This is a genomic window from Azospirillum sp. SYSU D00513, assembly GCF_017356015.1.
Classification (GTDB): Bacteria; Pseudomonadota; Alphaproteobacteria; order Azospirillales; family Azospirillaceae; genus Azospirillum.
In genome coordinates this window covers 55,602-110,574 of sequence record NZ_JAFIQV010000005.1, presented here as the reverse complement: position 1 = coordinate 110,574, position 54,973 = coordinate 55,602, and the positions used below count along the sequence as shown (strand labels likewise).

At 68.9% G+C, this 54,973-nt stretch carries 56 protein-coding genes (2 of these 56 only partly in view); 21 read left to right on the top strand and 35 right to left on the bottom strand.

Translation table 11 applies throughout. From position 1 onward, the window contains the following. The 3 genes from JUB11_RS05790 to JUB11_RS05780 form a co-directional block, all read right to left on the bottom strand. Positions 1-394 carry the 5' portion of a hypothetical protein gene (locus tag JUB11_RS05790; protein ID WP_207457124.1) on the bottom strand. It extends 287 nt beyond the left edge of the window, so 394 of the gene's 681 nt are visible here — the first part of the coding sequence; its start codon is at positions 392-394; the stop codon falls past the left edge of the window. Positions 395-406: 12 nt separating this feature from the next. After that, positions 407-1,480, bottom strand: coding sequence for a hypothetical protein (locus tag JUB11_RS05785; RefSeq protein ID WP_207457121.1), 1,074 nt, complete (start codon positions 1,478-1,480; stop codon positions 407-409). A 223-nt stretch (positions 1,481-1,703) separates the two neighbouring features. Further along, positions 1,704-2,603 carry a DMT family transporter gene (locus JUB11_RS05780; RefSeq protein WP_207457120.1) on the bottom strand — a complete coding sequence of 300 codons (900 nt, stop codon included), beginning with the start codon at positions 2,601-2,603 and terminating at the stop codon, positions 1,704-1,706. 122 nt (positions 2,604-2,725) lie between these two features. On the opposite strand from JUB11_RS05780, the gene JUB11_RS05775 reads away from it, so the two are divergent. Both JUB11_RS05775 and JUB11_RS05770 read left to right on the top strand, forming a co-directional pair. Further along, on the top strand, positions 2,726-3,130 hold the full coding sequence (locus JUB11_RS05775; RefSeq protein WP_247886869.1) for a ribbon-helix-helix domain-containing protein: 405 nt from the start codon (positions 2,726-2,728) through the stop codon (positions 3,128-3,130). Positions 3,131-3,253: 123 nt separating this feature from the next. Then, positions 3,254-4,363, top strand: a complete 1,110-nt coding sequence (locus tag JUB11_RS05770) for a hypothetical protein (protein WP_207457118.1) — start codon at positions 3,254-3,256, stop codon at positions 4,361-4,363. Positions 4,364-4,520: 157 nt separating this feature from the next. Here JUB11_RS05770 and JUB11_RS05765 read toward each other — a convergent pair whose 3' ends face one another. Further along, positions 4,521-4,793: a DUF2798 domain-containing protein gene (locus JUB11_RS05765; protein ID WP_207457115.1), complete on the bottom strand. Its 273-nt coding sequence runs from the start codon at positions 4,791-4,793 to the stop codon at positions 4,521-4,523. A gap of 305 nt (positions 4,794-5,098) precedes the next feature. Between JUB11_RS05765 and JUB11_RS05760 the strand changes: the two genes are divergently transcribed. Beyond that, entirely contained in the window at positions 5,099-6,406 is a 1,308-nt protein-coding gene (locus JUB11_RS05760) for a lipopolysaccharide biosynthesis protein (protein WP_207457113.1), read from the top strand. Positions 6,407-6,519: 113 nt separating this feature from the next. Beyond that, positions 6,520-7,695 carry a sensor domain-containing protein gene (locus JUB11_RS05755; protein WP_207457110.1) on the top strand — a complete coding sequence of 392 codons (1,176 nt, stop codon included), beginning with the start codon at positions 6,520-6,522 and terminating at the stop codon, positions 7,693-7,695. Positions 7,696-7,787: 92 nt separating this feature from the next. Here JUB11_RS05755 and JUB11_RS05750 read toward each other — a convergent pair whose 3' ends face one another. Further along, positions 7,788-8,108 carry a Gas vesicle protein V gene (locus JUB11_RS05750; protein ID WP_207457108.1) on the bottom strand — a complete coding sequence of 107 codons (321 nt, stop codon included), beginning with the start codon at positions 8,106-8,108 and terminating at the stop codon, positions 7,788-7,790. Positions 8,109-8,351: 243 nt separating this feature from the next. On the opposite strand from JUB11_RS05750, the gene JUB11_RS05745 reads away from it, so the two are divergent. From JUB11_RS05745 to JUB11_RS05735, 3 genes are all read left to right on the top strand, one after another. Beyond that, positions 8,352-8,753, top strand: a complete 402-nt coding sequence (locus JUB11_RS05745; RefSeq protein ID WP_207457105.1) for a hypothetical protein — start codon at positions 8,352-8,354, stop codon at positions 8,751-8,753. 157 nt (positions 8,754-8,910) lie between these two features. Then, entirely contained in the window at positions 8,911-10,659 is a 1,749-nt protein-coding gene (locus JUB11_RS05740; protein WP_348771362.1) for an iron ABC transporter permease, read from the top strand. Between the two features lie 237 nt (positions 10,660-10,896). Further along, positions 10,897-11,739 (top strand): pirin family protein, encoded by an 843-nt coding sequence (locus tag JUB11_RS05735; protein ID WP_207457103.1) that lies wholly within the window; start codon positions 10,897-10,899, stop codon positions 11,737-11,739. Between the two features lie 116 nt (positions 11,740-11,855). Here the strand turns inward: JUB11_RS05735 and JUB11_RS05730 are convergent, their stop codons facing one another. After that, the gene (locus tag JUB11_RS05730; RefSeq protein ID WP_207457100.1) at positions 11,856-12,890 is read right to left on the bottom strand and encodes a Fe(3+) ABC transporter substrate-binding protein; all 1,035 of its coding nucleotides are present in this window, start codon (positions 12,888-12,890) and stop codon (positions 11,856-11,858) included. Between the two features lie 357 nt (positions 12,891-13,247). Between JUB11_RS05730 and JUB11_RS05725 the strand changes: the two genes are divergently transcribed. After that, entirely contained in the window at positions 13,248-13,757 is a 510-nt protein-coding gene (locus tag JUB11_RS05725) for an invasion associated locus B family protein (RefSeq protein WP_207457098.1), read from the top strand. A 90-nt stretch (positions 13,758-13,847) separates the two neighbouring features. On the opposite strand, the gene cobT is transcribed toward JUB11_RS05725, so the two are convergent. From cobT to JUB11_RS05705, 4 genes are all read right to left on the bottom strand, one after another. Further along, positions 13,848-15,713, bottom strand: a complete 1,866-nt coding sequence (cobT, locus tag JUB11_RS05720) for a cobaltochelatase subunit CobT (RefSeq protein WP_207457097.1) — start codon at positions 15,711-15,713, stop codon at positions 13,848-13,850. 103 nt (positions 15,714-15,816) lie between these two features. After that, a complete protein-coding gene (locus JUB11_RS05715) occupies positions 15,817-16,128 on the bottom strand; it encodes an AbrB/MazE/SpoVT family DNA-binding domain-containing protein (protein ID WP_207457088.1) in 312 nt (103 codons plus the stop codon). 35 nt (positions 16,129-16,163) lie between these two features. Beyond that, on the bottom strand, positions 16,164-17,168 hold the full coding sequence (gene cobS, locus JUB11_RS05710; protein ID WP_207457086.1) for a cobaltochelatase subunit CobS: 1,005 nt from the start codon (positions 17,166-17,168) through the stop codon (positions 16,164-16,166). A gap of 72 nt (positions 17,169-17,240) precedes the next feature. After that, on the bottom strand, positions 17,241-17,825 hold the full coding sequence (locus tag JUB11_RS05705; RefSeq protein ID WP_207457084.1) for a DnaJ domain-containing protein: 585 nt from the start codon (positions 17,823-17,825) through the stop codon (positions 17,241-17,243). Between the two features lie 153 nt (positions 17,826-17,978). Here JUB11_RS05705 and JUB11_RS05700 point away from each other — a divergent pair, with 153 nt between their 5' ends. Together JUB11_RS05700 and JUB11_RS05695 are read left to right on the top strand one after the other, a co-directional pair. Then, on the top strand, positions 17,979-18,251 hold the full coding sequence (locus JUB11_RS05700; protein WP_207457082.1) for a BolA/IbaG family iron-sulfur metabolism protein: 273 nt from the start codon (positions 17,979-17,981) through the stop codon (positions 18,249-18,251). 294 nt (positions 18,252-18,545) lie between these two features. After that, positions 18,546-18,983 carry a ribbon-helix-helix domain-containing protein gene (locus JUB11_RS05695; protein ID WP_247886867.1) on the top strand — a complete coding sequence of 146 codons (438 nt, stop codon included), beginning with the start codon at positions 18,546-18,548 and terminating at the stop codon, positions 18,981-18,983. Between the two features lie 146 nt (positions 18,984-19,129). On the opposite strand, the gene JUB11_RS05690 is transcribed toward JUB11_RS05695, so the two are convergent. The 3 genes from JUB11_RS05690 to JUB11_RS05680 all read right to left on the bottom strand — a co-directional run bounded on the left by JUB11_RS05690 (position 19,130) and on the right by JUB11_RS05680 (position 21,662). Then, positions 19,130-19,747: a DUF2889 domain-containing protein gene (locus JUB11_RS05690; RefSeq protein ID WP_207457077.1), complete on the bottom strand. Its 618-nt coding sequence runs from the start codon at positions 19,745-19,747 to the stop codon at positions 19,130-19,132. Positions 19,748-19,869: 122 nt separating this feature from the next. Then, positions 19,870-21,030: a 3-dehydroquinate synthase gene (gene aroB / locus JUB11_RS05685; protein ID WP_207457075.1), complete on the bottom strand. Its 1,161-nt coding sequence runs from the start codon at positions 21,028-21,030 to the stop codon at positions 19,870-19,872. Between the two features lie 20 nt (positions 21,031-21,050). Continuing rightward, positions 21,051-21,662, bottom strand: coding sequence for a shikimate kinase (locus JUB11_RS05680; protein WP_207457074.1), 612 nt, complete (start codon positions 21,660-21,662; stop codon positions 21,051-21,053). A gap of 360 nt (positions 21,663-22,022) precedes the next feature. Here JUB11_RS05680 and JUB11_RS05675 point away from each other — a divergent pair, with 360 nt between their 5' ends. The 7 genes from JUB11_RS05675 to JUB11_RS05645 all read left to right on the top strand — a co-directional run bounded on the left by JUB11_RS05675 (position 22,023) and on the right by JUB11_RS05645 (position 27,084). After that, positions 22,023-22,166, top strand: a complete 144-nt coding sequence (locus JUB11_RS05675) for a hypothetical protein (RefSeq protein ID WP_207457071.1) — start codon at positions 22,023-22,025, stop codon at positions 22,164-22,166. 27 nt (positions 22,167-22,193) lie between these two features. Then, entirely contained in the window at positions 22,194-23,174 is a 981-nt protein-coding gene (locus tag JUB11_RS05670; RefSeq protein ID WP_207457069.1) for a site-specific tyrosine recombinase XerD, read from the top strand. Positions 23,175-23,264: 90 nt separating this feature from the next. Continuing rightward, the gene (locus tag JUB11_RS05665; RefSeq protein ID WP_207457066.1) at positions 23,265-24,188 is read left to right on the top strand and encodes a DMT family transporter; all 924 of its coding nucleotides are present in this window, start codon (positions 23,265-23,267) and stop codon (positions 24,186-24,188) included. A 101-nt stretch (positions 24,189-24,289) separates the two neighbouring features. Continuing rightward, entirely contained in the window at positions 24,290-25,246 is a 957-nt protein-coding gene (locus JUB11_RS05660) for an acetyl-CoA carboxylase carboxyltransferase subunit alpha (protein WP_207457334.1), read from the top strand. Then, positions 25,243-25,797 carry an MAPEG family protein gene (locus tag JUB11_RS05655; protein WP_207457063.1) on the top strand — a complete coding sequence of 185 codons (555 nt, stop codon included), beginning with the start codon at positions 25,243-25,245 and terminating at the stop codon, positions 25,795-25,797. Before JUB11_RS05660 ends, JUB11_RS05655 begins: the two co-directional genes overlap by 4 nt. Before the next feature lie 67 nt (positions 25,798-25,864). Then, on the top strand, positions 25,865-26,608 hold the full coding sequence (locus JUB11_RS05650) for a DUF433 domain-containing protein (protein ID WP_207457061.1): 744 nt from the start codon (positions 25,865-25,867) through the stop codon (positions 26,606-26,608). Continuing rightward, the gene (locus JUB11_RS05645; RefSeq protein WP_207457059.1) at positions 26,605-27,084 is read left to right on the top strand and encodes a PIN domain-containing protein; all 480 of its coding nucleotides are present in this window, start codon (positions 26,605-26,607) and stop codon (positions 27,082-27,084) included. Before JUB11_RS05650 ends, JUB11_RS05645 begins: the two co-directional genes overlap by 4 nt. A 1-nt stretch (position 27,085) precedes the next feature. On the opposite strand, the gene JUB11_RS05640 is transcribed toward JUB11_RS05645, so the two are convergent. The 3 genes from JUB11_RS05640 to argB are packed head-to-tail and all read right to left on the bottom strand — an operon-like array spanning position 27,086 to position 29,450. Continuing rightward, a complete protein-coding gene (locus tag JUB11_RS05640) occupies positions 27,086-28,066 on the bottom strand; it encodes a CorA family divalent cation transporter (protein WP_207457051.1) in 981 nt (326 codons plus the stop codon). Positions 28,067-28,076: 10 nt separating this feature from the next. Further along, entirely contained in the window at positions 28,077-28,490 is a 414-nt protein-coding gene (locus JUB11_RS05635) for a hypothetical protein (protein WP_207457049.1), read from the bottom strand. A 33-nt stretch (positions 28,491-28,523) separates the two neighbouring features. After that, positions 28,524-29,450, bottom strand: a complete 927-nt coding sequence (argB, locus tag JUB11_RS05630; protein ID WP_207457047.1) for an acetylglutamate kinase — start codon at positions 29,448-29,450, stop codon at positions 28,524-28,526. 155 nt (positions 29,451-29,605) lie between these two features. Here argB and JUB11_RS05625 point away from each other — a divergent pair, with 155 nt between their 5' ends. Further along, positions 29,606-29,872: a hypothetical protein gene (locus JUB11_RS05625; protein ID WP_207457045.1), complete on the top strand. Its 267-nt coding sequence runs from the start codon at positions 29,606-29,608 to the stop codon at positions 29,870-29,872. A gap of 63 nt (positions 29,873-29,935) precedes the next feature. On the opposite strand, the gene yihA is transcribed toward JUB11_RS05625, so the two are convergent. The 9 genes from yihA to JUB11_RS05580 form a co-directional block, all read right to left on the bottom strand. Beyond that, positions 29,936-30,610, bottom strand: coding sequence for a ribosome biogenesis GTP-binding protein YihA/YsxC (yihA, locus tag JUB11_RS05620; RefSeq protein WP_207457043.1), 675 nt, complete (start codon positions 30,608-30,610; stop codon positions 29,936-29,938). Continuing rightward, positions 30,607-32,319, bottom strand: a complete 1,713-nt coding sequence (yidC, locus tag JUB11_RS05615) for a membrane protein insertase YidC (protein ID WP_207457041.1) — start codon at positions 32,317-32,319, stop codon at positions 30,607-30,609. The genes yihA and yidC overlap by 4 nt, the downstream gene beginning before the upstream one ends. Positions 32,320-32,384: 65 nt before the next feature. Further along, complete coding sequence (yidD, locus tag JUB11_RS05610) at positions 32,385-32,681, bottom strand: membrane protein insertion efficiency factor YidD (protein ID WP_207457039.1); 297 nt, start codon at positions 32,679-32,681, stop codon at positions 32,385-32,387. Continuing rightward, positions 32,678-33,127, bottom strand: coding sequence for a ribonuclease P protein component (rnpA, locus tag JUB11_RS05605; protein ID WP_247886866.1), 450 nt, complete (start codon positions 33,125-33,127; stop codon positions 32,678-32,680). The genes yidD and rnpA overlap by 4 nt, the downstream gene beginning before the upstream one ends. A 23-nt stretch (positions 33,128-33,150) precedes the next feature. Further along, on the bottom strand, positions 33,151-33,285 hold the full coding sequence (rpmH, locus tag JUB11_RS05600; protein WP_109326345.1) for a 50S ribosomal protein L34: 135 nt from the start codon (positions 33,283-33,285) through the stop codon (positions 33,151-33,153). A gap of 121 nt (positions 33,286-33,406) precedes the next feature. Next, on the bottom strand, positions 33,407-34,414 hold the full coding sequence (locus tag JUB11_RS05595; RefSeq protein WP_207457035.1) for a glycosyltransferase family 2 protein: 1,008 nt from the start codon (positions 34,412-34,414) through the stop codon (positions 33,407-33,409). Next, entirely contained in the window at positions 34,414-35,394 is a 981-nt protein-coding gene (locus JUB11_RS05590) for a glycosyltransferase (protein ID WP_207457033.1), read from the bottom strand. The genes JUB11_RS05595 and JUB11_RS05590 overlap by 1 nt, the downstream gene beginning before the upstream one ends. Before the next feature lie 80 nt (positions 35,395-35,474). Next, positions 35,475-36,632: a hypothetical protein gene (locus tag JUB11_RS05585; protein WP_207457031.1), complete on the bottom strand. Its 1,158-nt coding sequence runs from the start codon at positions 36,630-36,632 to the stop codon at positions 35,475-35,477. Positions 36,633-36,685: 53 nt separating this feature from the next. After that, complete coding sequence (locus tag JUB11_RS05580; protein WP_207457029.1) at positions 36,686-38,080, bottom strand: hypothetical protein; 1,395 nt, start codon at positions 38,078-38,080, stop codon at positions 36,686-36,688. A 336-nt stretch (positions 38,081-38,416) separates the two neighbouring features. Between JUB11_RS05580 and JUB11_RS05575 the strand changes: the two genes are divergently transcribed. Together JUB11_RS05575 and JUB11_RS05570 are read left to right on the top strand one after the other, a co-directional pair. Next, complete coding sequence (locus JUB11_RS05575; protein ID WP_207457027.1) at positions 38,417-40,417, top strand: right-handed parallel beta-helix repeat-containing protein; 2,001 nt, start codon at positions 38,417-38,419, stop codon at positions 40,415-40,417. Positions 40,418-40,554: 137 nt separating this feature from the next. Beyond that, positions 40,555-40,842 (top strand): hypothetical protein, encoded by a 288-nt coding sequence (locus JUB11_RS05570; RefSeq protein ID WP_207457025.1) that lies wholly within the window; start codon positions 40,555-40,557, stop codon positions 40,840-40,842. Positions 40,843-41,037: 195 nt separating this feature from the next. On the opposite strand, the gene JUB11_RS05565 is transcribed toward JUB11_RS05570, so the two are convergent. The 10 genes from JUB11_RS05565 to JUB11_RS05520 all read right to left on the bottom strand — a co-directional run bounded on the left by JUB11_RS05565 (position 41,038) and on the right by JUB11_RS05520 (position 54,437). After that, positions 41,038-42,174 carry a glycosyltransferase family 4 protein gene (locus JUB11_RS05565; protein WP_247886865.1) on the bottom strand — a complete coding sequence of 379 codons (1,137 nt, stop codon included), beginning with the start codon at positions 42,172-42,174 and terminating at the stop codon, positions 41,038-41,040. Beyond that, positions 42,174-43,433 carry a glycosyltransferase family 4 protein gene (locus tag JUB11_RS05560; RefSeq protein ID WP_207457023.1) on the bottom strand — a complete coding sequence of 420 codons (1,260 nt, stop codon included), beginning with the start codon at positions 43,431-43,433 and terminating at the stop codon, positions 42,174-42,176. Before JUB11_RS05560 ends, JUB11_RS05565 begins: the two co-directional genes overlap by 1 nt. Continuing rightward, positions 43,430-44,692, bottom strand: a complete 1,263-nt coding sequence (locus tag JUB11_RS05555) for a glycosyltransferase family 4 protein (protein WP_207457021.1) — start codon at positions 44,690-44,692, stop codon at positions 43,430-43,432. Before JUB11_RS05555 ends, JUB11_RS05560 begins: the two co-directional genes overlap by 4 nt. 5 nt (positions 44,693-44,697) lie before the next feature. Further along, positions 44,698-45,660: a GDP-L-fucose synthase gene (locus tag JUB11_RS05550; protein WP_207457019.1), complete on the bottom strand. Its 963-nt coding sequence runs from the start codon at positions 45,658-45,660 to the stop codon at positions 44,698-44,700. A 115-nt stretch (positions 45,661-45,775) separates the two neighbouring features. Continuing rightward, positions 45,776-46,759 carry an SDR family NAD(P)-dependent oxidoreductase gene (locus JUB11_RS05545; RefSeq protein WP_207457017.1) on the bottom strand — a complete coding sequence of 328 codons (984 nt, stop codon included), beginning with the start codon at positions 46,757-46,759 and terminating at the stop codon, positions 45,776-45,778. Between the two features lie 54 nt (positions 46,760-46,813). Beyond that, positions 46,814-48,169, bottom strand: coding sequence for a nucleotide sugar dehydrogenase (locus tag JUB11_RS05540; RefSeq protein WP_207457015.1), 1,356 nt, complete (start codon positions 48,167-48,169; stop codon positions 46,814-46,816). Positions 48,170-48,395: 226 nt separating this feature from the next. After that, positions 48,396-49,844 (bottom strand): flippase, encoded by a 1,449-nt coding sequence (locus JUB11_RS05535; protein ID WP_207457006.1) that lies wholly within the window; start codon positions 49,842-49,844, stop codon positions 48,396-48,398. A gap of 145 nt (positions 49,845-49,989) precedes the next feature. After that, positions 49,990-52,149, bottom strand: coding sequence for a polysaccharide biosynthesis tyrosine autokinase (locus JUB11_RS05530; RefSeq protein ID WP_247886864.1), 2,160 nt, complete (start codon positions 52,147-52,149; stop codon positions 49,990-49,992). A gap of 321 nt (positions 52,150-52,470) precedes the next feature. Next, positions 52,471-53,100, bottom strand: coding sequence for an ActR/PrrA/RegA family redox response regulator transcription factor (locus JUB11_RS05525; RefSeq protein WP_247886863.1), 630 nt, complete (start codon positions 53,098-53,100; stop codon positions 52,471-52,473). Then, positions 53,097-54,437, bottom strand: a complete 1,341-nt coding sequence (locus tag JUB11_RS05520) for an ActS/PrrB/RegB family redox-sensitive histidine kinase (RefSeq protein ID WP_207456993.1) — start codon at positions 54,435-54,437, stop codon at positions 53,097-53,099. The genes JUB11_RS05525 and JUB11_RS05520 overlap by 4 nt, the downstream gene beginning before the upstream one ends. A 150-nt stretch (positions 54,438-54,587) precedes the next feature. Between JUB11_RS05520 and JUB11_RS05515 the strand changes: the two genes are divergently transcribed. Beyond that, on the top strand, positions 54,588-54,973 hold the start of the coding sequence (locus JUB11_RS05515; protein WP_207456985.1) for an ABC transporter ATP-binding protein. 403 nt of this gene lie beyond the right edge of the window; 386 of the gene's 789 nt are visible here — the first part of the coding sequence; its start codon is at positions 54,588-54,590; its stop codon lies beyond the right edge, outside the window.

Below are 54,973 nucleotides of genomic sequence, written 5' to 3'. Positions count from 1 at the left end.
GACGTTCAAAACAGCCCGCTCCGGCCGAAATTCCATCAACATAGGGGCTCACGGGCATTGTGTTGCCATAGGCAACCAACTTGCGTGTCTTTTCCCAAGCTCGATCATAAGCTTCAGTACGGTAAACGGTCGGGTCGTGGTCAATGATTTCGCCGACAAGAAATAGACAATCCTCCCGATAACGCCGGGTATGAAGGATGTGATGGTGCCATGCTTTGTCAACAAGCTTAGTCGGAACAATATTTTCGTTTGGGTTCATCGCAACGGCAACTAGGAACTGACGGTACAAATCGACAGCTTGCGTTGCGATTTCAGGGTGTATTCCGTCCGTGTTGATGAGCCCATCAACGATGAACTGAAAATCGAGGGAGTTCACTTTCTGGATAAAGGTCATGTTGTCCTCGTTCTATGAGCTGCGCGACCGGGCAGCGCCGGTTATCGCCGCGACCACCATTGCAAAGCGGGTGAGGCGCGATTGACTATTTGCAGAAATCTGTTTTCTGCTCAGCTTTCGGGTGATGCTTGCAAGCTGACTTCTGCCTGTTGCGGCGCTCTTGCCTTGGGCTGTTGTAACTTCGTGGCTTGATGCGCCATCGCTGATCGCAGCGGCATGAGCAGCTTCTGCAGGCGTCAGGCCAAAATCTCGCTCAAGCACGCTAGCCAAGGTTTCTTCATCGAACTTCGGTGGTGCGACAACCACCACCGCCATTCCATCCGCAGCAAGGTTTTGTGACACAGAAACAACAAGTGGTTCACCACCATTGGGGCGACGAAGGCAGATAGCTACCTGCGGCACAGGCAATGCTCCCGACGCGGCGGCGGCGACAAGGCGTCGGAGGTTGATATCGTCATCATCGTAAGGTGAACTGATAATACGACCGCTTCGCAAACGTAGGCCGTCACCTTTCAAAAGCATGTCATCCATGGCAGCGTTTTTATGCCTGACAACGCAATCTCGGCTTACCACAGCTACCCCGATTGCGATGCAGTCTAGTGCTGCAGCTTTTTGGCGAGCGTTCTCGCGTTGCCGAATCACTTCAACTAAGCTCGCAGCCGGGGCAGCTTCCGAGAAGTAGTGGTCAAGATCTACCCCTGATCGCCCCTTTTCAACACGGATTTGAGCATTCCATCCATTGCCTAGGCGTACATGCGAACAGACCATCTCGACCGGAAACAACCGGGTAAACTCAAGGCGGGCTTCTAACCTTTGCAGCTTTGCCACTGAGAGATGTTGGCGAACATCCGCGAGTGCAGGATTGCCGCGAGGCCTGCTGTTCTGCGCAGTCTGTAACAAAATATCATCAAAGGTCAGTGGCTGATTGAAGTCACAGAAGCTGTAAATCTGCCGCTGGCGCTCACTTGCGTAGCGAAGGATGTCTTTGGCATCGAATATAACGAAGCCTGCGGAAAGCTTGGCGGCGAGCACGGCCATGTCCGCCAACGGCGTTGGTATCTCGGACGGAAGCGATAATGCAGCCATGAAACAATCTTTCAATGCGTGGCCTCGTGTCATGAAGCCTGCCAAGGATTTTTGAGGCTGTCATGCATCATGCGATGTACGGCATCAAAAATTTTTTGCCGTGCCCCTGTTTTCCACACTTACATATGCGAGAAGCACACCATGGTATTGCTGAGCTCTTTAATGACAGGCAAAGGCTCACCGTGTTTTCGGTGTAAGAGCAGTACGTGTACTTCTACGATGGTTAGCGACTCGGCGCGACTCGGGAGGTTCCCAGCGCATGTTGCCTTTCAGAAGCGGTTACGCCAAGCGCGGCGAATAGAATCAATGCCGCGCCAATCAAAGTGTAAAAGTCTGGTACTTCTCCGAATACAACGAAACCAAGAAGTGCTGCGCAGGGCACGGTAAGAAAGTCCAGCGGGGCAAGGAATGGTACTGGGGCAAGCGCGTAACTGCGGGCAGCCGCGTACTGAGCAATCATGGCAAATAGGCCAAGTATGGATAGTATCAGCCAATCAGAAGGTAGTGGCGTTAACCAGGATGGCGCAGCTAACGGTGCAGTTGCGAGTGTAGATACTGCTGTGTATACCAGAACTATGAGAGCTGGGTTGTTGCTTTTGGTAAGTCGCCTTACGGCTGTTTGTGAGCCAGCAGAGGCCACTGCTCCGGCGAACGCCGCCAAAATACCTAAGTGCATTTCCGGCACACCTAGGGCTGGTACTAGTGACACTACTGCACCTGTAAAGCCCACGACAATCGTTGACCAAACAATTCCATTTGCTCGTTCCCCAAGCATGAGTTGGGATGCAATAGGTAACATAAATACGCGCATGAAGAAAATTAACGATGCAAGCCCCAGCGGAATTGAGGTGAATGCATACATCATGCAGCACAGCGCTAGAACGCCTAGTCCGCACCTGACTACATACCAGATTGGATCGCGGGCATTTCTGATCTCCACGACCGCACGCCAGGTACCGAATAAAAACAGTAGCCCGAACGCCGACCGAAAGAACGCCAGCTCGGCTGGTGGTAGCTTCTGTCCGAGAAACTTCGCTGCTGCGCTGCTCGCCGCGAAGGTGACAGCCGAAATCGCCATCCAGGCGGTGGCCCTCAGCAGTTTAGAAACCGGAAGGCGGAGCATGCTTATTCCTCAGACGCATCGGCTAAGCCGACATATCGGGGTAGGTTTCGCTGTGAAGTAGTTCACTTACGTTAGTGCTAAATGCATACTAAAGTCACCGCCTAACACGGAGAATCGGCAAGATGGCGAGTAAAGCGAAAACGGGCAAGGGTTTGAATCCGTTCGGCCGCCTGAAAAGCCGGAACGTCATGGTCAACGGGCACCGCACGAGCATGCGGCTGGAGCCGGCCATGTGGGAGGCGCTTCAGGACATTGCGCTTCGGGAAGACCTCAGCGTCCACGATCTGGTGTCGCGGATCGCGACGCAGGCGGCCATGCTGCACGAGAAAATCGACAATCTCACCTCGGCGGTTCGCGTGTTCGTTGCCCTCTATTATCGCCGTGCGGCGACGGAGGAGGGGCATGAGCGGGCCGGGCATGGGGCGGGGAACCCGTTCCGGGGGACGCCGTTCGACGGTGGCACGCCGGAACGCAAGGCCGTTCCGGATGACGACGGTGTGGAGACGAACTGCCTCCCTCAGGGCTGATCCCACTGGGGTGACGCCCTGGTGACAGGGGCGGAAATCGGCTTGCCTCCAGTGCTCCTGGCCCGGTCGGTTGCAAAAGCCTATATGGTCCGTCCACCGCACGTGGAAGGAGGGTATGGTCCGATGCGCCGCGTCATGCTGGGCTCCTTGCTGGTCTGTCTTGTCGCCTTCGCGCTTTTCGTCCTGTACAGCCCGTCGGAGCAGGATCCGTCCGCGGAGACGCCGAGCGACGAGGTTGTCGCGGAGCGGATCCGGGAGGAGCTTCGCGAGGTCGCGACGCCGGACTATGTGCAGGCGCAGATCGCGCGCACGCTGGATGAGGACCGTCCGGAGGAGGCCGAGGGCTACATCGCCCTGGCCGCCGAACTCGGGCAGGCCGTGCCGGCCGGGCTGCTGGCGCGCTACGAGGAGGCGACCTCCACCACTGCGGCCGTGTGGCGCACCACCACGCGCGGCGCCTGGGGCTTTCTCACCGGCGAGGCCGAGGATGGGGCGAGTCTCGCCGGCTCGGCGATCTCCGACCTGACGCTCTACGGCGACGCCCGGGACGTCACCTTCCAGACCAGGAACTATCTCACCGGAGCGGAGGTGGACGAGTTCGTGCTGGGCCTGTCGGTCGTCGGGCTGGGCATGAGCGCCGCCACGGTGGCGACGGCCGGCACGGCGGCTCCGGCGAAGGTCGGGCTCTCCATGGTCAAGGCGGCGAAGCGCGCGGGCAGGCTCACGGCCGGGCTGGAGACGGCCCTTCGCCGGACCGTGGCCGAAACCGTGGACATGCCGGCCTTGCGCCGGCAGCTCGGGGCGTTGGACTGGCGCTCGCCGGGCAAGTCCATCGAGGGGGTGAAGAGCTACGCCGCCGGCCTCGACACCGCCCGCCTGCGCGGCATGTTCGGCCAGCTCGGCTCCGTCGTCGATAAGACGTCGGCCGGCGGCGCCATGAGGATCCTGCGCCATGTCGACTCCGCGGACGACCTCGTTAAGGCCGAGCGGGTCGCGGCGCGCTTCGGAAAGGCCTCCCCGGCGGTCTTCGAAACGCTCGGGAAACGGGTGTTCAAGGCTTTCGCCAAGGTGGCGAAAATGGCGATTGAGGCGCTCTGGGCGCTGATCACGGCGATCCTGTCCGCCCTGAGCTTCGTAATCTCGACTCTCTGGACCGTGGTGAAGCTGCTGCGCCGCCTTTTCGCCCGGCTCCGGGCCGGCCGGCGGCCGGTCGCGCAATCGGCGGGCACCTGACGGGGCGGGGCGGACCGCTCAGCGCGCGGCGGCCAGCACGTCGCGCAGGCGCCGAAAAACCTTTCGTGCCCCGTGGCGCCCCGCCGGCCGGTCCGGGCCGCCGCCGGTCATCGATCCCACGCCTCCCAATCCCATCCCTCCCGATCCCGCGCCTTCCTCACCGGCCCGGCGGATGGACCAGCGCCGCGACGATCCGGCGCACGGCGGGCAGCACCAGCAGCAGGGTCGGGAAGGCGACCAGCCAGGACAGGCCCCAGGCGCTCATCCACTGGCCCAGCAGGTCCGGCGCCAGGCCGAGGGTCTTGATCGTGGACACGCCGGAGACGACGAAGGTCATGAGGATGGAAAGGACGAACGGCATGACGATGCCGTTGTAGCGGGCCGGCAGCTTGCGGCGGGTGGCGGGCGCGTCCGTTCCGGCGCTGGTCATCGAAGGTCGGTCCCCTGTGGCGAAGGACCGCAGCTTAGGCCCGAAGCCGCCGGCCCGCCAAGGGGGCCGGCGCGCAGGCGTGCCCCGCGCCTGCCGCTCGCCCGGGGGCCGCCCTGCGGTTCGCCCTGCGGTTCACCTTGTCTGCCGTCCGCCAGTCGAGTATGGGGACAGCGCGGCGGCCCGTTTCAGCCTTTTCCGGCATGGCCGCCCCGCTCGCGATTCGCCGATCCGGACGCGGCGCCGGGATCGGCATCAAGGGGGCCTGCATGAAGCCGCGCGGAGCGGAACCCGCCGGGACAGCCGGTGTGTTCACGAGGACCATCCGCAACGCGGGCTGGCTGCTGGGCGGCAAGGGGGTCGGGGCGGTGTTCAGCCTCATCTACCTTGCCATGGCGGCCCGCTCGCTCGGCCTGACGGCCTTCGGCGAGTTCACGCTGGTGCTCACCTACGGGCAGGCGGTCTCCAACCTCGTCCAGTTCCAGTCCTGGCAGTCGGTCATCCGCTACGGCGCCATCCATCTGGCAGCCAAACAGGCCGGGCGGCTGTCGCGCGTCCTGGCCTTCACGATCCTGCTCGACCTGTCGGCGGCGGCGGCGGGGGCGCTGCTCGCGGGCGTGGGCGTGCTGGCCGTCGGCCCCTATTTCGGCTGGTCGGCGGAGGAACAGAGCCGGGCCGCCCTGTTCGGCATGTCGCTGCTCTTCGGCCTGCGCGGGACGCCGACCGGCGTGCTGCGCCTGTTCGACCGCTTCGACCTCGCCGCCTACAGCGAAACCATGCTCCCCACCATGCGGCTCGTGGGGGCCACCACGGTCTGGCTGACGGAGCCGAGCGTCGAGGGCTTCCTCGTCGCCTGGGCGGTGGCGGAGCTGGTCACCACGGCGGTCATGTGGACGGCGGCCAGCCGCGAGCTGCGCCGCCACGGCCTGCGGCTGGGCGGGGAGGGACCCTTCATCGCCGGGGTGCTCGCCGAGAATCCCGGCCTCTGGCGCTTCGCCTGCTTCACCAACATCACCACCTCCATCAACCTCGTCTGGCAGCAGGTCGGGGTGATGGCGGTCGGCATGGTCAGCGGGCCGGGGCCGGCCGGCGGCTACCGCGTCGCCTACCAGATGGCGCAGGCGCTGTCCAAGCCGTCCCTGTCGCTCGCCCGCTCCGTCTATCCGGAATTCGCCCGCCTCGCGGCGGAGGGCGGCCCCGGCGCGCTGACGGGGCTGCTGCGCCGCATCACCCTGGTCGCGGCGGGGGGCGGGCTGATCGCCGTGACGGTCGTGACACTGGCCGGCGAACACATGCTGACGCTGGTCGCCGGGCCGGAATTCGCCTTCGCCCACGGGGTGCTGATCCTGCTCACCACCGCCGCGGCGCTCGACCTCTGCGGCTTCGGGCTGGAGCCGGCGGCGACCGCCGCGGGCCGCCCCGGCCTCGTGCTGGCGGTGCGGGCCTTCGCCGGCGTCGCCTATCTCGCGGCCCTGTCCGTCCTGCTGAATCTCTGGGGCATCACCGGCGCAGCCAGCTCCGCCGTCCTCGGCTCGGGCCTGTTCGTGACCATCATGGCGGTGTTGACCTGGCGCGTCGTCCGGGCCGCCATCCGTGCCGCACCGGCGCAAGGCTAGACGCCCGCCGCCCCCATGAGGATCGCCGCCCCGGCGGCTTGGCCCGGAAAAACATCATTGAAGAAGCGGCCGGACGGGTATATAGGCGCCAATCTTTGACCGGGCAGGGCATCGTGCGAGTCGCTTTCCTGTACAACGCGCAGTTCCACCAGATCCTGCACAGCCTCCCCTTCGCCCTGGAACTGTCGGCCATGCCCGGGGTGGATGTGGACATCCTGTCCCCGACGCAGGCGCACCAGGATTTCATCGCCGATCTCGCCCGGCTCTACCCGGAGCACCAGGCCGTCCAGAAGCGGCTGGAGGAGCCGGGCTGGCTCAAGCTGGCCCACGCGCTGTACCGCTCCACCGTCCCGCCCAAGGCCCTGACCCTTTTCGCCAACCGGCGGCTGCTCGACGGCTACGACGCGCTCGTGGTGCCGGAGCGCAGCACCACCGTCGTGCGCCGATTCGGCGTGACCCGCCCGAAGCTGATCCACACCGCCCATGGCGCCGGCGACCGGGCGACCGCCATCGACCCGCGCATCAAGCTGTTCGATTTCTTCCTGGTGCCGGGGCCGAAGACCGCCTCCTGGCTGCTGGAGCGCGGCCTTGTCCGGCCGGGCGGCTACGCGGTCGGCGCCTACGCCAAGCTCGACATCGTGCGCCGCCTGGGCGAGCGCAAGCCGCGCCTGTTCCCGACGGACAAGCCGGTCATCCTCTACAACCCCCATTTCAAGGGATCGCTGTCCTCCTGGCCGAAATGGGGCGAGGCGATCCTCGACCGGCTGGCGGCACAGGACCGCTACAACGTGATCTTCGCCCCGCATGTCCGGCTGTTCGACCCGCCCAGCCCGGCGGATTACGAGCGCTTCACGCGCTTCCGCGATCTTCCGCACATGCTGATCGATCTCGGCAGCGCGCGTTCGGTGGACATGACCTACACCGCCGCCGCCGACCTCTATCTGGGCGAGGTCAGCAGCCAGGTCTACGAGTTCCTGCTGGAACCGCGCCCCTGCGTGTTCCTGAACGCCCACCATGTCGCCTGGCAGGGGAACGAGCGTTACGGAAGCTGGACCCTGGGTCCCGTCGTGGAGCGGGTGGACGCGCTGATGGAGGCCATCGACAGGGCCTTCGCGTCCCACGGCTCCCTCCTCGCCGCCCAGCGAGAGGCGGTGGAGCGCACCTTCGACCTCGGCATACCGGAACCAGGCCGCTTCGGCGCCCGGCGCCTGCACGATTACCTCACCGCGGCCACCATCCGGCAGGGCAGAGCCGGGGACGGCCGGCACGGCGAGGAATACGCGGCCTGATGGGCCGGGCGGGCGGCGCTGCCGCCATCCGCCCTGTCTATCCGCCCTTTCTATCCGACCGCCCTATCGACCGCCGCGTCCGCCAGACTGGATCAGCTGCCGCCGGTCGTTCCGCGCGGCGGGAAGCGGCTGGAGGTCGCCTGGACCTGCGGGCGGCGCGGGCCGTCATCGTCGTCGTCCTCGGCGCGGCGGGCCTGCTGCCGCCGGGCCTGGGCCGCCTCGGCCTCGGACAGGGAAGTCTGCAGTTCGCGGATGCGCGACTGGAGCGACGACTGGACCGCGGCGCCGGCGCCGCGCCCCTGGAACTGCTCGAGATCCTGCTTGAGCCGCGCCAGCTGGTTCTTCATCTCCGCGATGCTGGGACCACCTTTTCCCTTCGAGACGCGGTAGACCTTCTCCTCGTATCGGCTCACACTCGTTCTCCTTGCTGCTGGTCCTAATATCGTCTCCTTTTCGCCCCGGTGCCAGTCTTCCTCCGGGCTAGTCATACGATATAGGGCGCGGTCATAACCGGCCCGGTCCCGCCACTCCACCCGCCGGGGCTAACTCCCCCTAAGCCGTCTACCCCCGCTTTGCGCAGGGCACAGGGAGCATGGCCGCATTGTATCTCTGTTGAACGGGGTCGTGAACGGCAGCGGCGAGGGGAGAGGGTAAGCATGCGGTGGAGGGTGTTTTGCGGCGCGCTGGGCCTGGCCGTTCTGGCGGCGGCCCCGGAGGGGCGGGCGCTCACCTTCGATTGCTGGAAGCTGGAGGCCGGCAAGCTCGCCGAGGCCCGCGGCCTCGGCCTGTGCGACGACGCCTTCGCCAGCCTGCCGCCGCCGGAGCCGCCCCCGCGCAAGGAGGTCCGGCGCAAGTCGGCCGGTTCGCCCGCGCCGCAGCGGGAACAGCCGCAGCAAAGAGTGTCCCGCAACGACGACGGCTCCTTCGACCTGGGCCGGCAGTTCAAGCGCGACGTCCGGGCGCTCGGCGCGAAACTGGAGGAGCTGTTCACCGGCGGGTCCTCCAGCGGCTCCTCCGGCGGCGCGAAGGGCCGGGCCAGGGATTACGAACTGCCCTGACGGGGCCGCGGGACAGGGCCGGCCGCCCTGCGGTGGGGCAGGGCTGCGACAGGATCTCATTGCGACCAGTTCGCACTCTGTGGGACAAGAGGGACCCTGATCGGGTCTCGGCCCGGCCGGCACTCGATCGACACTGGCCCCGCGGGTTTGCCCCATCGTGACGACGGACATCATCGACAGCCATGGCCGCTCCGGCGGCCCGGACGCGCGGCATGCCGGCGCGGATCACCCCGGCCTGCGTCACCAGGGCTATCGGGGCGTGCGCCGCCGCGTCATCAACCGCTGGACCCTCGCGACACTGCTCATCGCGGCGATGGTGGCGTTGCCGGTTCTGGTGGTGGCGAGCCGCATCTTCGTGCCGACGGGCGGGCTGTGGGAGCATCTGGCCAGCACCGTGCTGGCCGACTATGTGCTGAACACGCTGCGGCTCGCCTTCGGCGTCGGCGTCGGCACGCTGGTGATCGGGGTGGGCACGGCCTGGCTCGTGACCATGTGCCGCTTCCCCGGAAGCCGGGTTCTGGAATGGGCGCTGCTGCTGCCGCTCGCCGTTCCCGCCTATGTGATGGCCTACGTGTACACCGATTTCCTCCAGTTCGTTGGGCCGGTGCAGACCGCCCTGCGCGAGGTCTTCCAGTGGACCCGCCGCGACTACTGGTTCCCGGACATCCGCACGCTCGAAGGGGCGGCGTCGGTCATGGCGCTGGTGCTCTACCCCTACGTCTATCTGCTGTCCCGCGCCGCCTTCCTGGAACAGTCGGTCTGCGTGCTGGAGGTCAGCCGCATGCTCGGGCGCGGGCCGTGGCGCAGCTTCTTCACGGTGGCGCTGCCGCTGGCCCGGCCCAGCATCGTCGCCGGTCTGGCGCTGGCGCTGATGGAGGTGCTGGCCGATTTCGGCACGGTGCAGTATTTCGCGGTCAACACCTTCACCACGGGCATCTACCGCACCTGGTTCGCCATGGGGCAGCCGGTGGCGGCGGCGCAGCTCGCGGCCGTGCTGATGCTGTTCGTCCTGGTGCTGGTGGTGATGGAGCGGCTGTCGCGCCGGCAGGCGCGCTATCACCACACCTCCACCCGCTACCGCCGCCTGCCCGCCCACCGGCTGACCGGCTGGAAGGCCCTGGCCGCCTTCATCGCCTGCGCGCTGCCGCTGTTCCTCGGCTTCATCCTGCCAGGCGGGCTGCTGGTGCGGATGGCCCTGTCGGCCGGCGACGAGCGTCTGGCGGCGAGCTTCTGGGAGCTGGCGGGCAACAGCTTCATCCTGGCGGCGCTGGCCGCCGCGATCGCCGTGTCGCTGGCGCTGGTCATGGCCTACGGGCAGCGGCTGCGCCCGACGCCGCTGCTGAAGGGGGCGGCGCGCGTCGCGGCCATGGGCTACGCGGTGCCGGGTTCGGTCATCGCGGTGGGGGTGATGATCCCCTTCGCCCAGATCGACAACGCGCTGGACGGCTTCCTGCGCGCGCAGTTCGGCGTCTCCTCGGGGCTGCTGCTGAGCGGCACCATCGTCGCCGTCCTCTTCGCCTACCAGGTCCGCTTCCTGGCCGTGTCCTTCAACACGATCGAGGCCAGCCTCGGCAAGATCCGCCCGACCATGGACTATGCGGCCCGCGTGCTCGGCAACTCCGCCGGGCGCACGCTGGTGCGCGTCCACGCGCCGATCATGTGGGGCAGCCTGCTGACCGCCGCGCTGATGGTCTTCGTGGACGTGATGAAGGAGCTGCCGGCGACCATGATCGTGCGGCCCTTCAACTTCGACACGCTGGCCGTGCGCACCTACACGCTGGCCTCGGACGAGCGGCTGGCCGAGGCCTCGACCGCGGCGCTCGCCATCGTGCTGGTCGGCATCCTGCCGGTGATCCTGCTCAGCCTGTCCATCCGCCGCTCGCGGCCCGGACAGACGGAGGAGTGATACCGGGTTCGGAAAATTCCGACCTCCGAACCCGGTATAGGGCCGCGACTGCGGCCCCGCGCCCCGTGGCGCGGAAGTCTTGGCGCGGAAGTCCTGACCACAGGGCAGGACTTCATGAAAAGCGTATAAGGGCGCACTGTTGCGCCCGCCGCAACGCTCTTGCGCCGGGCGCCGTCTTTTTCCGTTGGGGAAAGGTGCTTACTCCTGTGGGCCAATGATCCCGCACCGGAGACCGCCATGACCACCGCCCGCCCCCTCGTCACCGCCATCGAAGGCATGGAAGCCTCGGACGGTGCCGGCGTCCGCATGACGCGGCTGCTCGGCACGCCGCGCCTCCAGATGCTCGACCCCTTCCTGATGCTCGATCTGTTCGGCTCCGACGAGCCGCAGGACTATCTCGCGGGCTTCCCCGAGCACCCGCACCGGGGCTTCGAGACGGTCACCTACATGCTGGCCGGCCGCATGCGGCACGAGGACAACAAGGGCCATTCCGGCGTCATCGAGACCGGCGGCATCCAGTGGATGACCGCCGCGCGCGGTCTCGTCCATTCCGAGATGCCGGAGCAGACGGAAGGGCTGATGAGGGGCTTCCAGCTCTGGATCAATCTGCCGGCGCGGCTGAAGATGTCCGATCCCGGCTACCAGGAATTCCCGGCGGCCCGCATCCCGGTGGAGGCGCGGGAGGAGGGCGTGTCGGTGAAGGTCATCGCCGGGGCGACCTCGCGCGGCACCGCCGGCCCGGTCACGGCCGAGGCGACCGACGCCCGCTATTTCGACGTGACGCTGCCCCCGGGCGCATCCCTGTCCGAGCCCGTCCCGGCCGGCCACACGGCCTTCCTCGCCCTGTTCGAGGGCAGCGTGCGGCTTCCCGGCTCCCAGCCCCTGCTGGGCGGCCCGCGCCTGCTGGTGCTGGGGGAGGGCGACCGGGTCGAGGCGGCGGCGGGCCATAACGGCGCCCGCTTCCTGCTGATCGCCGGCCGCCCGCTGAAGGAGCCGGTTGCCTGGGGCGGCCCCTTCGTCATGAACAGCCGCGAGGAGGTCATGCAGGCTTTCCGCGACTATGAGGACGGCAATTTCTGAAGGCCCTCCGGGCCGGACGGAAAAGGGCGCGCCCTTCGTCTTTTGCTGACCTTGTTTTACAGGCCCTGGGGTTTTACAGGCCCTGGGGTTTTACCGGCCCTGGGCGGGCCGTCGGCTCACTGCCAGCCGGCGCGGTCCATCAGCTTCAGCGCCTCGGCGTTGTTCTTGCCGTAGACGGCGGCGTTCAGCTTGTCTTCCTTGAAGCTGCCCCAGGAGGCGACGACCGGCTGCGGCTCGACCCCGGCGACGCCCGGATACTCGAAGTTCTTCTCGGTGAAGAGCGTCTGGGCCGACGGGCTGGCCAGATACTCGATGAACTGGACGGCGGCCGAACGGTTCGGGCTGTTCTTCACCACGCCGGCGCCCGACACGTTCACGTGCGTGCCGCGGTCGTTCTGGTTCGGGAAGATCACGCCCAGCTTCTCGACGATGGCCTTGTCCTCCGGCTTGGTGGAGGCGGCCAGACGCGCGAAGTAGTAGGTGTTGGAGACGGCGATGTCGCCCTCGCCGGCGGCCACGCCCTTGATCTGGTCGGTGTCGCCGCCCTGCGGCTTGCGCGCCATGTTGGCGACCACGCCCTTGGCCCACTGCTCGGTCTTCTCGGCGCCGTGCGCGGCGATCATCGAGCCGACCAGCGACTGGTTGTAGACGTTGTTGGAGGAGCGGATGAGGACGCGGCCCTTCCACTTCGGATCGGCCAGATCCTCGTAGCTCTTGATGTCCTCCGGCTTCACCGTGGCCTTGTTGTAGATCAGGACGCGGGCGCGCTTGGAGATGCCGAACCAGTGGCCCTGCGGCTCGCGCAGGTGGGCGGGGATCTTCTCCTCGAGGATCTTGGAGCTGGTCGGCTGCAGGATGCCCGCCTCCTGGGCGCGCCACAGGCGGCCGGCGTCGACCGTGATCAGCACGTCGGCCGGGCTGTTGGCGCCCTCGTTCTTGATGCGCTCGATCAGCTCGTCGTCCTTGCCTTCGATCACGTTGACCTTGATGCCGGTCTGCTTCGTGAAGTCGTCGTAGAGCGCCTTGTCCACGTCGTAATGCCGCGCGGAGTAGATGTTCACCTCGGCGGCCAGGGCGGTCGCGGCGGCGGTGACGGACAGCATCGCGGCGCCGAAGGCAGCGGCCAAAACGCCATACGGACGAATCTGCATCCTGAGGTTCCTCGGAATTTCTTGTGGAGGGCCGGCGTGATTTTGCGACCCGTTCGCAGCGCGCAGCTTTGGACGAGCACGCCCGGCCTGTCAAGTGCGAAGGATAACGATTCTCACGGTCAGGCCGTGATTCACGACATTATCGGTCCGGTCCGGCCATCCGTTGCGCGCGGGATGCGCTCTCCGGCAATTCGCACCGGCGGATTGCATCCGGGCTGCTGAAATTCTTGTTCCCCAACGGGCTATTCCTATAATCCCTCCGGAGTAGACCCAGGTTCGCAACACCGCGCGTGCCCACACCCGAAGCGCGACAGCGCGTGGCCGTGATGCGACGGAACGAAGGCGAGGGGCCGATCCATGCGTTGGAAGATTTTCGTTGGTTTCTGCGTGGCGCTCCTGTCCGCGCTCTCCGTTCAGCCCGCCGGCGCCGCCGACGTGACCAAGACCACCGCCGAGTTCGGTCCCGAGGGCGTGTGGGCCAGCGCCTGCAACGTCGACCGCATGACCGACAGCAAGACCTGCCGCTTGATGACCTACCGCCTGTTCGAGGAGGGGCAGGAGGTCGGTTTCGTGGCGCTCAGCGTCATCCCCACGGGCACCGACTACCACCTGTTCCTGACGGCGAGCCAGGGGCTGATCGAAAGCTGCGCCATCCGCGTCGACCGCCAGCCGCGCATCGAGACGCACATCGCGACCATCAACATGTGCATGTTCCCGAACTTCATGTCGGGCCGTGTGCTGGACCAGTTCCGCAACGGCTCGACCGTGCTGGTCCGCGTCAACCTGCGCGGCGGCAAGCAGGACATCGACTTCGGCCTGAACGGCTTCTCCCGCAACTTCGAGGAGATGCAGCGCATGCTGCAATAGCGGCGGGCGCTCCGGCATGGAAAAAGGGCCGCTCCTCAAGGGGGCGGCCCTTTCCTTTTCAGGCGAGCGCGTTCGGGCCGGCGCCTGCACTCACCGCCAGCGCCGCACGCCCCGGCCGCGGCGCTCGTCCTCGTCGAACAGTTCGGCCAGCTTGTTCATCATGGTGCCGCCGAGCTGTTCGGCGTCCACGATGGTGACGGCGCGGCGGTAGTAGCGCGTGACGTCGTGGCCGATGCCGATGGCGACCAGCTCGACCGGCGAGCGCGTCTCGATCTGCTCGATCACCTGGCGCAGGTGGCGCTCCAGATAGTTGCCGGCGTTGACCGACAGGGTGGAGTCGTCCACCGGCGCGCCGTCGGAGATGACCATCAGGATGCGGCGCTGCTCGGGCCGGGCCATCAGGCGGTTGTAGGCCCACTGCAAGGCCTCGCCGTCGATGTTCTCCTTCAGGATGCCCTCGCGCAGCATCAGGCCGAGATTCTTGCGCGAGCGGCGCCAGGGCGCGTCGGCCGCCTTGTAGACGATGTGGCGCAGGTCGTTCAGCCGGCCGGGGTTGGCCGGCTTGCCGGCGGAGATCCACTGCTCGCGCGCCTGACCGCCCTTCCAGGCGCGGGTGGTGAAGCCCAGCACCTCCACCTTCACGGCGCAGCGCTCCAGCGTGCGGGCGAGGATGTCGGCGCTCATCGCGGCGATGGAGATGGGACGGCCGCGCATGGAGCCGGAATTGTCGATCAGCAGCGACACCACCGTGTCGCGGAAGTTCGTCTCCTGCTCGCGCTTGAAGGAGAGCGGCAGCACCGGGTTGACGACGATGCGGGCGAGGCGGGCGGCATCGAGGATGCCCTCCTCGATGTCGAACTCCCAGCTCCGCTGCTGCTTGGCCATCAGCCGGCGCTGGAGGCGGTTGGCGAGCTTGGAGATGACGCCCTGGAGGTGCTGGAGCTGCTGGTCCAGCATGTGGCGCAGCCGCGCCAGCTCGTCCGGGTCGCAGAGGTCGGCGGCGTCCACCACCTCGTCGAACTGGGTGGTGAAGGGCTTGTAGGCGTTGGGGTCCGCGTCGTTGCGGCGGGACTGGTCGGGGCGCCAGGGCTGGCTCGGGCCGGCCGGCTCCTCCGCCCCCTCGCCCTCGCCGGTGTCGCCCTCGCCGTCGGAGCCGCCCTCGTCGGTGCCCTCGCCGGCCTCGTCCTGCTGCATCTCCGGCGCCGAGCTGGCGCGGGCTTCCTGCTCCGACTCGTCGGTGCCGCGGGACTGGCCGTCGCTCGGCTCCTCCTCGTTCTCCTCGGCCTGGCGCTCCTCCTCCTCCTGCTCGGGCTGCTCCGGCTCCTGGCCGACCTCCATGTCCAGGTCGGTCAGCAGGCGGCGCACGGCGCGGGCGTAGGCGTCCTGGTCGTCCGTCCATTTGGCCAGCCCGTGCATGTCCGCGCCGAGCTTCTCCTCGATCCAGGGGCGCCACAGCTCGACCGCCTGCGCGGCGGTTGGCGGCGGCGGGGCGCCGGTCAGCAGCTCGCGGGCGATCAGCCGCAGCACCTCCGGCAGCGGGACCTGCCCGCGCTCCTGCACCTGGTCGAAGCCCTGGCGGCGGTAGCGCTCCTCGAGCGCCGCCTCCAGGTTGGCGGCGACGCCGGCCATGTGGCGGGAGCCCAGCGCCTCGTAACGCGCCTGCTCCATCGCGTCGAAGGCGGCGCGCGCCGCGTCGGACAGCGGCGTGCGCTGCGCATGGACGGCGCTGTCATGGTGGCGCAGCCGCAGGGACACCGCGTCCGCCGTGCCGCGCAGCATCGCCACGTCCTGCGGGTTGAGGTCGCGCGCCGGCACCGGCACCCGCACCCGGGCTCCGGCCACGCCGGAGGGCTCGCTGGAAAAGCCCACCTGGACCTCGGGCCGGCGCGCCATGGCGCGCACCGTGGCGGCGGTGGACCGCTTGAAGGCCTCGACGGGGGATTCACGATCGGACATGGCGGAACTTCAGGTCAGAGGCTGGAAGGTGGGCAGACGGCTCGCCTTGCGGTCGAAGGTGAGCGTGGTTGAGCGCCATCGGGTGAGGAAGGACAGGGGGATTCTATCCCGACCGTTGGCCGAACACCTTCTCGGCGGCACGCATGCGGACCGTGGCGTCGATCTCCTCCTGGGAGATCGGCCTGTCGACGCGGCCGGCGATCCCGAAGAAATCCTCGAGACGATACGGCTTCTTCGACATCTCCACAGGCTGGGCGCCCACGGACTGGCGGCGGCGGACGAGGAGGCTGACCCGCGCCGGGTCGCCGTCGTTCACGGCGACCTCGACCTCGTCGCCCGGCTTCACGCCCAGCCGTTCGCACAGGTCCGCCGGCAGGGCGAGTTCACCGTTCGGTCCGACCGCTATGTACCCCATGGGTGTCCTCCCTTCCGCCGTCCCCGCGCGCACCCTCAGACGAGGTTCGCCCGTACGCCCGTTTCCGGCAGTTCGGCGCCGAAGCAGCGCTGGTAGTATTCGGCGACCGTCGGGCGCTCCATCTCGTCGCACTTGTTCAGGAAGGTGATCCGGAAGGCGAAGGCGACATCGTTGAAGATCCGAGCGTTCTCCGCCCAGGTGATGACGGTGCGCGGGCTCATGACGGTGGAGATGTCGCCGTTGATGAAGCCGGCGCGGGTCATCTCGGCCAGCCGCACCATGGAGGCGACTGTGGCGCGGCTCTTCTCGTCGCTGTAGCCGGGCACCTTGGCGGAGACGATCTGCACCTCGGCGTCGAGCGGCAGGTAGTTCAGTGTCGCCACGATGTTCCAGCGGTCCATCTGGCCCTGGTTGATCTGCTGCGTGCCGTGATACAGGCCGGTCGTGTCGCCGAGCCCGACCGTGTTGGCGGTCGCGAACAGGCGGAAGGCCGGGTGCGGGCGGATGACGCGGTTCTGGTCGAGCAGGGTCAGCTTGCCCTCGACCTCCAGCACGCGCTGGATGACGAACATCACGTCCGGGCGGCCGGCGTCATACTCGTCGAAGACCAGGGCGCAGGCGTGCTGCAGGGCCCAGGGCAGGATGCCTTCCTTGTACTCCGTCACCTGGGTGCCCTCGCGGAGCACGATGGCGTCCTTGCCCATCAGATCGATGCGGCTGATGTGGCTGTCCAGGTTGATGCGGATGCAGGGCCAGTTGAGGCGGGCCGCGACCTGTTCGATGTGGGTGGACTTGCCGGTGCCGTGATAGCCCTGGACCATGACACGGCGGTTGTGCGCGAAGCCCGCCAGGATGGCCAGCGTCGTGTCGCGGTCGAACCGGTAGGCCGGGTCGGCGTCGGGGACATGCTCCGTGCGCTGGCTGAAGGCCGGCACCTGCATGTCGCTGTCGATCCCGAAGATCTCGCGCACCGACACGGTGATGTCGGGGGTGTGGTCGAACAGGGCCGAACCGGCCTGCGTGGCTCCTTGAGAAGACATGGGTTTTCTTATCGTTCCAGCGAGTGTCGGTGATCCGCGGACCCCGGCCGGTGGCCCGGCCCGCAGTCGGTGCTACGCACCATAACAGGCTTTCAGCGTGTTGTAGGCCTGATTGATCTCTTTCAACTTTTCTTCGGCCGCCTTGTCACCCCCGTTGCGGTCGGGATGATGCAGCTTGGCCAGCTCGCGGTAGCGCGCCTTGATGCGCTGGAAGTCCACCGGCGGGGTCAGGTCGAGCACGACCAGCGCCTCCTCCTCGGCGGTGCGGGCGGCCTTGCGGCGCTGGGCCTGCTCGGCGTCCTCCTCCTGCCGGGCCTGGCGCCCGAAATCGAAGCCGAACCCCTTGGCCGCACGGTCGCGCAGGAACTTCTCCTGCGTGCCCCAGTAACCCAGCGGCCAGCTCGGGCGCTGCCAGGTGGTGTCGCGGCGGATCTCGGACTCGATCTCCTCGGCCGACATGCCCTGGTGATAGTTCCAGGAGCGGTTGTATTCCCGCACATGGTCGAGGCAGAACCACCAGTATTCGTTGAGCGCCTTGCGGCTTTTCGGCGCGCGGTATTCCCCTTCCTTCGCGCAGCCCGGATTGTCGCAGGCGCGGGCCGCGCTGCGGGGCTGGTCGAAGCCGGTGTAGGCGAAACGGGAACGCTGCTTGTTCATGGATCGAAGTATGGGAACAGCCGGAGCCTCTGGCAAGCACATGAGACGGCCCCGGACGGCGGCCTTCCATTCCGATTCGCGGCCTTGACAGGCGCCCCGGCGGCACCCCTCCTGTCGGGCACGCGAACCGCACACCGACAGGGGAGAAACCCGGTGGAATACGCAACCCGAATCCGCGCCAAGATCGAGGACGCCCTGCAGCCCGAGCGGCTGGAGATCGTCGATGAGTCCAGCCGCCACGCCGGCCATGCCGGGGCCGATCCCAAGGGGGAGACGCATTTCCATGTCACGGTCGTGTCGGCGGCCTTCGCCGGCCAGTCGCGGGTCCAGCGGCAGCGCACCGTCTACGCCCTGCTGGAATCCGAACTGCGCGAGCGCGTGCACGCGCTGGGCCTGACGACGCTGACCCCGGACGAGGCCCGCTAGACGTCTTTTTTCGCAGGACGCGTGGCGAGCGGTGGCCGGAGAAGAAAAAACCGGCCACACTCCGGGTCACGCGATGGGACAGGAAAATACACACTTACGTATTTATTTTGCCTGTACACTAATCGTCTGAGCCATCGAACTAAAGGATGCAGGGCGGGTTGCTTTTCTCTCCGCATTGAGTACAGTGTAGAGAATGCAACCATTTATCGCGCTGGGGCGAGGCAGGCGTCAGGCTTCGCTCCCGATCCTGAGAAGGGACTGCGGATGTTGAAGCGTGGGCCGAAAAGACGGCGGTTGCCCGACCCTCCCGGCATCGGGCCGTTGAAGAGCCAGAATGTCATCATCGCCGGGCACCGCACGAGCATGCGGCTGGAGCAGTCCATGTGGGACGCGCTCGATGAGATCGGCCGGCGCGAAGGCTACAACGTCAATGGCCTTTGCACGAAGATCAAGGAGCGGCTGGACATCCAGAAGCGCCTGAAGGGCATCCCGGAAACCGACCGGGAGGTGACGCTGACCTCCGCCGTGCGCGTGTTCATCGCGTCCTACTTCCGCAACGCCTGCAACGATGGCGCGCACCGCTCCGTCGGCCACAGCATGGGCCGGCCCTTCAAGGGGACGCCCTTCGCGCTGCCGGAGGACGATGAGGAGCCCGGCGACGACGACGACCCGTCCTGGCCGTTCGGTTCCGGCTCGCACGGCATGAAGGCCATGTCCCGGCACGAGGGCTGACGCCCCGTCGCCCTGGCCGGTTACCGCAGCCGGGATTTCCGCGCCGAGGATTTTCGCGCCCGGGATTTTCGCGATGTGGAATTCCGGCCGGGCCGGAGACAGGACACCAACGCTCCACGGCTTCGCGCGGTGGAGCGTTCGTCGTTTCAGGAACCCTGCCGCGATTCCGCCGGCTCCGGGTCCGCGTGGCCGCGGTCCGGGCCGGTGTAATGCTCCGGCCAGCGCCGGCGGGCCACCTCGCCGTCGCTGGCGAACATGTGGCAGGTGTTCAGCAGGACCGGGCGCTTGGCCGGTCCGTCGGCCGCTTCCCCTTCGGCCTTGCCGTTCATCTCCCGCGACAGGATCGGGAAGACCGTCTGGAAGGCGGTGGTGGCGACCGGCCCCAGAAGCTCGACCAGATGGGTGCAGCCCTGGACGCCGCCCAGCCGCTCCTTCACCGACCGGGTCCAGCCCGGCCCGATCTTCAGCCCGACCAGCCGCTGGAAGTTCGGAGTGACGGCGCCGCAGGCCCGGTAGGGGCTCTTTTCCGTCACCGCCTCGATCGCCCGCACCGTCAGCCCGTCATCCACGGTCAGCCGGATCCACATGCCGTGGATCGGGTCGCCCGGCTCGATGTGGCCGCGCTGCTCGGTGGAGAAGGCGTAGCTCTTCACGTCGGTCAGGTGGCCCTCGATGTCCCACAGGCCATCGGTGCGGCGGAAGCCCCGGCAGACGACCTGGCGGGTGTGGATCGGCTCGCGCGCGACGGGATCGGACAAGGGCATCGGAGATCTCGGAGGTATCGTCTTGGCTATGGGATGGAAATGAATATCGGAGGCTGCCCCGACGGATCAAGGCAGTCTCCGCTGCATTGCAGCATAATCGGTTTGGGTGGCGGGGCGGAGCCTCAGCGGGCGACCGCCTCCTCCAGGAGCGAGCGCACGGCCGCGGGATCGACGTCGCGCAGGGTGAAGGCCTGTCCGATGCCGCGCGTCAGCACGAAGGTGATGCGGCCGTCCTTGACCTTCTTGTCCTTGGCCATGGAGGCGATCAGCCCATCCACGTCCCACTCGACCCCGGCCACGTCGGTCGGGCTGACCGGGAGCCCCACCGAGGCGAGATGCGCGCGCGCCCTGGCGGCGTCGGCGGCCGGGCAGAGGCCGAGCCGGACCGACAGGTCGAAGGCCAGCACCATGCCGATCGACACGCCCTCGCCATGCAGCAGGGTCTGGCCGAAGCCGGTGGCCGCCTCCAGCGCGTGGCCGAAGGTGTGGCCGAGGTTCAGCAGGGCGCGGTCGCCGCTCTCCCGCTCGTCGGTGCCGACGATGTCGGCCTTGGCGCGGCAGCTCACCGTGACGGCGTGGCGCCGCGCCGCGCTGTCGCCGGCCACCACGCGGGCGCCGTTCTCCTCCAGCCAGGCGAAGAAGTCCGGCAGGCGGATCAGCCCGTACTTCACCACCTCGGCGTAGCCGGCCAGCACCTCGCGCCGCGGCAGCGTGTCGAGCGCCGCGGTGTCGGCGATGACCAGGCGCGGCTGGTGGAAGGCGCCGATCAGGTTCTTGCCGTGGCGGCTGTTGATGCCGGTCTTGCCGCCGACCGAGCTGTCGACCTGGGCCAGCAGGGTGGTCGGAATCTGGACGAAGTCGATCCCGCGCAAGGCGGAGGCGGCGGCGAAACCGGTGATGTCGCCGATCACCCCGCCGCCGAGCGCCACCAGCACCGCCGACCGCTCGATGCCGCGCTCCAGGATCGATTCCATAAGCTCCTCGAAGCGGGGAAAGCTCTTGGTCTTCTCGCCCGGCGGCAGGACGATGGCCGGGCTCGGCGTGATGCCGGCGCCGATCAGCGCGCGCTCCAGCGTCGCCAGATGCAGCCCCGCCACCGTCTCGTCGGTGACGACGATGGGCGCGCGCCCGCGGGTGATCCCGGCGATGCGCGGACCCGATTCGGCCAGGACGCCGTCGCCGACCAGGATGTCGTAGCTGCGCGCGCCGAGATCGAGCCGGACGGTGTCGGTCCCCGGCGCGCCGGCGGTGGATGCGGTGACGGTATCGGTGGTGGCGGACATGGGCTGAAGACTTTCCTGGGTTAGGAGCGGCCGGCGCCGACGGCGGCGTTGGTGCGGGCGCCGCACAGGAGCGGCTGGCCGAAATGCCGTTCCAGCGCCTCGATGACCTGATCGACGGTCCCTTCCGGCGGGCGCTCGTCGCTCAGCACCGTCAGCTCGGCCTCGGCATAGACGGGATAGCGCTTTTCCATCAGGCCGCGCAGGATCTCGCGCGGGTTGCCCTGCTTCAGCAGGGGCCGGGTGTTGCGGCGCGCGGTGCGCGCGACCAGCACGTCCAATTCGGCGCGCAGCCACAGCGCGACGCCATGGCTGCGGATCGTCGCGCGCGTCTCCGGGTCCATGAAGGCGCCGCCACCCGTCGCCAGGATGTGGGGCGGGCGTTCCGTCAGCAGCCGCGAGATGATCTTGCGCTCGCCGGCGCGGAAGGCGGCCTCGCCGTCGCGGGCGAAGATCTCCGCGATGGTGCAGCCGGCCGCCGCCTCGATCTCGGTGTCGGAATCCAGGAAGGGAAGGTGGAGGCGCGAGGCCAGCCGGCGGCCGATGGCGCTCTTGCCGGCACCCATCAATCCGACCAGCACGACGGTCTTGGGCAGGAGCGCATGCGGCGCTCTCGGCGCATGCCGGTTGCTCATGTCACTACGCGGTCCTTCGATCGAAACACCTGAAACCATCCCCAAACCACCCCAAGGCCACCAACGCACCCGTCCGTCTGTTGCGTCGCGGCGCGTCCTGCGACTAGACTGCCGCGTCTTCGCCGGCGACGACCCCCGGTGTGGCGGCCCCCCGCGCACGGCGCTCCCCCGATCATGGCGAATGCGTCATGACAAAGGTTGGGCAACGGGATGCACGGCACCAGGGATGCGCGGCATGGACGAAGTGCCGATTGCTTTAGCATGAAAGCGCACCCTTGTCCCATCCCGCGCGGGCGCCGTCCATGATAGGCCGTCGCCGTTCCCGACTCCTGTCCATAAGACAAGGGCATTCAGACCCCCATGACCCGGCTGCTTTCCGTCCTGATCGTCCTTATCCTGCTCGCCATCGGCGGCGGCATCGTGTTCCTCGGCAATTTCTGGGAAATGCCGGCGCCCTCCGCTCCGGTGGAGAAGGTCATCCCCGATGACCGGTTCCCGCGCTGACGCCCCGGCACGGCTAGGGTGACCGGCATGGCCCGCCGCGGCCGTCCGCCGAACCCGCCGCGGCCGCTGTCGCCGCATGTCGACGCCTTCCTCGACATGCTCCTGGCGGAGCGGGGCGCCGCGCTCAACACCCGCCAGGCCTACCGGCGCGATCTCGCCGACCTCGGCGACTGGCTCGCCGGGCGCGGCCTCGCGCTCGAGGGGGCCGGGACCGAGGACCTGCGCGGCTATCTGGAGCACCAGCAGGGCGGAGGGGCGGGCCAGGCCGTCGCCCCGCGAACGGCGGCGCGCCGCCTGTCGGCGATGCGGCAGTTCTACCGCTTCCTTGTCTCCGAGGGCCGGCGCGCCGACGATCCGGCCTCGGCCCTGGACAGCCCGCGCCAGGGGCGCCCCTTGCCGAAGATCCTCAGCGAGACCGCCGTGGACGGGCTGATCCGCGCAGCACAGGCGCGCGGCGAGGCGGAGGGCGTGCGGCTGGTGGCGTTGATGGAGATCCTCTACGCCACCGGCCTGCGCGTGTCGGAGCTGGTCGGCCTTCCGCTGTCGGCGATTCTGCGCGACGGGCGCGGCCTGATCGTCCGCGGCAAGGGCGGGAAGGAGCGCATGGTGCCCTTGTCGGAGCCGGCCTCGGCGGCCATCGCCGCCTATCTTCCCTGGCGCGCCCATTTCCTGACGGCCGGGCGCGAGGCGGTGCAGACGCCCTTCCTGTTCCCGTCCCGCAGCGCCTCCGGCGGACACCTCACGCGCCAGCGCTTCGCCCAGATCCTGAAGGAGCTTGCCATCGAAGCCGGCCTCGACCCGGAAAAGGTCAGCCCGCACGTGCTGCGCCACGCCTTCGCGACCCATCTCCTCGACCATGGCGCCGACCTGCGCTCGGTGCAGAAGATGCTGGGCCACGCCGACATCGGCACCACCCAGATCTACACCCACGTTGTCAGCGAACGGCTGCGCAAGGTGGTCAACGACCATCATCCCCTGGCACGGCGCAAGGTGCCGGAGGAGCGGTAGGGCAGGCCGGCGCTTGCGCGGGGCTGACAAAGCGGGGGCCGCGGGCCATCTTCCTGCCCCGTCCTGTTTTCCGCGAAGGCCTTTCCTGCCATGCCCGCATTCCGGCCAATCCCGTTTCCGGCCCGCGGCCTGGAGCCGCTCGCCCTGCTGCTGGCGACGGGAAGCCTGAGCGGCTCGGTGTTCCTCCTGACCAAGCTGGCGCAGGGCGCCGGGGTGGCGCCTCTCGCCTGGGCGCTCGCCATGATGCTCGGCTCCGGCCTGATCCTCGCCGGGCTCGCGCGCCTGCGCGGGCTGCCGGTGCGCGGGGCGGGAGCCCATCTGCGCTACTACGCGCTGTCGGGGCTGATCTCCATGGCCCTGCCGAACGTGATCCTCTTCCTCGTGCTGCCGAGGCTCGGGGCCGGGCTGGCCTCGGTCGTCTACACGCTGCCGCCGATCCTGACCCTCCTGCTGGCGCTGGCGGTCCGCGTCGAGCGGCCGGACCCCTGGCGTTGCGCCGGCATCCTGGCCGGGCTCGCCGGCGCTCTGACCATCGTCCTGCCGCGCGGCAGCCTGCCCTCCGCGGAGCTGGCCGGCTGGATGGCGCTCGCCTTCGCCATTCCCCTGAGCCTCGCCGCCGGCAACGTCTACCGCACGCTGGCCTGGCCGGCGGGGGCGGAGATGGTCAGCGTCGCCGCCGGCACGATGCTGGCGGGCGGCGGCTGGGTCGCGCTGGCGATCCTCCTGCTCGGGGAACCGGGGGAGCTGCCCTCGCTGGCGCTGGCGCCCGGCCTCGTGGCCGTGCAGGTCGCGGCCACGGCGGTGGTCTATCTCCTGTATTTCCGGCTTCAGGTGGTGGCCGGGCCGGTCTATCTCAGCCAGCTCGGCTACGTGATGGCGGCGGTGGGGCTCGCCACCGGCAGCCTCGTCTTCGGCGAGCGCTATTCCCCCTGGGTCTGGACCGGGGCCGGGGTGATCATGGCCGGCGTCCTGCTGGTCACCTTCGGCCGGAGGGCCTTCCGTCCTGCGGCATAAGCCGTTTCTTCCCGCGCAAGGCGGTTTTAACCTATGGCGTTGCGGGACGGTGCCGTGTTACCTAGCCCGGTCCGCGTTTGACCTCCCACTTTTTGTCCGGCATGCAGACCTTCCTGGAATTCGAAAAGCCGATCGCCGAGCTTGAAGGCAAGATCGAGGAATTGCGGCATCTCACCGACGCCGGCGACATCAACATCGCCGACGAGGTCGGGAAGCTGCAGTCCAAGGTCGACAAGCTCCTCCGGCAGACCTACGCGAAGCTCACCCCCGCGCAAAAGGTGCAGGTGGCTCGCCATCCCAACCGGCCGCATTGCCTGGACTACGTCCACCGGCTGATCGACGACTTCACGCCGCTCGCCGGCGACCGCCACTTCGCGGAAGACCAGGCGATCGTCGGCGGCATCGGCCGCTTCCGCGGCCGGTCCGTCGTCGTGATCGGGCAGGAAAAGGGGCACGACACCGAGTCGCGCGTCCGCCACAACTTCGGCATGGCCAAGCCCGAGGGCTACCGCAAGGCCCAGCGGCTGATGGACATCGCCGACCGCTTCAAGCTGCCGGTGATCTCGCTGGTCGACACGGCGGGCGCCTATCCGGGCGTCGGCGCCGAGGAGCGCGGCCAGGCCGAGGCCATCGCCAAGAGCATCGAGCGCTGCCTGCGCCTGACGGTGCCCATGGTCGCCACGGTCATCGGCGAGGGCGGCTCGGGCGGCGCCATCGCCATCGCGGCGGCCGACCGGGTGCTGATGCTGGAGCACGCCATCTATTCCGTCATCTCGCCGGAAGGCTGCGCCTCGATCCTGTGGCGCAACCCCGACATGGCGGGCGAGGCGGCCATCGCGCTGCGCATCACCAGCCAGGACCTGAAGGAACTGGGTGTCATCGACCGCGTGGTGAACGAACCGATCGGCGGTGCCCACCGCAACGCCGCCGAGGCGATCCTCGGCCTTGGCGACGCCATCGCCGAATCGCTGGCCGAACTGGACGGGCTGGACGGCGCGGCCCTGCGCGCCAAGCGGCGCGAGAAGTTCCTGGAGATGGGCCAGAAGGGGCTGGGTTGACCGGCCCCGGCCCCGGGCCGGACTGCGGGAACGGCGGGGGCCGGACACGGCTCCTGCGCCTCGCCGCCGCCATCAACCTGGGCGCCGCCCTGCTGACGCTTCTTGCCTTCTGGCTTCTTCTTCCCCTGTTCGGAAGTCCCGCCGGCTCCGGGGACGCCGGAAGCCGCCTGGAATTCTGGGCACGTCTGGCCCTATGGCCCGCGCTGCTTCTCTTCGCGATGGTCGGCGGCGTCCTCGTCGCCCGCGCACGCTCGGTGGCGCTCAACCCCATCGACGATCCCGAATCGCGGCTGTACCGCGTCAGCCAGCGCGTGCTGACCAACACGGTCGAGCAGACCGCGATCTTCCTGCCCGTACTCGCCGCCCTCACGGTCCTGCTGCCGCCCTCCGCCCTCGGCGCGCCCGTCCTCGCCACGGCGCTGTTCGCCTTGGGGCGGCTGCTCTTCTGGGCCGGCTACCTGATCCATCCCTATGTCCGGGCGCCGGGCATGTCGATGACGCTCGCGACCAACGCGGTTGTCCTGCTGTGGGCGGTCTGGCTGGCGCTGTAGGCCCGATGCTTGCTTTACCTTGCTGCAATTCAGCCCCATATTTGGTGCTGAATTGCAGGGGGGCAGCATGCCGGAAGCCTTCGAACTGACCACGCCCGAGGCGGCCTTCGTTCTCGGCAAGCCCGCGAACGATGTGAAACGCGCGATCGACCGGGGTGTGGTCGAGGCGCATCGCGTCGTCCAGGGGAAAACGGCGCACCGCTATCTCGGGCTGGCCGACCTCGTCTATCTGAAGGCAAGCGAACGGCTGGCGGACAAGCTGACGCCGGACGCCAGGGGGGACCTCTACGTCCGGCTGCGCGACCGCCTCGGCGCGATGGAGCAGGGCGGCGACCGGTCGCCGCAGGGACGGCTGGACTTCTGGAGAAAGGCCGCCGGAAGGCTCCGGGGCAAGAGCTTCATCGACGGCCTGCCCAAAAGGATCGAACTCGGCTGGGCCTCGGTGGACATCGAGCCCGACCTCCTCGCCGTCTCCGGGCGCCTGCTTCTGCTCGCGGAGGTCAAGGCTGACGCCGAGCGCAACGCGGCCGGCGAACCGGTCATTCCTGGAACTTCCATCGAAGCCTACCGCGTCGCGGCGCTGCTGGAGGGAGGGGCATCGGCCGAGGAGGTTCTGCACGAACACCCGGAGCTGGCTCCGGAGGGGGTGGAGTGGGTCCGGGCCTACGCGGCAACCCATCCGAAGCGCGGCCGGCCCTTCCCGAAAAAAGGCCTGAAGCGCAGCGTCCGGAACCTGGGGCTCGAAGCACTCGACGAGGTTCTCGGCCCCTGCGACGCGTGGACGGAGCCCGAGGGCGGGGATGCGGGGTGATCTACCTGCTCGATACCAACATCTTCCGTCTTCTTGGCCGTTCGGAAAGGGATCTTCCGCAACAGGCCGAGCGGAACGTGCTCAAATGGTTCGCGTCGGTCGATGCCGATGCGCTCCGGATCAGCGTGCTGACGCTGCGGGAAACCCGAAAGGGCATCGAACTGCTGCGGCTGAAGAAAGGCAAGGCGGAGATTGCCGCTGAGATCGAGGGGCGCCTCGCGCGGCTGCTTGCCGATTACGGCGTGCCCTTCGTCGTTCCCGTCGATGTCGAAACGGCCATCGAATGGGCCGTGCTGTCCGCCGAGAAGGACAGCGACCGCATGGACATGGGGATCGCCGCCACGGCTCGGGCCAAGGGTTATGTGTTGGTCACTCGCAACGTAAACGACTTCCGTGGCAGGAACCTGGCTCTGCTCAATCCGGCCATCGCCCCTGCCAGCATCATGCCCGCCAAGGGGCCGCCGACGGGAAAATAGCTCACAGCCAGCGCCGGCGCAGCACGTGGAGCAGCGGCACCACGGCGGAGGCCAGCATCAGCAGCAGGGCCAGCGGATAGCCCCAGACCTGCCCGGTCTCGGGCATCCACTCGAAATTCATGCCGAAGACGGTGGCGACCAGGGTCGGCGGCAGCAGCACCATGGTCAGGATCGACACGATCTTCACGATCTCGTTCTGCTCGATGGTGATCTGGCCGAGTGCGGTGTCGAGCAGCAGGTTCACCTTTCCCGACAGGAACAGCGCGTATTCGTCCAGCCCGGTGATGTCCCGCTGGGTGGTGCGGACCCAGCGCCGCGTCGGCTTGCTGCAGGTCCAGCCCTCGCCCCGGCTCAGGAAGGCCAGCATGCGGCCGACGCTGGACAGGCTGACATGGGCCTTGCCGATGAGTTGGCCGGTCTGTCCGATGCGCCTCAGCGTGCGCGCGTCGTCGCTGCTCTCGCCGCGCACGGGCAGGCGCCCGCGCAGGGCGCGTCCGCCCATCGCGTCCAGCTCGATCCCGATGCGGCGCAGGACAACGGCGGTGCGCTCCACCATGCCCTCCACCAGTGCCGCCAGCACCGCCTCGCCGGTCGTTCCGGCGAAGCCGCCGCGCGAGGCCCGGCGGCGGAAGGCGAGGAAGGCCTGGGGATCGACATGGTGGACCGTGGCGAGGCGCCCGCCGGCCAGGACGAAGCTGACCGGCGTGATGCGCGGCTGGTCGGTGTCCGCCCAGACCAGGGCCATCACGGTCAGATGCGCGGCCGCGCCGACGAGGCGCAGCCGGCTCGATTCCTCGATCTCGACCATCTGCTCGCGGGTCGGCAGGGGCGTGCCCATCATCGCCTCGGCGCGGGCCAGCTCCTCGGGCGTGGGGTTCAGCAGGTCGAGCCAGACGGTGCCGGCGGGCAGTGGCCCGGTCCCGGTTTCCGCCCCCTTGTCCCAGCGCAGCGCGCCGCCCTCGCCGACGAAGACGTGCAGCATGGCGGGCGGGTCAGGCGATGCGGTTGAAGCGGGGGCGCGGCGGCTGCGGCGCCGGCCCGTCCGGCGCCGGTCCGGGAGCCTGCCCCGGCACGGGCCGTTCCTGTGCCGGGGGGAGCGGGGCGGGCGAGGCCGCAACGGGGGGAGCGGGCGGCTGGCCCGGCGGCTCCGGCGCGGTCCCCTCCTTGCGCAGTTCGGCTTCCAGCTTGCGGCGGAAGGCGCCGCCGTCCTCGCGGGAGTCGAGGAAGCTCGCGACCGCCTGGCGGGCGGAGTCGCGGTCGAAGGGGACCTTGCCGAAGACCGCGAGCTTGGCGCGCTCCACCAGCTTCGGATCCAGCGATTCGCGGATCCGCTTCATCTGGTCCAGAAGCTCCCGGCGGACGTCCGTCCCGGAGTGCGGTTTGCCTGGCTTGCGGTCGTCGGGCATGGCCCCCTCGCGTCGCGATCGGTCCTGCGCTGGTCAGTCCCGGCCGATCATGGTTCCGGCACCGCCCTCGGTGAAGATCTCCAGCAGCAGCGCGTGCGGCACGCGCCCGTCCAGGATGACGGCGGCGTCGACGCCCTGTTCCACGGCGTCGGTGCAGGTCTCGATCTTCGGGATCATGCCGCCCGACGCGGTGCCGTCGGCGATGGCCCCGCGGGCCGTCTCCAGCGACAGGCGCGGGATGAGCTGCTTGTTCTTGTCCAGCACGCCGGCCACGTCGGTCAGCAGGAAGAAGCGCGTGGCGCCAAGCGCCGCCGCGACCGCGCCGGCCGCCGTGTCGGCGTTGATGTTGTAGGTCTCGCCCTGCTCGTCGATTCCGATCGGGGCGATGACCGGGATGATGTCGGACTTGGCGAGGCTGTTCAGGATCTCCGGGTTGACCCGGTAGGGCTCGCCCACGAAGCCCAGATCCAGCACCTTCTCGATGTTGCTGTCGGGGTCGCGCTGCGTGCGGCGCAGCTTGCGCGCCGTGATCAGCCCGCCGTCCTTGCCGGAGATGCCGACGGCGCGGCCGCCGGCGTTGTTGATGGCGGCGACGATCTGCTTGTTGATGGAGCCGGCGAGCACCATCTCGACCACCCCGACCGTCTCCTTGTCGGTGACGCGCAGGCCGTCGACGAAGCTCGACTTGATCTTCAGCCGCTCCAGCATCTGGCCGATCTGCGGGCCGCCGCCATGGACCACCACCGGGTTGATGCCGACCTGCTTCAGCAGCACGATGTCGCGCGCGAACAGTTCGGCCAGGTGGTCGTCGCCCATGGCGTGCCCGCCGTACTTGATCACGAAGGTGCGGCCGGCGTAGCGGCGCATGTAGGGCAGGGCTTCGGACAGGGTGCGGGCCTTGGCGAGCCACTCGTCGCGGGTCGTGTTCTGCACGGGAGAGCCGTTCGTCGGGGTGGACATTGGCGGACTCTTTAACGGAAAGCGCCGGGGGTGCCTAGTGGAGTTTTGCCGGCCGCGAATCGTGACGTCTTCATGACGATCCGGCCCGCCGGGGAACCGGGACACCCGCTTCACGGTTCGATTCCCATCAACCGCACCACATCCGGAATCGTGCCATGAGCGACAACAAGACGAGCGACAACAAGATGCCCGAACCGCGCAGCCCCTTCCGCGAGGCGCTGCTGAACAACCCGCACGACAACGCGCGCGAAGCGGAGGCCATGTATGATTCGAACAGCCGCCGCGAGGTCGAGGAAGCCAACAAGGCGCTGAACGAGAAGGCGCCCACCAACCTCGACCGCGGGACGGATTCGGGCGAGGGTCCCACCGGGCCGGGCGGCGACGCGGTGATCGCCGGAAACACCGGCAAGCCGCTGGTCTGAGCGGTCTCCGGAACAGGAAGCCGGAAGAAGAAAGGGCCGGTGCGTCTGCACCGGCCCTTCTCATTACCCTTCCGCCTTCGGCGCCGCCAGCGCCGCGAGGCTGGCGCGCAGCTCGGCGATGCCGAGGCCGGTTTCGGAACTGGTCAGATGCACCTCGGGGAAGGCCGCGGGGTGCTTCTTCATCTCGGCCACCGTCCGGTCGAGCATGGCCTGAAGCTCCTTGTCCTTCACCTTGTCGGCCTTGGTCAGCACGACCTGGTAGGGCACGGCCGCCTTGTCCAGCATCGTCATGACCTCGTGGTCGTGCGGCTTGGTCCCGTGGCGGGAGTCGATCAGCACCAGCGCGCGGCGCAGCGTGACGCGGCCCTTCAGATAGCTGCGGACCATCTCGGTCCAGGCGGCCACCTTCTCCTTCGATTCCTTGGCGTAGCCGTAGCCCGGCATGTCCACGATGGTCAGCCGGTCGCCGAGGTTGAAGAAGTTGAGCTGCTGGGTGCGGCCCGGCGTGTTGGAGGTGCGGGCCAGCGTGTTGCGGCGGGTCAGCGCGTTGATGAGGCTCGACTTGCCGACATTGGAGCGTCCGGCGAAGGCGATCTCCGGCTGCGCCTCCTCGGGAAGCTGGTCGAGCGTCGCCGCACCCCAGGTGAAGTCGCAGGGCTGGGCGAACAGAAGCCGCCCCGTTTCCAGGGCGGCCTCGTCGAGTCCGGAGGTCAGGCTGGTGACGTTCCGTTCGGTCACGCGGGCACCCCCATGCGGCGCATGATCGTCCACTGCTGCGCGACCGACAGCAGGTTGTTCCAGGCCCAGTAGATCACCAGGCCGGCGGGGAAGCCGCCGAGCATGAAGGTGAAGATGATGGGCAGGAACTGGAAGATCTTCTGCTGGACCGGGTCGGGCGGCGCCGGGTTCAGGCGCTGCTGCAGCCACATGGTGATGCCCATGATGATCGGCCAGGCGCCGAGGTGCAGGATCGAGGGAGGATCCCAGGGGATCAGGCCGAACAGGTTGAAGACGGTGGTGGGGTCGGGCGCCGACAGGTCATGGATCCAGCCGAAGAAGGGCGCGTGCCGCATCTCGATGGTGACGAACAGCACCTTGTACAGCGCGAAGAAGACCGGGATCTGCACGAGGATGGGCAGGCAGCCCGACACCGGGTTGACCTTCTCGCGCTTGTAGAGGGCCATGACCTCCTGGTTCATGCGCTGCGGGTCGCCGCTGTAGCGCTCGCGCAGGGCCTGCATCTGCGGCTGCAGCTTCTTCATCTCGCTCATCGCCCGGTAGGACTTGCTGGCGAGCGGGAAGAAGAGGGCCTTGACGAAGACGGTGAAGACCAGGATCGCCACGCCGAAGTTGCCGAACAGGCCGGCCAGGAAATCCAGCGCGTAGAAGAAGGGCTTGGTCAGGAAGTAGAACCAGCCGAAATCGATGGCGAGATCGAAGTTGGTGATGCCCAGGGATTCGGCGTAGCCGTCCAGCAGGCGGACCTGCTTGGCGCCGGCGAACAGGCGCTGGGTCTCCTCCGCCGTGGCCCCTGGCGCCACTTCGACGGCCTGGCCCAGTATGTCGACCTGGTAGCGCTCGCCGCTGCCGGCGGCGGTGTGCAGGAAGCGGGCGGTGACCTGGTCCTGCTGCTCGGGGACCAGCGAGACGAGCCAGTACTTGTCGGTGATGCCGATCCAGCCGCCGGTGGTCTGGTTCTTGATCTCCCGCTCTTCCTTCACGTCGGCGTAGCCCCGTTCCTGGAGCTTGCCGTCGAAGACGCCGAGCGGACCTTCATGCAGGATGTAGAAGCCCTCGGTGTGCGGCGTGCCGGCGCGCGACACGAGGCTGTAGGGCAGCAGCTTGACGGGGGCGCCGCTGTTGTTGCGCACGCGCTGCGTCACCGTGAACATATAGTCCTTGTCCACGGTGATGGTCCGCTCGAACACCAGCCCCTGGCCGTTGTCCCAGCTCATCACGAGCGGGCTGTCCGGGGTCAGGGTGGTGCCCTGGGCGGTCCAGCGGGTGTCGGACTTCGGCACCGGAAGGGCGCCGTTCTCCGGCACCCAGCCGAATTCCGCGTAGTAGGCCTCGGCACTCGCCGCCGGGGAGAGCAGCACGATCTCCGGGCTGTTCTGGTCCGGGGTCACGTGATAGTTGGCCAGCGTCAAATCGTCGATGCGGCCGCCGACGAGGTTGACCGAGCCGTGCAGCGACGGGGTGGTGAGCGGGACGCGCAGGCCGGCCTCGCGCTGCTCGGCGATCAGGCCGGCGCGGTCCTTGATGGTCTCGGCCGCCGCGACGCCGGGGATCGTGGGGTTGACCGCCAGCTCCGTCTGGGCGGCCTGCTGGCGCGCCAGCTCTTCCTGCCTCTGCTGAACCCGCGGGCCTTCGTAGAAGAACTGAAAGCCGAGGAGGATGGCGATCGACAGGGCGATCGCGACGATGAGGTTGCGTTGGTCGGTCATGGGCGTCCCGGTTACCGTCGGGCCTTTCTCTTGGGCGGCGAGCGCCGGCCTTTGGGGGTTGTGCCTCAGGGGTTGTGGTGGTGCGCGATGCCCGCCCGCCCGTGCGCGCAGGAACACGCGCGCGCGGCGGATCCGCCGCCGGGGGCCGGCACGGGGTCGTAGCCCCAGCCGCCCCAGGGATGGCAGCGCGCGAGCCGGCGCAGGGTCAGCCAGCTGCCCCGGACGGCTCCGTGCGTGGATAGCGCCTCAAGCGCGTAGTTGGAACAGCTTGGCTGATAGCGGCAGTGCCAGCCGACAAAGGGCGACAGGGTCAGCTGGTACAGCCTGACCAATCCGCGCAGGGCATGGGTGAGTGGGTTCATGCTCCGGCCTCTCCCTCGGCGCCCTCGCGCGCTTCCCGGTGTGTTTCCGGGGTTGCGTCCGCTGGGGCGGTTTTTGCTGGGGCCGGCGCGTCGCGCCAGAGGCCGAGGCGCTTCAGCGCCGCGGTCAGGTCACCCAGAAGGTCCGGCCACGGCCGTTCGGCCGTTCCGGAGCGCGCCACCAGCACGAAATCGTGCCCGGGGGCGGCGTGGGCGGGCAGGATCATTCCCGCCGCCTCGCGCAGGCGGCGCCGGGCGCGGTTGCGCACCACGGCGTTGCCCACCTTTCGGCTTGCCGTCAATCCAAAACGAAGCGGCGGCTCGCCATCGGCGGGCCGCTGCCGTTCGTCGTGTCGGCGCACCTGCAGTATCAAACCGGGAGCGACGTGCTTACGCCGCGTACCGGCCACGGCCAAGAATTCCGGCCGCCGCTTCAGGCGCCCGACCATGCGGCCCGGCGCCGGCATGCGGATCAGGCGCTCAGGACCTTGCGGCCGCGGGCGCGGCGGCGAGCGATGACCTTGCGGCCGCCGACAGTGGCCATACGCGCGCGAAAGCCATGGCGGCGCTTGCGCACGATCTTGCTCGGCTGGTACGTGCGTTTCACGACACTTTACTCCGTCAAATCGATCTCAGGGAAAACGAGCCCCGCTGTATAGAGACAGCGCTTCCATGAGTCAATGCGCAACTGCGGAAATCCGCAGTGCGGCCGATGCTCAGCACCGCCATCAGCCCGGCGCGTCCGCGGACCGGGCGGCGGGCCGGAGCGGGACGGAGGCCCCGGCGGGGGGTGCGGTGCGGACGGCGCCGGGGGCGGCCGTGGAGGCCAGATGCAGCCAGCGGCGGTAGGCGTCGGCGCCCACGGGGGCGCGGTGCTTCCATCCTATCCGCAGGATCTCCGGCAGGGCCAGCAGGATCTTCAGGTCGGTCGCGCGCGGGCCGTGGCGCAGGTTCTTCCAGCTGTTGCCGGCCCAGCTCCGCGCCAGCCGCCAGGGCAGCAGGGCCGCCGGGCAGCGGGCGATCTCGCGGATCAGGTCGTTGCGGTGGTTGTAGAAGCGCTCCAGCCCCGGCTTGCGGCTCTTCTCGCTCTTGTCGTGGAAGACCATGACGTCGGGCAGGGCGACGACGCGGTGGCCGGCCCCCATCAGCCGCAGGCAGCGGTCCTTCTCCTCCCCCTGGCGGTACAGCTCGGGCATGTAGAGACCGGCGGCGGCGACCGCCCGGCGGCGCAGCAGGTGGCCGCAGCCGACGTACCAGGGCACCTCGAAGGGGGCAGCCCCCTTCGGGAAATAGACCAGCCCGTCCCGCGTCTCGATGTTGCAGGCGACCGCGGCCACGTCCGGCTGCGCCTCCAGGTAGGCGACGGCGCGGGCCAAGCCGTCCGGCTCCGCGAACCAGGAATCGTCATCCACGGACAGCACATAGTCGCCCGACGTGTTCACGAAGCCGAAGTTGCGCGCGTAGATCAGCCCGGCGTGGTGCGGCAGCCGGACGTAGCGGACGGAAGCGAACTCTGTCCGCATCATCGCGTCCGTCCCGTCGGTCGAGCCGTCATCCACCACCAGCACCTCCGCCGGCGGCAGGGTCTGCGCCGCCAGCCGGGTCAGGGCCGTGCGCAGCTCGTCCTTGCGGTTGAAGGTGGCGATGACGGCGCTGACCCTCAGGCCGCCGTTCGTCCGGCCGTCCGCCCGGCCGTCCGCCCGGCTTTCCGCCCGGCCTTCCGGGGGAGAGGCCATCACGCCGCCTCGTCCGACGTCGATCCGGCCTTTCCGGCGGGGGGCAGCAGCGGCAGCCGCTGGATGGGGCGGCGCTGCTCCTCCGGGTAGATGTTCTTCACGCCGGGCAGATAGCTCCGGTAGAAGGTCTTCAACCGCTTCAGGTCGCCCTTCAGCAGGTAATGCACCGTGTATTTCGCGATCATGCGCGGCACGGCGGACTTCGGCTCGTACTGCGACTGGATATAACCCATGTTGCGGAAGTAATGCGGGGCTCGGCCGTCCGGCATTTCCTCCACCTTGCCGAGCAGGCCGCCCAGCACCGGCTTCACCTTGCGGCCCATGCGCGGGTGGACGTGCAGCGCGTTGACGGCGGAACCGTCCTTCAGCCCGGCCTTGCGGGCGCGCAGCATGAACTCGTACTCGTCGCCCCAGATGAACATCTCGCGCTTGATGTTGCCGATGGTCTCGAAGGTACGGCGGCGGATCAGCGTGCCGTTGAAGAGCGAGATGGCGTCCAGCACCACCCCGTCCTTGGCGAGCGCCTTCAGCTCCGCGACCGTCTGGCAGCCGCGCGGCATGAAGGAAAGCTCCTCGTGGTTCTCCGGGGCGACCACGGCGGGGCCGATCATGTCCAGCCCATGCGCCTCGCCCTGCTTCAGCAGCTCGGCGAGCGCGCCGGGCTCGGGGATGCCGTCGTCGTCGGTGCACCAGATCCACGCGTGGCCCAGCTCCATGGCCGTGGCGAAGGCCGAATGGTAGGCACCCGCCGAGCCGCAGTTGGCTTGGCGCACCACCACGAGGTCCTCCTGCGCCGCCAGCCACTCGCCGGTGCCGTCGGTCGAGCTGTTGTCGACCACCACGATCTTGTCGGGGCGGGGGACCTGCGCCCGGATCGCGTCGACGCATTGCGTCAGCATGTGCAGGCGGTTGTAGGTGACGATGATCGCGCAGACGTTTGCGGCGACGGCGGGCTTCGGTTCGGAGGTCAGATCGGACATGAGGGGTCGGCTCTCCGGTCAGTGCCCCGTTCGGGGTCGAATTCGGGTCGGGATGTGGGATGTGCTGTTTGGGTGGCGCCCTATTCCGCGGCGGTGGTCGCCACGGCGCAGTCCAGATAGCCCGGCTTGCAGGGCAGGGTGGCAATGTGCGGGCTTTCCGGCGTCGCGATCACGCCCATGCGGCGCAGGCTGTCGTGCACGGCCTGGGCGGCGAACCGCTGCCCCTCGGCGCCCCAGCGGCTGTCGTTCGGGGCGTAGAGGTCGGCGGTGCCGTTGGCGGCCATCTCCCGCAGCCCCTTGGCCAGCGGAACGAGGTTCAGCTGCGGGTCGTCGCGCAGGGTCGTCTCCACGATCGAGCGGACGGGCGGCGGCTCCTCCAGGAAGTCGGCGTAGACCGTGCCCTTGTCGGGCGGCACCATCAGCAGGAAACGGGTGACCCCGTTGGACTCCACGGCCTGCTGGAGGCGGCGGAAGGCGGCCCGGCGCTCGGCGAGCAGGACCTGGTCGGCGCGCCAGGACGCGAAATCCTCGGCCAGGAACAGGCTGCTCGACCGCTTCTCGGAGGTGAAGAGCCGCGTGTAGGTCACCGGCAGCTCGACGACGCCGCTCTCTCCGGGGCCGGACATGGCGCGCTCCGCCGCCTTGGACAGGAACTGGAGCGCGTCGCCGAGCGGCGGGATCAGCCCGTCATGGGCCATGGGCCGGGGACGGGGCTGGGGCGTGGCCTGGAGCGGCTTCACGGGGATCGCCTCCGGCGCCGGGCGGGAGGAGGCCAGGGTGACGTGCGCCGTCTCCGCGACCGTGTCCGCGTCCGCCATGGCGGGCAGCTGGTGGCGCAGGCGGCGCTCCATCGTCTCGACGATCAGCACGCGCGGCGGGCGCTCGCGGAACTCGGCGGAGTTCACATAGCTCCAGGCCGACACCCGCTCCTGGTGCATCACCCCGACGGTCAGGCCGGTGGCGTTGCGCAGGTGGTCGGTCCAGAACTGCCCGAACGGCGTCCGGGCGTCGTCCGGGTCGGGGTGGGAGAAGCCGTCGCCGATCACCACCACGTCGTAGCGGGTTCCCGCGCGTGCGGGCTCCGCCAGCGGCGGCACGAAAACCGCCTGCGGCGCCTTGGGGCCGAAGGCGTTTTCCGTGTAGCCACCGGCGCGCGTCAGGTCACCCTGGACGGGATCGAGCGCGAACCCCACCGGCAGCAGCGCCGCCAGCAGGAGGGCCAGGAGGCGCAACGCCATGGAAACTCCCCTAATGAATTGGAACGGAATGGCTCGTGTCTCAAGGCAAGGCGTCAGCTGGTCTCGGCGCCGTCCGCGGCGCGCCGCAGGACAAGGGGCGGCCGGTCCTCCGCCCCGAAGGCGATCCAGGCGCGGAACAGCCGGGTCAGCGCGATCCACATCAGGATCGGCATCAGCGAGAAGAGGCCGAACTTGAAGATCGAGATGCCGCCGTCGCGGAACCACTGGAGCGAGAGCGGCAGGAAGCTGCAGTAGAACAGCACCCCGTATTTGTTCACCGCACCGCTGCGCCAGAACCAGCGGTGGATCGTGCCGAGCGCCAGCCCCACCAGGACCATGGTGAGGATCATCCCGATCCAGCCGCCGCTCATCCAGCCGTCGCCGGCCAGCGAGGTGGTGAGGTTGGCGAAATGGCCGAAGTCATGCAGCGAGAAGTACTGGACGGGCGGACCGATCGGCTTGGCCGGCCACAGGACGCGCGGAATGGGTTCGGTGAAGAGCTGGAGATACTGGGTGAACCAGGTGTAGGTGCCGGATTCCTTCGGCACGACCCACAGGATGAAGGAGAGATAGTCGAAGTTGCCGAGATCCTGGCCCGCCAGCGAATCGACGAAGCGGGCGTCGGAGCTGCCCTGGACCCGGAAGAGGGAGGAAACGGGTGCCGTGCCCTCGAAGACCGAGCGCAGGGCGCCGCGGTTCTGGCCCAGCGTGTGGAACAGCATCAGCACCGGCAGCCCGACCGCCACGTGCCACAGGCGGAACCACTTGGTGCGGGTGTGATAGAGCAGCAGCAGCACGAGCGAGATGACGCCCATGATGAAGGCCCAGCGCCCCCAGCCCAGATAGGCCCGGTACATCAGGAAGCTGAGGAAGGGGATGAAGGACAGCGGGTGGAAACGGCTGACCCAGATGATCCCCAGCGCCAGCGGCAGGCCCATGGAATGGGCCTCGGCGACATAGCCGGTGGTGTTGACGTAGACCGGCTGTCCGGTCAGCGGGTCGCGCTCCATCTGCACGTCGCCGACGCCGGTGAAGGAGGCGCCCCCCTGGCGCATGATGGCGGAATAGACCGCCAGCGGTCCCAGCAGCAGCGCCGTGAGCGTGTAGGCCGCGATGTCCGGCCCGTCGAAACGGAAGGGCTCGCGGTCTTGGAACTCCGGCCGCGCGGCGCCGGACCAGGCGCAGGCGATGGCGAAGGCGATCAGCGCCACCGAGCTGACCATGAGGGTGAAGACGAACTGCTGCGCGCTCGGCCAGAAGCCGATGAAGAGCCACACATTGTCGAACTGGTAGACATGCAGCAGGATCGGGCGCAGGACGAACACCAGCGTGTGGAAAATCAGGTAGAAGCTCAGGGGGTGGAACATCGAGGCCGTCCCGCTGAACAGGAAGACCGCGACCACCAGGGCCACCACCAGCACCTGCGCGATCAGCGCCAATTCGATCATCGCCAAGGTCCGCCATGGTTTCACGGGCAAAACCGGCCGCGCGGACGGCCGGGCGGCGGAAAGGGCGAGGGCGCCTTTCCCGCATCGCCGACAGCAACACGCAGGCGGCAGTCCCGGGTCCATCCGGGGGCTAGGGCATCTGGCGAAGCGCCCTCCGAAACCGGACTATCCCGACAGTGCGCTTGACTCCTCCGGAAAGCAGCCTGCGAAAAAGCGGCAATCCATCAGTGTTTTTGCCACGAACCCGGCTTGCCGCCAGTTTCGCTTTGAATGGACCGGCCTGGCCCCTGCTGCCGGCCGGCCCGCTTGCGTGCAGTGCGGTATGGTGGAGGTGAGATGGCGGTTCGGTTCTACGGCATGGGGACGCGTGCGGTGCGGGCGGCTCTGTTCGCGGCGGCGCTGCTGGGGCTGGGGACGGCTCCGGCGCTGGCGCAGCGGGCGGCGGCCAATGGCACGGCGGCCGGAGCGGCGGTCCATGTCTCGCCGCGCGGCGACGACCGCTGGTCGGGCCGGGCCGCCGAGCCGGGGCGCGACGGGCGGGACGGCCCGGTCGCCACGCTGGCCCGCGCGGTCGACCTGGCGCGCCGGGGCGGGCTGCGCACGATCCTGCTGCGCTCCGGCACCTACCGGATCGAGGAGACGGTGGAACTCGGCCCCGAGGACGAAGGGCTGCGCATCGCGGCATATCCCGGCGAGCGGCCGGTCCTGTCCGGCGGGGAGCGGATCGGCGGCTTCGCGCCCGAGAAGGGAGCCGAGCGGGCGGGCGTCTTCTCCGCACCGCTGGCCCAGGATCCGGGGCTGGACCTTACCGTCGGCGGCGTGCGGCTGCGCCCCGCCCAGAGCGGCGACCTCGACCCGGCCGACCCCGTGCGCACCGGCTGGCTGGTCGCGCAGGCGGCCAAGGGGGGTGCGAGCAAGCGCCGCCTGCGCTTCGCTCCCGGCAGCCTCCAGGCGGGCTGGGCGGCACCCGGCGTGCGGGTCCAGGCGCTCGACCGCGAGCGGCTGTCCGACAGCATCATCGGGGTGGAGGCGATCGACGCGGCGCGCGGCACGCTGACGCTGGAGAAGGACGCCCAATACGCTTTCCGCGACGGCTCCACCTTCCGGCTGCTCGGCCATCCGGACTTCCTGAAGCATCCCGGCCAGTTCGCCTGGGACGCGCGCCGCAAGCGCCTGCTGGTCCGCCCGGCCGAGCCGGACTCCTTCGCCGGGGAGGCGGTGGTGGCGCGCGTGGCGCCGCTGATCCAGCTCGACCGGACGCGGGGCGTCACCATCGAGGGGCTGGGCTTCACCGAGGTGCCTTACGACGGCCCGGCGCTCCGGGTGGAGGGCGGCGGCGGCCATGCCGTCCTGAACAACCATTTCAACGCGGTGGGCACCGCCGTCACGGTGGAGGCCAGCACCGGCAACCTGATCCGCGGCAACCTCATGGAGCATCTCGGCCGCACCGGCGTGAGCCTGCGGCCGGGCAGCGATGACAACCGCGTCGTCGCCAACCGCATGCGCCACATCGGCGAGGTGGCTCTGTTCAGCGCCGGCGTCTTCGTGTCGGGCGCCCAGCGCACGCTGGTGGCGCACAACGACATCCGCCATTCCTCCCGCTACGGCGTGTCGGTGAAGAACTGGAGCGAGGAGACGGTCAACACCGACACGGTCATCGAGTACAACCGCATCCAGGACACCGCGCGCGAGACGGCCGACGCCGGCGCCATCGAGACGCTGGGCCGCAGCAACATCGACACCCGCACGGTCATCCGCTTCAACGACATCCGCGACACGGGCGGCATCGCCACCAACGCCGCCGGCAAATGGCTGGAGCGCTACAAGGGATTCGGCATCTATCTCGACGACCAGACCAACGGCGTCCGGGTGGAGAGCAACTTCCTGATGAACACCGGCTGGGCGGCGGTCTTCATCCATGGCGGCGACCACAACCGCGTCCACAACAACATCTCGGTCCTGACCCAGCAGCGCGACCGCTTCCTGCGGCTGGAATGGGTGCCGAAGGCCGGCGTGGCGGGCTTCCTGCGCGACAACGTCATCACCCACAACATCGTCCACGCCCGCGCACCCATGGACCAGTTCTGGGTCAGCCTGACTGGCGGCGAGCCGGTGATCGACAACAACATCGTGGACCGCGCCTACGGCAACCGGGCCGCCCGCGCCGCCGCTCCGGCCAGGACCGAGGCGCGCACCATCCAGGGGCCGCAGCTCTCAAACCCCTATTTCATCAACCCCGGCCGCGACGACTTCCGGCTGCGCGACAACTCGCAGGCCCGCGCGCTGGGGATCGCGGACCTGCCCTGGAACCGCATCGGCCCGGAAGGAGCGGAATAGCCCTCCCGCCGGGTCTGTGCATCGCGCGGCTGGGGCTTGTCCGTTAGGCACAAAAATGACTCCGTTAACGCTTCGTTAACTGTGGCTAATAAAGTCTGAATGCGCTTAGATGAGTGGGCCGAACGCTGGAGATACCCATGGCCCAGATCCTCTCTTTCCCGGACGCCGCTCTCCCGCAGGACCGCCGCCAGGCGCTCCGCACCGTCGTCCGCGGCCGCATGGACGCGATGCGTCCGAACGAGGCCCTGGCACCGGAGGAGGGGCTGGCCGAGTTCGAGCGCATGATGGCTCACGAGAGCGAACTGCGCCGCCGCGCCGACGAATTCAAGCAGCTCTGCGAGCAGGCCATGGCCGCGACGGTCGAACGCTCCCGCGGCCAGTCGGTCGTCGATTTCAACGCCCGCCGCGTGCTCGCGCACGCGTGACGGCTGGGGCGGCCCGGCCGCCCCGAAGATCCATCCGGACAAACGGACACCGGAAAGACAAAACGCCGTCCCGGCGAATGCGGGGACGGCGTTTTTCGTATTCGCTGCAATCGATCTTCCGGAACGATCTTCCGGAATTCACACCCCGCTCCCCGCGGGCGCCCGCTCGCGCGAGGCACCCTCGGGATGCGTCCCTCACCCCACCGCGCGGCGCTTGGCCGGCACCTCGCTGACCGGTTCCGCGAGCGGACCGGTGATGCGTTGGAGGACGGCCTCGAAGCCGGTGGCGCTGGACTCATGGGCGGCGCGGGCGCGGGACAGGGCCTGTTCGGAGGCGAGCGCCAGCGCGTCGCGGTCGTCGGCCCAGCGGCGCAGGGTGGGCAGGACCGCCTTCACGAAATCGGCGCTCTGCGGGACGATGCCGTTGCGCGGCAGGTCGCTCCCGATGCAGCCCCGGTCGTAGGCCAGGACCGGCACGCCGGCGGCCATCGCCTCGAACAGCACCAGCGGCTGCGCCTCGTTCCGGTAGCGCGTCGGGAAGACGAAGACGTCGATGTCGCGGTAGAAGGCGGCCTTGCTCTCGCCCGACACCGGGCCGCGGTACTGAACGGCGCCGTCATGGGCGGCCACGCCCGCGGCGACCAGCGCGTTGTCCATCGCGCCGATCCCGGGGCCGGCCAGCACCAGCTCCACCGGAACGCCCTCGTCGCGCAGCGCCCCCATCAGCGTGAAGAGCGTGTCGAGCCCCTTGTCCGAGCAGAGGTTCGACAGATGGCCGATGCGCAGCGGTCCCTCGCGCCGGACCGGCCGGCGCGGCTCGGGCGGTGTGAAGATGGCGTTGGACATGACCATCGCCGTGCGGGCCGCCGGGTAGATCTTCTGGAACTGCATCTGCATCGCCGGGCAGAGCAGGATGTGGGTGCAGTCCGGCCCGGCGACCTGCGTCAGCAGGCGCATGCGCCAGGTCGGTTTGCTGATGGTGGCGAAGCTGTGGTGGTGCAGCACGCGGGCGTAGCCGAACAGCCGCGCCGTGCCCATCAGCAGGGTGGTGTAGAGGCTGCCCCAGCCGGAATCGGCCGGCATGTAGAAGCGCTTGTCCGGTTGACCGGCGCCGGCGGCCAGCGTCCGGGCGGCCTCCAGGACGCGCCGGATCTTCACGGCCTGGTAGCGCAGCCCCCCGCCGTTCCAGCCCGGCGACAGGTCGGCGACCGCGACCGGGGCGCGGGCCTTGAGCCGGTCCAGGATGAGCTGGGTGACCCGGCTCATCCCGTCGGTCGGCGGGGGCAGGCGGCCTGAGACGACGATGTGCGGGGATAGGCGGAAACGGGTCATCAGCCCTCGCTTTTCTGGGCGGACGGCAGGGAAACGGCCGAGATGCCGGCGGCGATCCCTTCACGCATCGGTTCCTTGAGGGTGCCGAGCGCGACGAGGGATTTTTCCACCGCCTCGGCGAAGAAGTCGGAGTCGGCGAGCGGGCAGAACTGCCGCCCGTTGAGGCTGAGGCGTCGCCATTCCGCCTCGTCTCCGGCCACCGCCAGCATGTGGCGGGCCAGCCCCTCGGGGTTGTCCGGTTCGACGATGTGGCCATTGACCCCGCTGCGGACCAGCACGTCGCGGGCGCCGCAGACGTCCGACAGGATCGTCGGGACGCCCATGGCGAGCGCCTCGTTCACCACCAGCCCGAACTGCTCCTCGATGGAGGGCAGCAGCAGGCACAGGGTGGAGCCCAGCGTCTCGGCGATCCCCTTCTCCTGAAGGAAGCCGCGGAAGATGATCTTGTCCTCCAGCCCGCGCCGGGCGACGTCCGCCCGCAGCTCCTGCTCCAGCACGCCGGAGCCGCAGAGATGCAGGGGCCGGGCGGCCTCTCCGGCGAGCCGACGGTACTGGTCGTAGGCCTCGATGGCGCGGAACAGGTTCTTCTTCGCCACGAAGCGGGCGATGATCGTGAAATGACGGTCGGCGAAGGGCACGCCGTCGGGCGCCGGGGTCATGCCGGACAGCCGGCGGATGCGGTCGAGCGACAGCGTGTCGTAGCCGATGAAGACCTTGTCGCCGGGGATGCCGAGAAAGCGGAAATAATCGGTGGTCCGGTGGCTGCCGCCGATGCCCGCCTGATAGGGGCCGTAGAACAGCGTCTTGACCGCCTCGCGCCACAGGACGCGCGGCTTGTCGTCGAACTTCGAGGCGTTCAGCGCGATCAGCTTGCGGCCCATCAGCCGCATCGTCACCGCCAGCCCGAAGACGTCCGGATCCTCGTAGTGGCAGAGGAAGATGTGGCGGGCGTCAAGCTTGCGGCACTCGCGCAGCAGGGCGCGGTAGACCGTCCAGCTCGACAGGTCGGCCTTCGACTGGCCCGGGAAGAGGGTGATCTTGCGGAAATTCCGGCCGCTGCCGGTGCTGTCCCAGGCGTAGGTGTGCGACTTGGACCCGACCTCCAGCCCGACGACGTCGTAGCGGTGGCCGAGCCGCCGCCCGACCGCTTCCAGCCGGTCCATGTGGTAGGGTCCGAACATCTCCCAGCTGAAGACCAGGGCGGGCTTCCGGACGTCCGGCTTTCCCGGTTCGGGCGTACCGGTTTCGGGTGTGCTCATCGGTCGGTGCTCCCGTTCGGCAGGAGGAGGGCGGCGTAGCGGGCGAGCGCCACGCGGCGCGTCGCGTTCGCCTCGACCCAGGCCCGGCCGCGCCGGCCCATGGAGGCGCGCCGCTCGGGATCGTTCAGAAGGGCGGCCACCGCCTCGGCCATCGCGAGCGGCTGGTCCGGCGGGGTGGTGAGGAAGGCCCCCGCCTCCGCCTCCAGCCGCGCCAGGGCCGAGCCGGGCAGGCAGGTGCAGACGAAGGGGCGCCCGGCCGCGAGGATGGTCACCGCCTTGCCGGGCATGGCGAAAGCGGCACCTTCCGGCTTCTGCGGCACGAGATGGACATCGCCCTCGGCCAGCCCCTCGGCCAGCCGCTCCTTGGGCGCCAGCGGCGCGAATTCGACGTTGGACAGGCCGAGTGCCGCGGCCTGGGCCTTCAGCTCCTCCTCGATTCCGCCCTGGCCGCGCAGCAGCACGCGGGCGTCCGGGCGCAAGCTCCGCAGATGGCCGGCCATCTCCAGAACCTGCTCCAGCCCCTGCTTGCGGGCGAAGGCGCCGCTGTACAGCACGGTCGGCGGCTGGCCGTCCGGGCGCGGCATCGGCCGCACGGCATCGGCGTCCACATGAGGCGGGATCACCGTGACGGGCCGGGTGACGCCCAGCTCCCGCAGCACCTCGCGCATGGCTTCCGACAGCACCACCACCGCGTCGGCGCGGTTGAGCGCCGTGCGCTCCAGCGCGCGGATCCCCTTCAGCGCCGCTCCGCCGCCCATGCCGAGCGCGCTCGCCAGGCCCGACTGGATGTCGTGGACGATGGCGATGTGCCGCCCGCCGGGTGCCGTGAAGCGGTCTGCCACCCCGACGCTGAGGATCGAGGGGCAGAGCGACAGGACCGCCTTGTGCCGCCCCGTGCGCCCCCTTGCCAGCGCGCCGAGGAACTGGGCGTGCAGCGAGCCCTCATGGACCAGCCGCGCCTTCATGCCGCCGCCCTTGGGCGGGAATGTGGGGAAGCGCTCGATCCGCACCCCCTTCACCGTGGTTCGGTCCTGGCTGCCGTCCCGGTAGCCCTCATAGACCGTCTGCCCCGGATAGTTGGGGCGCGCGGTCAGGACGGTGGTGTCGGCGCCCGCCGACGCGAAGGCGGTGGCGAGATCGGTCATCATCGGCGCGCTGCCGGCCGGTTCGGGCCAGTAGCTCTGCGCCACCAACAGGACGCGGTCCGGGACCGTGACCGGCGGCGCGTCCAGCCGCAGGGAGGCCGCATCGTCCGGCATGGCCCTCACTCCGCCGCTTGGCGGGTGGCCGCCAGGGTCGGGGCGACCTTCTCCAGGAACCACTCGTAGGTGCGCCGCACGCCTTCCTCCAGCTCCACCCGTGGGCGCCAGCCGGTGGCGAAGAGGCGGGAGACCTCCATCACCTTGCGCGGGTGGCCGTCGGGCTTGGTCAGGTCATGCTCCAGCGTGCCTTCGTAGCCGACCGTGCGCTTGATCATCTGGGCCAGCTCGGCGATGGCGATCTCCGTGCCGGGGCCGACATTGACGATCTCGGGATCATCGTAGGTCCGCATCAGGTGCAGGCAGGCGTCGGCCATGTCGTCCACATAGAGGAACTCGCGGCGCGGCGTTCCCGTGCCCCACAGCGTGACGGACGGGGCGCCGGCCATCTTCGCGTCGTGGAAGCGGCGGATCAGGCCGGGCAGCACGTGCGAGCCCTCCGGGTCGAAATTGTCGCCCGGTCCGTAGAGGTTCGACGGCATGGCGCTGATGGCGTTGAAGCCGTACTGGCGCCGGTAGGCCTGGCACATGGTGATGCCGGCGATCTTGGCGATGGCGTAGGGCTTGTTGGACGGTTCCATCTCGCCGGTCAGCAGCGCCTCCTCGCGCAACGGCTGCTCGGCGTGTTTCGGGTAGAGGCAGGAGGAGCCCAGAAAGAGGAGCTTCTTGACGCCCGCCCGCCAGGCCGCGTCGATGGCGTTGGTCTGGATCAGCAGGTTCTCGCGGATGAAGTCGGCGCCCATCCGGTCGTTGGCGAGGATGCCGCCGACCTTCGCCGCGGCGAGGAAGACGTAGTCGATCTTCTCGCGGTCGAAGAAGGCCCGCACCGCCGCCTGGTCGGTCAGGTCCAGCTCGGCGCGGGTGCGGAAGACGAGGTTGGTGTGTCCCTGCTCCGATAGGCGGCGCAGGATGGCGGATCCGACGAGGCCCCGGTGGCCGGCGACGAAGATGCGGCTGTCCTGGTCCATGAGAACTCCTCAGTCCGGCAGGCCGCGCCCCTCCCGGGACCGTCGGCCTGCCGCATCGCGTTCGATCTCGCCCGGCCGGGCTCGTCCCGGCCGGGCAGGCGTGGGAACGCCCCTCTTACTCGGCCGCGGCGGCGGCGCTGCGGGTGCGCGCGGCGTACCACTCGACGACGCCCGGCAGGCCCTGGGCCAGCGGGATGCGCGGCTCGTAGCCGAGCGCCCGCAGGCGGGCGATGTCCGGGCTGCGGCGGGCGGTGCCGCCGGGGGCCGGCGGGCCGGCGAGGACGTCGGCCTCGCGGCCCAGCGCCGCGACGACCTGGCGGGCCAGCTCGGCGATGGTGACCTCCTCGGGGTTGCCGATGTGGTAGATGCCGAGATGCTCGCCCTTCTCCGTCACCGTCATGATGCCGTCGATGGCGTCGTCGATGTGGACGAAGGCGCGGGTCTGGGTGCCGTCGCCCTGGATCGGGAAGGGCACGGGGCCGCGCGGCGCCAGGTCGATGGCCGAGACGGCGCGGCGCACGAACTCCGGCACCACATGCTCCCAGCCCATGTCGGGGCCGTACACGTTGTGCGGACGGAAGATCGCCACGCGGTCGAAGCCGGTGCGGCCCCAGTTGACGGCCAGCAGCTCCGAGATCAGCTTGGAGCCGCCGTAGCTGTAGCGGGCGTTCAGCACGTCCGGCACGACCAGCGGGATGTCCTCCGGCGTCGGCACCATCGGCGGGGTCTGGTAGGCCTCCGAGGAGGAGGCGACGACGAGGTCGCCGACGTTGTTGGCGCGGCAGGCGTCCAGCACGTTCAGCATGCCGCGCACGCCGACGTCCAGAACCACTTCCGGCTTTTCGTAGAAATGCTTGGTGCCGTTGACGGCCGCGAGGTGCAGCACGCCGTCCACGCCGCGCACCGCCCGGTTCACCGCCTCGGCGTCGCGGATGTCCCCGGTGATGAACTCGACATGGTCGAGCACGTCGGCGAGGCGGCCGGTGTGGCCGCGGGAGTTGTCGTCGAGAACGCGGACCTTGTGGCCGTCGCGCACGAGCCGGTTGACGAGGGCGGCGCCGATGAAGCCGCTGCCCCCGGTGACGAGATAATGCGTCATGCTGTTCAGTTCCTTTGCCCTCGCGGGCCTATCCGGTGGTCTGGCGTGTGGGGGTCAGCTCGCGTGCGCGAAGCGGGCAGCGCCGTGGCTGCCTAGCGCCACGTAGGCCGTGCCCTCCGGCAGGTCCACGTCGCGGCTGTTGAAGTTGTTCCAGAAGTCATAAATGATCCCCGGCCGGTCCATGCGGCCCGCCAGATCGGGCAGCGGCATGGAGGTGAAGACCGGGTGGTTGTTCAGGATGACCGCCAGGTTGGCGCCATGCACCGCCTCGGACATGCTGTCCGACGGCTCAAGCCCGAAGGAGCGGATGTCGTCCGGCGCCACTACCGCGTCGAAGCCGCGCCAGCGCGCCTTGGGGAAGCGGTTGCGCAGCTCGTCGAAGACCGGCTTGGCCATGGTGCCGCGCAGGTCGTCGGTCGCCGGCCGCCCCTTGAAGGCGAGGCCCATGAGGCTGATCGTCGGGCTGGAGGGGAAGCCCTGCATGGACTTGGTGAGCGTCTCCAGGAAGCCCGCGACCTCCGCCGGCTGCGTCTCGTTCACCTGGCGTCCGGCGGCGGTGATGGCCATCTCGACGCCGGCCTCGCGCGCACCCTGCATCAGGATGTGCGGGTCCTTCTCCAGGCAGGGGCCGCCGACCGGGCCGGGCAGGGGCAGGTTGGTGCGCGGGTAGCCGAGCTTGCCGGCCCGCACGACCTCCATCGCCGAGATCTCCATCGCGTTGCAGACGCGCGCGATCTCGTTGGAGAAGGCGAAGGTGACGTCGCGGTAGGTGTTGTCCACCAGCTTGATCATCTCCGCCGTTTCCAGCGTGGAGACCTTCACCGTGGTCGGCGTCAGGAAGCCGAAGATCTGGGCGGCGCGGGCGGAAACCTCCATGGTCTCGGCGCCGATGATCTGCGGAAGCTGGTTCAGCTCGATCAGCGCCTGCCCTTCCAGCGTGCGCTCCGGGCAGAAGGCGATGTCGAAGCGCTTGCCGCTCTCGGCCAGGATGGGGGCGACGATGCCGCGCGTCGTGCCGAGCTTCACGGTGGAGCGCAGGATCACGAGGTCGCCGTCGTTGAGCTGGGCGGCCACCTGCCGGGTCGCCGCCTCGATCATGTCGGTGCGGATCTTGCCGTCCTTGCCCAGCGGCGTGCCCACCGTGATGATGAAGACGCTCGCGCGGTCGCAGCCTTCCGTCGTCTGGCCGAAGGTGAAGCGCCCGCGCGACACGACGTGGCGCAGCTTCTCGGTCAGGCCCGGTTCGAAGAAGTGGGGGATGCCCTTGCCCAGCTTGTCGAGCACGTCCTTGCGCACCTCGACGCCATGAACCTGGAAGCCCGCGTCGGCCATCGCCACGGCGAGCGTCAGCCCGACATAGCCGAGGCCTAGGACGCAGACATTGCGGTCGGGGAAATTCTTAGGGAGCATTCTCGGTCGGTCCTGCCTTGATGTGATGCGCAGTCCAGAAGGCGTTGCCTCGTAGTTCTGCCCGCGCCCGGCTCATTCACGAACGGCCTATGCGGGCGAATGTTCCTGTTTTTGTGCGTTGCCAAAAGAATAGGAACGCGTGATTCAGGAATGGCGCGGAGCTACTTCCGAAGCGGTAGCCTTCAATTATTTTGGAAGGGGCAGCGGATTCTTGCGGGTAGGAGAATCATGCCGTTGCCCCGATGAGCCGGCGCAGCCGCGACGGACGGATGAGACCCGTCGCGGTCAGCGCCACCAATTCGACGGCGAGGATCATGCCGCCCACGGCGATGAGCACCGCCAGCGGGTGCCGGTCCCCCGAAAGGAGGGCCGGGGCCAGCCAGGTCAGCCCCGCCACGGCGGCGAGCGCCAGCGCAGCACAGAGTGCCGCCCGCGCGGCGATGCCGAGATAGAGCTGTCCCACCGTCCGCCGGTGGACCCACGCCAGCCCGGCCAGCGCGGTCAGCTCCGCCGCGACGGTCGCCACCGCCGCGCCCTCGATGCCCCAGCGGGGGATCAGGACGATGTTCAGCAGCGCGTTGACCGCCCCGCCGGCGAGGATCGCCGCCATGTAGGCGGTCTGCCGGTTCCAGACGAGCAGCGGGTTGCCGAGCGTCATGTTCAGGTGGACCACGGCGACCGAAACCATCAGGAGTCTCAGCGCGTCGCCGCCCGGCCGGTAGGCCTCGCCGAACAGCAGCGCCAGGACCGCCGGCGCCAGCACCACCCCGCCGGTGGCGACGACGGCCCCGATGGACAGCATTGTGGTGGCGTAGTCGCGCATGCGCTCGCGCATCCGCTCCGGGTCGCCATAGGCGGCGGCGAGCTGCGGGATGAAGGCGTTCATCACGATCTGGGCGGCGGTCAGGGTCAGCATCTGCACCTTCACCGCGGCGGCGTACCAGCCGACCTCCTCCTGTGGGGCCAGGAAGCCCAGCATGACGAGGTCGAGGTGGCCGAAGATCGCCCAGGCGAAGACGCTGACCGCCATTGGGGCCGCCGCCGTCAGGATGGCGCGCCAGACCGCCAGGTCGATGCGCGGGCGCAGGCGCCCGAAATCGCGGCGGAAGCGGACCAGCATCAGCCCGGCGTTCAGCAGGAAGGATGCGGCGGTGATGGCCGCCGCGATCACGACGTCCTCGGGTCCGCGCACCAGCAGCAGCATGGCGGCCATGGTGCCGAAGGCGGTGCCGATCTCGCGGGTGGCGATGACGCCCATCCGCTCGGTGCCCTGATAGACGAAGTCGAGCAGCAGGGCATTGCCCAGGAGCTGGAGCGCCTGCACCAGCAGCACCGCCTTGACGAGATCCGGCTTGTCGAGCGCCAGGACGAGCGGCGCGTAGACGGCGCCCACCACGAGCGCCAGCAGCACCCGCAACGTGACGACATGCTCCGCCAGCACGGCGGCGCGCGAGGGATCGCGCGCGATCTCCCGCACCGCGTAGGTGGAGAGGCCGAGATTCACCAGCAGGGCCGCGTAGGCCAGCATGGAGGTGCCGAAGCCGAGGAAGCCGAAATGCTCCGGCCCCAGCACGCGCGCCGTCCAGGCGGTCGTGACCAGCCCGGCCAGCAGCGTCGCGACCTTGGCCGCGCCGAGAGCCCGGATGTTCCGAAAGATGCGCCGTCCAGCCGTCATGATACCCGGATCGTGAGGGAATGCCCGCTTCCTGCGTGAAGGGGCCGCGAGGGAATGGCATGGCCGTTGCGTGGAAGGGAGCCGTGGAGAGACGCGACGCCCCCTCCTTCCTCGCCGGGGAAGGAGGGGGCGTGGGGCCGGCCCGTCAGTTCGCGTAGTAGCGGCGGTAGCCGTGATAGCGGCCGCTGTCCGGGAACTCGTACTGGGCGTGGCGGCGGATATCGACCTGGCTCAGCAGGACGCCGACGACCTCCCCGCCCGCCTCGACGATCTCCTTCAGGCCGGCCATCGCGGTCTCGCGGTTGGTCTTGCCCCAGCGGACGATGAAGACCGTCTGGTCGGCGAGTGCCGCCAGCAGCTTGCCCTCCGACACCGCCAGAACCGGCGGCGAGTCGATGATCACCCGGTCATACTCCAGCGCCAGGCGCGAGATGAGCTGGTGCATGCGCGACGAGCCCAGCATGTCCTGCGGCAGGGAGGAGCCGCTGCCGGACGCGATGACATGCAGGCCGGTGCGCGGGTCGGTCTGGATGACCTCCGACGGGGCGGCCTCGCCCGACAGCACCTCGTAGAGACCGCGCTTGTTGTCGAGGCCCAGCATGCCGTGCAGGCCCTTCCGGCGCATGTCGCAGTCCAGGATGATCGTCTTCTGGCCGGCGTTGGCGCAGACCCGCGCGAAGGAGGCGGCGATGGTGCTCTTGCCCTCGCCGGGGACCGAGGAGGTGAAGAGGATCACCTTCTGGCGCCCGTCCGGGTTGGCGAGCAGAAGCGAGGTGCGCAGGTTCTGCATCGATTCGGCGAAGGCCGACAGCGGCTTGTCCAGCGCGTAGGCCGCGGGCGAGCCGCGCAGGCGGCTCATCTGCGGGATGGTCGGGACGAGCCCCAGGCCGCGCACGCCGGTGGCGCTCTCGAACTGGTGCGGGCTGCGGTAGCCGCCCTCGAAGCGCTCGCGCAGGATCGCCAGCAGCACGCCGAGCGTCGCCGAGGCGAGCAGGGCGAGCAGCACGATCATCTTCTTGTCCGGTGCGGAGGGCTGGAGCGGGATGCTGGCGGCCGAGGCGATGCGGGCGTCCGCCTCCTGGATGTCGGTCTGGGAGGTGACCTCCTGGAAGCGGGTCAGCATGGCCTGGAGCATGGTCTGCGCGGTTTCGGCCTCGCGCTCCAGCGTGCGCAGGTTCACGGCGGCGGCCTGCTGGGTGTCGCGCTGGGCCGAGAGCTGGTCCAGGCTGGCCTTCAGCGCGCCCTCCCGCGCCCGCGCGACCTCGACCTCGTTGGAAAGGTTCTGGACGATCTTGCCGGCCTCGATGCGCATCTGGCTCTGCAGGTCGCCCAGCTCCTTCTGGAGCGAGACCAGCGTCGGGTGGCGCGGCCCGTAGCGGTTGGCGGCGTCGGCGATCTGCCGCTGCAGCGTGACCTCCTGCTGGCGCAGGGCCTGGATCAGGGGCGAACCCATGACGTCGCCGATGACGCCGGCGCCGCGCGCGCTGTTGCTCAGCGAGGCGACCTCGCGCTGCTTGGCCTCGGCCTCCTCGCGGGCGGTGCGGGCCAGCATGTAATTGGTGTTCAGCTCGCCGAGCTGCTGGGACAGCACGGTGTTCTCGCCGCTGGTGCCGGTCAGCCCGCTCTGGGCGCGGTAGGTCTCGACGGCGTCGCCGGCGGCCTTGGCGTCGGCGCGCAGTTCGGAGATGCGCTCCTCCAGCCAGGCGGTGGCGCGCTGGGTCGCCTTGAACTTCTCGTCGAGCTGATCGACCAGATACAGCTCGGCGATGGTGTTGGCGACCAGCGCCGCCTTGCGCGGATCCTCGCTGTCGAAGTTGATCGCGATGACGTAGGAGCGGCCCTGCGGCCGGACCGCCAGATTGTTCAGCACGGTGTTGACCACGCCGGTCTTCTGGTTGGCGGCCTTCTCCTGCTCGCTCAACTCGACCGCCGGGGCCGCGCCGCTCACCGCGCCCATGACGGAATCGGGGATCAGGTTCCTCGGGTTCAGATAATAGAACCAGTCCGTCTCGGGGGGGCGCAGCGACGCGTTGAATTCCGGGTCGTTCATCAGCGCCAGCTTGTCCACGACCTTCTCGGCGAAGGCCGGCGACTTCAGCACCGCGACCTCGCTCTGCATGGAGCCGAGTTCGGTGCTGAGGCCGGACATGACCTGCTGGAAGTCGACGATCGTGTTCTGGCGGTTGTCCAGCATCACCAGCGCCTCGGCCGTGTAGATCGGCGTCATGCGCATGGCCGCGACGGTCGCGATGCCCGTGCCGAGAAGGATGGCGGTGCCGATCAGAAGCTTATGGCGCAGCAACATTCCCACGGTGCGCCGTGCCGCGGTCGTGGTGGCGGCGGACACGTCGAACGGGACCGAGCCATTTTTCCGCCGCGCGGGTTGTTCTTGAATTTCCTGTGTCGCCAAAGCGGAATCCTCCTCACCTGCCGTCGACGCCCCCGTCGGGACGTACCGGCCCCAACAACGTCAGCCTGGGGCTACCGTTTCACGGGCGCGGCGGAGCATCCGGTGAGGAAGACGTTCTCTTTGGGTAAGCTGAGGGAGAGTCTGTCCGTGCGGGCGGAGAATGGCGGCCCGTCCATCCCTTATAAGGAGGTGGGTGACCGCCATCAGGGTAGGGCTCTAATCCCTTGGCGCGTGCTTGTTCAGGATGCGCTGCAGCGTGCGGCGGTGCATCTTGAGGCGGCGGGCCGTTTCCGACACGTTGCGCTCGCACTGTTCGAAGACGCGCTGGATGTGTTCCCAGCGGACGCGGTCGGCGGACATGGGCTGGTCGGGCGGCGGCGGCAGGGGCCGGCCGTCGGCCAACAGGGCCATTTCCACCGCGTCGGCGTCGGTCGGCTTTGGCAGATAGTCCACGGCCCCGGCCTTCACGGCGGCGACGGCCGTGGCGATGTTGCCGTAGCCGGTCAGCATCACGATGCGCGCGTCCGGACGGGCGTCGCGCAGGGCCTGGACCACCTCCAGCCCGTTGCCGTCGTCCAGCCGCAGGTCCACCAGCGCGTAGGCCGGTGCGGATTCCTGGGCCACCTCGATGCCGAGTTGGACCGTGCTGACGTCGACCACGTTGAAGCCCCGCTTCTCCATCGCGCGTGCCAGGCGCGTGCGGAAGGGCGTGTCATCGTCGACGATCAGCAGGCTGCGGTTGACGTCGCCCGTGAAGGTCAGCTTCTCGTCGGGAACGGCCTTCACGGGGTCTGCCCCGGTTCCGGCCTCTGCCGCGTCTCTGTCCACGATAGCGTTGTCGCTCATGATCTAGGGCCCGCCCACCACGCGTTGTCGGATTCCAGCCTGTGGCGGTCCCACCCTACGGTAACGTAGGCACCGCCGCTATGGATATTCCCATAAGTAATGGTTGCGCCCGTTTTCTCCAAAAGCGTTTGCGCGATGAAGATGCCCAAACCCATGTGGCCCGACCGGTCGGCGCGGCTGGAGAGATAGGGCTCGCCGATGCGGCCCAGCAGATGGGCCGGGAAGCCGGGACCGTCGTCCATCACCGTCACGGTGACGGTCCGCGCGTCCCAGCCGGTGATGGCGGTGACGCGGCTGCGCGCGAACTGGTGCGCGTTCTGGATGAAGTTGCCGATGCCGTGCACGATCTCCGGGCTGCGGCGGATCACCGGCTCCTCGACCTCCGGACCGGCGTCGGCGGGCGGTCGGCTTTCCACCACGAATTGGATGTGGCCCAGCCGGTGCGGGCCGCCCGACGCCTCGATCAGGGTGGAGACGGGCAGCCGCTCGAACGGGTCGCCGCCGTCGGCCTCCGGCTTGCGGGCGAGTTCCGCCAGGATCTCGCGGCAGCGTTGCGACTGGCTGAGCAGAAGCGCCACGTCCTCGGCATGCGGGCTGTCCGGCGGCAGCTCGCGCGCCAGCTCCTTTGAGACCAGCGCGATGGTGCCGAGCGGCGTGCCCAGCTCGTGCGCCGCCGCCGCCGCCAGCGCGCCGAGGCTGGAGAGGCGCTGCTCGCGCACCAGCGCCACCTGGGAGGCGGCGAGCGCCCCCGCGAAGCGCCGCGCCTCCTCCGCCATGCGGAAGACGTAGCCGGCGATGAAGACCGCCGACAGCGACAGCGACAGCCAGATGCCGAAGGCGTAAAGCGGCGGCACCGGCTGCCTGGGCTCCGGCCAGGGCAGGGGGAAGTGCCAGAGCGCCAGCACGGTCAGGCAGATCAGGTTCAGCGCGGTCAGCAGCATGACGCTGCGCTGGGACAGGATCGCCGCCGCCACCGTCATCGGCGCCAGCAGCAGGATGACGAAGGGGTTCGACAGCCCGCCCGTGAGATAGAGCAGCAGCGACAGCTGCAGCATGTCGTAGCCGAGATAGAGGGCCGCCTCTGGGTCGGCGAGCCGCAGCCGCCCGCCGCGCTGCGCCGTCGCCACGAGGTTCAGCAGCACCGAGGCGCCGATGGTCGCCAGCACCGGCCCCAGCGGCATGGGGAAGTTCAGCATGAATTGCACCGCCAGCACGGCGGCGGACTGGCCGAGGATGGCGACCCAGCGGATCAGGATCAGCGTGCGCAGGGTCACGCGCCCGTCCATGGCGGCCGGGGTGGAGGACGGCAGCTCGACCGCGCAAGCCGTCCCCTCCATCTGAAAACCGTCCCCGCCGGGACTGACGATCAAAGGCATCGGCCCACGTTCCCCTTCCAACCCCATTCCCGGCACCGCGCGATTCTTCGTGACGTGCGCGGGCATCGGCCGGGCTGGCGTTTCGCGCAGCACCGGCCATATTCAACGGTCATGAACCAGTATGCCATCAAGGCCGAGGGCCTGACCAAACGATTCGGGTCCCCAACGAATCCGGTCGTCGCCGTGGACGCCATCTCCTTCGCCGTCCCCGGCGGGTCGGTGACCGGCCTGCTCGGGGGCAACGGGGCCGGCAAGACCACGACCATCTCCATGCTGCTGGGGCTGCTTCTGCCCAGCGAGGGGCGGATCGAGGTGCTGGGGGCGGACATGGTGCGCCAGCGCCACCGCGTCCTGCCGCGCATGAACTTCTCCTCTCCTTATGTGGAACTGCCGCACCGGCTGACGGTGCGCGAGAACCTGACCGTCTACGGCCATCTTTATGGCCTGTCCGGCGTGGCGGCGCGGGTGCGGGAGCTGGCCGCGCATCTCGAGCTGAC

Bases quoted from the DNA above. Each gene is read 5' to 3' on its own strand.
- JUB11_RS05785 (WP_207457121.1), bottom strand. From the start codon at position 1,480: ATGGCTGCATTATCGCTTCCGTCCGAGATACCAACGCCGTTGGCGGAC.
- JUB11_RS05780 (WP_207457120.1), bottom strand. From the start codon at position 2,603: ATGCTCCGCCTTCCGGTTTCTAAACTGCTGAGGGCCACCGCCTGGATG.
- JUB11_RS05775 (WP_247886869.1), top strand. From the start codon at position 2,726: ATGGCGAGTAAAGCGAAAACGGGCAAGGGTTTGAATCCGTTCGGCCGC.
- JUB11_RS05770 (WP_207457118.1), top strand. From the start codon at position 3,254: ATGCGCCGCGTCATGCTGGGCTCCTTGCTGGTCTGTCTTGTCGCCTTC.
- JUB11_RS05765 (WP_207457115.1), bottom strand. From the start codon at position 4,793: ATGACCAGCGCCGGAACGGACGCGCCCGCCACCCGCCGCAAGCTGCCG.
- JUB11_RS05745 (WP_207457105.1), top strand. From the start codon at position 8,352: ATGCGGTGGAGGGTGTTTTGCGGCGCGCTGGGCCTGGCCGTTCTGGCG.
- JUB11_RS05735 (WP_207457103.1), top strand. From the start codon at position 10,897: ATGACCACCGCCCGCCCCCTCGTCACCGCCATCGAAGGCATGGAAGCC.
- JUB11_RS05730 (WP_207457100.1), bottom strand. From the start codon at position 12,890: ATGCAGATTCGTCCGTATGGCGTTTTGGCCGCTGCCTTCGGCGCCGCG.
- JUB11_RS05725 (WP_207457098.1), top strand. From the start codon at position 13,248: ATGCGTTGGAAGATTTTCGTTGGTTTCTGCGTGGCGCTCCTGTCCGCG.
- cobT (WP_207457097.1), bottom strand. From the start codon at position 15,713: ATGTCCGATCGTGAATCCCCCGTCGAGGCCTTCAAGCGGTCCACCGCC.
- JUB11_RS05715 (WP_207457088.1), bottom strand. From the start codon at position 16,128: ATGGGGTACATAGCGGTCGGACCGAACGGTGAACTCGCCCTGCCGGCG.
- cobS (WP_207457086.1), bottom strand. From the start codon at position 17,168: ATGTCTTCTCAAGGAGCCACGCAGGCCGGTTCGGCCCTGTTCGACCAC.
- JUB11_RS05705 (WP_207457084.1), bottom strand. From the start codon at position 17,825: ATGAACAAGCAGCGTTCCCGTTTCGCCTACACCGGCTTCGACCAGCCC.
- JUB11_RS05690 (WP_207457077.1), bottom strand. From the start codon at position 19,747: ATGCCCTTGTCCGATCCCGTCGCGCGCGAGCCGATCCACACCCGCCAG.
- aroB (WP_207457075.1), bottom strand. From the start codon at position 21,030: ATGTCCGCCACCACCGATACCGTCACCGCATCCACCGCCGGCGCGCCG.
- JUB11_RS05680 (WP_207457074.1), bottom strand. From the start codon at position 21,662: ATGAGCAACCGGCATGCGCCGAGAGCGCCGCATGCGCTCCTGCCCAAG.
- JUB11_RS05675 (WP_207457071.1), top strand. From the start codon at position 22,023: ATGACCCGGCTGCTTTCCGTCCTGATCGTCCTTATCCTGCTCGCCATC.
- JUB11_RS05670 (WP_207457069.1), top strand. From the start codon at position 22,194: ATGGCCCGCCGCGGCCGTCCGCCGAACCCGCCGCGGCCGCTGTCGCCG.
- JUB11_RS05665 (WP_207457066.1), top strand. From the start codon at position 23,265: ATGCCCGCATTCCGGCCAATCCCGTTTCCGGCCCGCGGCCTGGAGCCG.
- JUB11_RS05660 (WP_207457334.1), top strand. From the start codon at position 24,290: ATGCAGACCTTCCTGGAATTCGAAAAGCCGATCGCCGAGCTTGAAGGC.
- JUB11_RS05650 (WP_207457061.1), top strand. From the start codon at position 25,865: ATGCCGGAAGCCTTCGAACTGACCACGCCCGAGGCGGCCTTCGTTCTC.
- JUB11_RS05640 (WP_207457051.1), bottom strand. From the start codon at position 28,066: ATGCTGCACGTCTTCGTCGGCGAGGGCGGCGCGCTGCGCTGGGACAAG.
- JUB11_RS05635 (WP_207457049.1), bottom strand. From the start codon at position 28,490: ATGCCCGACGACCGCAAGCCAGGCAAACCGCACTCCGGGACGGACGTC.
- argB (WP_207457047.1), bottom strand. From the start codon at position 29,450: ATGTCCACCCCGACGAACGGCTCTCCCGTGCAGAACACGACCCGCGAC.
- JUB11_RS05625 (WP_207457045.1), top strand. From the start codon at position 29,606: ATGAGCGACAACAAGACGAGCGACAACAAGATGCCCGAACCGCGCAGC.
- yidC (WP_207457041.1), bottom strand. From the start codon at position 32,319: ATGACCGACCAACGCAACCTCATCGTCGCGATCGCCCTGTCGATCGCC.
- yidD (WP_207457039.1), bottom strand. From the start codon at position 32,681: ATGAACCCACTCACCCATGCCCTGCGCGGATTGGTCAGGCTGTACCAG.
- rnpA (WP_247886866.1), bottom strand. From the start codon at position 33,127: ATGGTCGGGCGCCTGAAGCGGCGGCCGGAATTCTTGGCCGTGGCCGGT.
- JUB11_RS05595 (WP_207457035.1), bottom strand. From the start codon at position 34,414: ATGGCCTCTCCCCCGGAAGGCCGGGCGGAAAGCCGGGCGGACGGCCGG.
- JUB11_RS05590 (WP_207457033.1), bottom strand. From the start codon at position 35,394: ATGTCCGATCTGACCTCCGAACCGAAGCCCGCCGTCGCCGCAAACGTC.
- JUB11_RS05585 (WP_207457031.1), bottom strand. From the start codon at position 36,632: ATGGCGTTGCGCCTCCTGGCCCTCCTGCTGGCGGCGCTGCTGCCGGTG.
- JUB11_RS05580 (WP_207457029.1), bottom strand. From the start codon at position 38,080: ATGATCGAATTGGCGCTGATCGCGCAGGTGCTGGTGGTGGCCCTGGTG.
- JUB11_RS05575 (WP_207457027.1), top strand. From the start codon at position 38,417: ATGGCGGTTCGGTTCTACGGCATGGGGACGCGTGCGGTGCGGGCGGCT.
- JUB11_RS05570 (WP_207457025.1), top strand. From the start codon at position 40,555: ATGGCCCAGATCCTCTCTTTCCCGGACGCCGCTCTCCCGCAGGACCGC.
- JUB11_RS05565 (WP_247886865.1), bottom strand. From the start codon at position 42,174: ATGACCCGTTTCCGCCTATCCCCGCACATCGTCGTCTCAGGCCGCCTG.
- JUB11_RS05560 (WP_207457023.1), bottom strand. From the start codon at position 43,433: ATGAGCACACCCGAAACCGGTACGCCCGAACCGGGAAAGCCGGACGTC.
- JUB11_RS05555 (WP_207457021.1), bottom strand. From the start codon at position 44,692: ATGCCGGACGATGCGGCCTCCCTGCGGCTGGACGCGCCGCCGGTCACG.
- JUB11_RS05550 (WP_207457019.1), bottom strand. From the start codon at position 45,660: ATGGACCAGGACAGCCGCATCTTCGTCGCCGGCCACCGGGGCCTCGTC.
- JUB11_RS05545 (WP_207457017.1), bottom strand. From the start codon at position 46,759: ATGACGCATTATCTCGTCACCGGGGGCAGCGGCTTCATCGGCGCCGCC.
- JUB11_RS05540 (WP_207457015.1), bottom strand. From the start codon at position 48,169: ATGCTCCCTAAGAATTTCCCCGACCGCAATGTCTGCGTCCTAGGCCTC.
- JUB11_RS05535 (WP_207457006.1), bottom strand. From the start codon at position 49,844: ATGACGGCTGGACGGCGCATCTTTCGGAACATCCGGGCTCTCGGCGCG.
- JUB11_RS05530 (WP_247886864.1), bottom strand. From the start codon at position 52,149: ATGTTGCTGCGCCATAAGCTTCTGATCGGCACCGCCATCCTTCTCGGC.
- JUB11_RS05525 (WP_247886863.1), bottom strand. From the start codon at position 53,100: ATGAGCGACAACGCTATCGTGGACAGAGACGCGGCAGAGGCCGGAACC.
- JUB11_RS05520 (WP_207456993.1), bottom strand. From the start codon at position 54,437: ATGGAGGGGACGGCTTGCGCGGTCGAGCTGCCGTCCTCCACCCCGGCC.